Origin of the sequence: Rhodococcus sp. 14-2496-1d (genome assembly GCF_002259365.1) — a bacterium.
Taxonomy (GTDB): Bacteria; Actinomycetota; Actinomycetes; order Mycobacteriales; family Mycobacteriaceae; genus Rhodococcoides.
The window spans coordinates 1-57,671 of the sequence record NZ_NPFV01000030.1 but is presented as its reverse complement, the minus strand read 5'-3'; the positions used below and the strand labels follow the sequence as shown (position 1 = coordinate 57,671).

The following is a 57,671-nucleotide window of genomic DNA, read 5'->3' as shown; positions in this document are numbered from 1 at the left end:
CGTCGACGCTCTCGTCGTCATGGACTGGGCCGATCGCGGACTGACACCCGAGGCCTACGTCAGATTCTTCGCCGCCACACCACGCTGCCTCACCGGAGGCTCGGCATCGGAAAACAATCCCGCCGCCAAGGGCTACACCTTTTACGACCAAGGAACCACTGAATTCGTGACAGGAAACTATGCCGATACCGAACAACAAGTAATCGATACAGCAGCGCCCTATCAGAACCAACACCCGTGCGGCGACATGCTTTCACAAGGCCCCGGAATTCTTCTCGACCTGGCCAAAATGTCGAGCATAGACATTCCAGTTCTCGGCCTCTACGGACAGGACGACGCACGCGTGCAATTCGGTGACGAACATATTGCATCGTTCACCGGAACATCGGACAGAAAGGCGATCACGATTCCTCACGCAGGCCATTACATGGGCCACGCACGGAACGCCGCCATCGTCTTCGACTCGCTCGACCAGTGGCTCGACGCCCGACAACCCCACTGACCGCATCAGATCGGCATCAAATAGCTGAACGCACTATTGCGAGCCTGTGCACTTAACCGTGTGCACAGGCTCACAATAGTGCTCGAATTACTGGCGGTATATCTGCGCTCGAACTGAAATTATATTGTTACGGGAATCACTTTCCGAACATTTGGAATTAACGTGAAAAGAATTGACTTATCGAAAACGTGGCGCTGTACTTGAAACCACGTACCGATCGGTGCGTTTCGCACAAAGCAGAAAATCTGCGACCACCTTCCTGGGGGAAGAAATGACTGTCACCACACCACCGTTCGATATCGCCAGTGAACTGACATTCGATCGCACTGTGCCGCGAAGCCTCGTCCACCGCGCAGCTGTCAGCGAGGTCTTCCTCACCGACGCTGCTGCGACGGGCGAGAACCGATTCGTCGTCGCCGCGCAGCTACCGCGAGGGCATGCCCTCTACAGCGACCGACTCGACGACCGGTACGACCCCATGATCCTCGTGGAGGCATGCAGGCAGGCCTCGATCCTGATCAGTCACCAGTTCTACGGAGTACCCAAGGACTGGGCGTTCGTCTTCCGCAAGGCCTCGGTGTCGGTGACCGACCTCGCTGCCCTCCAGGTCGGGGAAACACCGGGCCGGTTGGTCATCCGAGTCGAATTCGAGAAGCGGTTCCACGTCGAGGGGTACCTGACCGGGGCAGTCGGTAGGTACCAGACCGTTCTCGACGGCGTGCCTGTCGGCGAATTCGTCGGATCCCTGAGCTTCATGCCCAAGCAGATGTTCGCCGAGATGCGCGCGGCCGGGCGGGCAGCGAAGAACACCCCCGATCAGCCGTATACCTCTGCCGCCGTTCCGCTTCCGCCTGCACGCGTTGCCCGGCGGGACTCGAAGAACGTCGTCATCGCCTCCACCGGCACCGAACACCCCGACACGACGTACGAGGTCGTCGTCGACAACAACCACCCGTCGCTCTCCGATCACAAGGTCGACCACGTCTCGGGGATGCTCTTGACCGAAGCGTGCAGGCAGGCATCGGTGTGCGCCGTCCTCGACACCCACTCACTGCCGGAATCGTCGGTCGGTTCCCCGGTGCGCTACGACATCCAGTTCCTCGACTTCGCCGAACACGAGCTTCCTGTCTACTGCCGCTTGATCGACACCGCACCCACCGAGTCCGGGACTGGGATCGTCGCATCTTTCGAACTCGTCCAGGGTGACGTCGTCATCGTCCGCTCGCAGGTCGAGGTGGGATGACGATGTCCGACAACAGTATCGACACCGGTCCCCTCGTTCTCGTCGTCGACTACGGCGGCGTCCTGACCAACCCCATCGCCGACACCATCGCGGCGTTCACCGAGTACATGTCCGTGCAACCGGAGGACCTGATGGGTGCCCTGTTCACCGCGCACGATGACCCGGACGAAACGATCATGGCCCCGCTCGAACGCGGCGAAATCACCGAAGCGGCCTTCCTCGACCGAGTCGGATCGGCACTGGAAACCATGACCGGACGCGCTATCGACCTGTCACAGTTCCGGCCGGCATGGTTCTCCGGCCGGGTCCCCAACTCGGAACTTCTCGACTACTTGCACACGCTGAAATCCGAAGGACGAACTCTGGGACTGTTGACCAACAACGTCCGAGAATGGGAACCCGAGTGGCGAGGAATCGTCCCCACAGGCCTGTTCAGCGTCGAGGTCGTCTCCGCGAACGAAGGTGTCCGCAAACCCGAACCCGAAATCTACCGCCGGACGACCGAACGACTCGGCGTCCCTGCCGCTCGATGCCTGTTCGTCGACGACGACCTACGCAATTGCCAAGCCGCCCGAGCGCACGGAATGCAGATACATCACTTCACCGACACCGCGGGAGCCATCGAGGCAATCGACGCCTGGTTCGGACGCCAGCAGCCGGCCGCGCAACCCACCGCGGACGCGCTCCTCGAGGAGTCCGCATGAGCACCCCCGAACCGCTGCAGTCGGCCCCCGAACGCTGGTGGACGCTGACAGCGGTCTGCCTCGGAACATTCATGCTGTTCTTGGACCTCACCGTCGTCAACGTCGCACTGCCCGCGATACAACGAGACCTCTCGGCCAGCTTCGAGCAGTTGCAATGGGTGATCGACGCCTACGCCCTGGCACTGGCCGCGTTTCTGCTCACCGCCGGCTCGATCGCGGACAGACTGGGCCGCACCCGGATCTTCGCCGTCGGCGCGCTGGCCTTCACCCTCGCGTCCGTGGCTTGCGGTCTCGCTGGGTCAGCAACTCTGCTCAACGCAGCACGTGGAGTTCAAGGCCTCGGCGCGGCCATCATGTACGCCGTCGGCCCAGCGATGATCGCAGCGACGTTCCACGGCCGCCAACGAGGAACCGCCTTCGGCATCTTCGGGGCCACCTCGGGCATCGCCATCGCTGCGGGACCGTTGATCGGAGGCATCCTCACCGAAGTGGACTGGCGATGGGTGTTCTACCTCAATATCCCTGTGGGACTGATCATTCTGGCCGTCGTCGCTCTGAAAGTCCGGGACCACCAGACATCGACCGCGCGCCGCGGTCTCGACCCCCTCGGTCTGGCACTGTTCTCCGCAGGTCTGTTCGCGTTGATCTTTGCAATCATCCGGGCACCCGTCGTGGGATGGACCGACCCACGTACCGCGGTAGCGTTGGCGGTCGGTGTGCTCGCCCTCCTCGGCTTCGCTGTGGTCGAGCGCCGCGTCCGCAATCCCATGCTCGACATGGTCCTGTTCGGAAACCGTTCCTTCAACGGCCTGTCCGCGGCAACGTTTGCGATCAACTTCGCCGTCACGGCCACCATCTTGTTCTCGGTGCTGTGGATGCAAGGCGTGCTGGGCTACTCGGCTATCGAGACCGGATTGAGGTTCCTGCCGCTTACCGGCGTCCTGCTGATATCCGGTGCCGTGGGCGGAATACTGAGCGCCCGGATCTCGACATCGATTCTGATCGGAATCTCGCTGTTGTGCACAGGAATCGGGTTTCTGTTGTTTCGATTCGCGGACGTCGGTGACAGCTGGACGGCGTTGTTACCGGGGTTTGTGATCGCGGGACTCGGTATGGGACTACACAATCCACCCCGTGCGAGCGCGGCAGTGGCTCTCGTTCGGGCCGAAGACTCAGGGATGGGAGCTGGGATCAACGAGACATTCCAGCAGGTCGGTGCGGCATTGGGCGTGGCGGTACTCGGAGCTTTGGCTCATCGCACCATCGAATCCGAACTCGACACCGCGTACGGATCCGCCCTGACTCCGGCCCAGCTCGACGCCACCGTCGACGCCGTGGCCTCCGGGGCCGTCGCGGCGCTGCAAGAGACCGGGCAGGACGTTGGGGTGGCAGCAGAAATCGCGTTCATCTCGGCGCTGCATCAGGTCACGACGATCGCGGGAATCGTCACCCTCATCGGTGCGATCGCGGCATTCACCCTCATCAGACGCAAGGACTTCCTCGTCGACCCCGCGGCAGCAGACCCGCACGCAGCGGCCTCTCCCCTACCCCGCGACGCGCCGTCCACCGGATACGAGGACGTGATCTCGGCCGAACAATCCAGCCTCGCCCCGCCTCGCCCGTCAGGAGTCCGGACATGACCGAGCACACCGTCCTCATCGTCGGCGCGGGCCCCACAGGTCTGACGCTTGCTTGCGAGCTCGCCCGCAGGAACGTCGACCACATGATTATCGACGGCAAGTCGGGGCCCTCGACCGAACCGAAAGCCCTCGTACTCTGGAGTGCCGCCCAGGAGAGCCTGCGCATCCTCGGTGTCGATCCCGCGGTATTCGATGCCGGCGTCACTCTCGACCGAGCGTCGTACTGGTCGAAAGGGTCACAGATCGGCCACGTCGACTTCACCGGCCTCGACCAGCCCGGCCTGCACAAACCACTGTCCCTTCCGCAGCCCCTCGTCGAGGCAGCTCTCCTCGAGCTCTACCAGGCGCTGGGAGGTACGGTCCGCTGGCGGCACAAGTTCCTCGGTGCCCTCGATCCGGACCCTGCCGGGCCCAGCGACGGGGCGAGGGCGTCATTGGTCGGTCCGAGCGGAATCCGCTTCACCACAACAGCAGAGTGGATCGTGGGCACCGACGGTGCACACAGCACCGTGCGGAAAACAGCGGCCATCGACTTCGACGGCGACAGCTACGACGACGCTTTTCTGCTGGTGGACGGCACCCTAGAAACCGATGGGTCGGTCGGGGAGGCTCAGTACCATCTCCACCCGGACGGGGTGACGGTCGTCGTCCCGCTCCCAGGTGGTGGACACCGGGTATTTCTCGGACACCGTCAGTCCGCTTCCCCTGCGCTCATACCGCCGACTCAGATCACCGATCGCGCCAACATCATGCTCGGCCAACGCGGCCTCGGCCGCTTCCGGGTCAGTAATGTGCTTTGGCAGAGCGACTTTCGAGTACACCGGAGACTGTCCTCGCGCTACGTGTCGGGCCGATTCATCCTTGCCGGCGACGCTGCACATATTCACAGTCCTGCGGGAGGTCAAGGTATGAACACCGGAATACAGGACGCGGCGAATCTCGCGTGGAAACTTGCAGCAGTAGCGGTCGACGGAGCCGATGCAGCACTACTCGAAACATATGAACTCGAACGACGACCCGTCGCAGAATCGGTCGCCGCGATGACCGATCTTCAGACGAAACTGTGGACAACTCGTGCTGCCGTTTCGCGGTGGATCCGCGACCGAATCCTCGGAATCCTCTCGGCGACAGGGCTCCTCACCCGGCGTGTCGTTCCTCAACTGGCGCAGATCGATACGGCCTACGGCCCGTCAGTGGCCCGCGGGGGCGGGCGCGGTCGAACCATCTCGCCGGGCAAGTTCCTGCCCCCGCATCCCGTCCAGTTCGACGGAGAGGTCGACAAGTTGCTGCCCGACCTCCTCGATGACCGACGAGTCCTGGCGCTGGCCACCATCACCAGTATCGACGAACTCCGGGCCTTACATGCCATCCTCGACTCGTGGGGGTCGCGGCTGCACGTCGTGGTCGTGGTCCACTCCCCCACCACACTTCTGAGCGCAACTCCCACCGTGATCGACACCCACGAGATCGTTTCGAGCGAGCTCGGACAGGGCGGTGTCGCTGTCGTGCGTCCCGACCGCATAGTGGGCATGACCGGCTCGCTGCAGAACCCTGCAGCCATACGGACCTACCTCACCGCAGTGGCCGGACCCGCGGACACACAGGCAGTCGAACGCGGTCGACCCGAAACGAGCGCCTCCAAGGAGACAGCATCATGACCGACTTCCCACACGTGAACCTCGGAACAGGCCTCGAAGTATCCGCACTCGGATTCGGCGGCATGGCATTGACCTCGATGTACGGCGAATCCGACCCCGACCAAGCACTGAAGACCCTGCATCACGCCGTCAACCTCGGCATCGACTTCATCGACACCGCAGATGTGTACGGCCTCGGGACCAACGAGGAACTGATCGGCAGACTCCTCGCCGACCGTCGCGACGAGGTCACCGTCGCCACCAAATTCGGTATCGATACCTCCGTAACCGAACCCGGCCGCAGAAGCCGCGGAGACAGGGCTTACGTCCGCCAGTGCATCGACAACAGCCTGCGTCGCCTCGACGTGGACGTCGTCGACCTCTACTACCTTCACCGGGTCGACCCACACATCCCGATCGACGACACCATCGGAGCGATGGCCGAGCTCATCGCCGACGGAAAAGTCCGGCACATCGGAGTATCGGAAGTAACCGCCCCCGAACTAGAACGAGCGCACCGGACCCATCCGCTCGCCGCGGTCCAGTCCGAATGGAGCTTGTTCAGCCGCGACGTCGAGAACGCCATCGTCCCGACCGCAGCTCGACTCGGCATCGGATTCGTTCCCTACTCCCCACTGGGACGCGGAATGCTCACCGGAAAAGTGAAACAGGAACAGCTCGGCGACAACGACTTTCGGCGGTATCTACCCCGCTTTCAACTCGACGCATTCGAAACGAACACCGACGCCCTCGCCCCATTGACAGACATCGCGTCACAGCACGGATCCACGCCCGCCCAGATCGCATTGGCGTGGCTACGGGTGAAAGGTACACAGTTCGCGCTGCCCGTCGTTCCGATACCCGGCACTCGGAATGCGGATCGGGTCACCGAAAACGCGGGCTCGGTGCACATCGAACTCACCGCGGACCAGCTCGCCGTCCTCGACACCCTCGCCGACGCCGTCACCGGAACCCGAGCACCCGACATGAGTTGGGTATCAGCCGGCCGCGAATGACACGGGCACAACTGCACGGCACAGCCGCATTCCCGCCCCGTCGATCAGATCGACGGGCGGGAATTGTGCCGCCGGGAACCGGAGCGTCACTGCGCCGAAATGCCCGAATTGCGATGACTCCAACTACGGCCACGACGAAAGCGCCAGTGGCCCAGGGGATCCACGCGGGGTTGGCTCCCAACACGCTTCCCGTGGTCAACAGAAGAGTGACCCACACGGTTGCGGCGACGATATTCAACACCGCGAACCTCGAGAACGACAACGAGGAACCCGCAGCGAGACGTGGCCCCAAGGTCCTCGCGCCTCCGACGAAATGCGTGGTCACTGTCCCGACGCGCGCATCCCCCGAAAACAACTGACGTGCCCGAGCAAGCACCCTGTTGATCAGGCGCGCAAAGCGGCCTGCGCCGGCGATATCAGCGCGACACGATCCACGCCTGATGGACCGAAAGGCCAGCTGAGCCCCTGCTGTCGACGAAGCGATCAGGACGATCGCCGTCACGACGGGATCAAGTTCGCCCAGCCCCACGAGAGCACCGACCGCCAGAACCGTGCCAGTACCCGGGAGGAGAAACCCGACGAGCAAGCCGGATTCCACCAAGAGGATTGCGGCAGCCACGAGCAGAACCATCGGAGCACACCAGGAAGCGATTGAGGCTATGACATCGATGAACAGATCCATCAGATCCCCACGTCCAACGGTGACGGCCGCTGCCATCAAATACGAGTATTAACTCGTAGAATACCATTCGTCTGGATTCGCCGCCTGCGATAGCGTGACTACCGAGACAGAACTGCGGGGCTCAGGTGTGGCCCAGCGCAATAAGCGGCTGCTTCAACACCTACTCGCCTCTGAGCGTTGCCGACACCGATTCCCGTCCGCTTCTGCGGTCGAACGCCGCGAAGCAATCGGCGACAGCGTGCGCCCGATCCAGCGCCGAAGGAAATTCCGCGAGCTGCACATTCCACAATTCGCAGCACACCTCCAGCCGCGGAATGTTGGTTGCGGGGATCCCATGGGCACCGGCGGTCAACGCCGCGATATCTGCGGGCAGGTGGTGCCAACGCGACCGGACACCATGCCGGTGAAAGACCTTGCTCAAAAATGCCGCATGGATCTCCGGATCTGCGCCGCCGAGCGTGTTTCCAGCCAACACATCACTGAGCGCCGCGAGCTCCGTTCCAATGGTCAACGCGTCATGCTGCGCCTTTTCCACCAGCCGTCGACGGTGGTATCCGCTGAGCTGCAGGAATGTTGAATCCGCCCGTTCGAGCTGTGCCGATGTCAAAGGCAGCGCGAGATCCCACACCCTCCCGGATGCACCGTCGATCGCGGCGAGCTCGAAGGCCTCGTGAGCCTCGAACGACGGCCCCGTGGTGTGGACGTCAACAACGACGAGCTGCCGGCCCCTCATCCCCGCAACTCCCCCTGCCACACCGAATCGATACACGGCACACCCACGCCGGCAGTATCGACGTCGAATTCGGTCATCACCGCGGCGAACCTGTCCACGACGTGTCCTACGGCGTCCCCGCTTCCGTCGACGTTCACATCTCCACCGCTCTTGTCTCGCATGATCATTCACCCCCACCGATAGGCCAAGGCCCCTGTTGGCTGTCTCTGTCGATGCACACTAGCGTCAGGACCGGACACCACGAACAGCTCGAATTCTCATCCGCAGGCCAACGGGTCTGCCGTTCAAACGGTTGTCAGCCCTAACTACCAGTGACATCGCCCCCCAACACGAGGACCATCAGAAGCGGCCTGGCCGCAACGACCAGCTCAGCGGGTTCGCGGTTGCACCTCAGGTATCTCCACCCGTCGATTTGAGTCAAGGACGACGAGTTACAGCGGGGGCATGTGCCTGCTGCGACGAACACTCGTGGAGGTTCAGATGGGCGAAATAAAATGCCGACCGTTAATCCTGATCAGGGGGTTCGGCGGCGTCGATGTCGCTGATGATCAGCGTAGTGCGTATCAGGGATACAACGACGGCACGGTCTACCCCACCAAGCGTGGTGACAACTACATCTACGAGGGCTTCCTGCTCCGCGCACTGAAAGCGAAGAGGTACCGCTACACAGACGCGACCAACGTTGTGGGCTACTACGCGCAGAATGTCGAAGGACCCGCCGACACGGGCGAATACGACCCCTCTGATGTAGGCGGCAGCGTTGTCATCGATCCGCGCACGGCCGCGCGCGTTCTCAACGAGGCCACTTCCGGGACGATATGGGTGTACCGATTTTACGACCTCTCGCCGCGGACCCTGGCCCGATACGCGGAAGGGCTGGTCCGCCTCATTTCCCTGATCGAACGGTCGTCAGAACAGCACAACCAGACATTCGACGGCGTCGACGTCATCGCCCGACTAGTAACTTGGGCTTCATCGCCGACCACGAATGGAGCGCTGCCCATAATCGCACTCTCTCGATCCTGCATCCGAACCACGCGCGCCGCACCCACAGTTGTCACGACCACGCAGACCCGTTATACGCTCACTTAGCTGTCTTCCATACATTTTTGCGAGAGGGTTTCTTCACTGTGGCCAAGCTAGAAACGATTCAATTGGTCGACGACATCGACGGATCGGTCATCGACGACTCCGGTGAAACGATCGAGTTCGCGGTCCAGGGCGTCGAGTACGTGATCGACTTGAAAGCAAAGAACGCCAGCGAGTTTCACAGAAAGCTCGACTACTACATCAAGCACGCCGCGCGGGTTGGCGGACGCAAACGTAAACCCTTCCCCGCAACCGCGTCGACGCCTTCGACAGCCGGGACACCGGCCAAGCGTGACCCGGCGCAGACTCGCGCAATTCGGCAGTGGGCGGCGGACAACGGTCACGAGATCGGCGATCGAGGCCGCATCCCCACCGACATCGAAGAGGCGTACAACGCCGCACACTGACAGCCCAGGAAACTCACCTGGCACGTCATCGAACGCCGGATCACCGACGCGCTCCGAACGATGTTGGTCACCGGCTCGACTACCCGAAAGGGCGATTCGGATGTGCGCACGATCGGCTCTGCGATCAGCGGGTGCAGCGGCGATACCCAGTCTGCTGCCGACTGACGTAACAGGCCCAAGGCAAAGACCGCGTCCGGTGTCCGGGCGACCACCCCTGAAGGGCTCACACACATCTCTCGTACGCCGACACCGGTGCCCCACGACAACGTGAGCTGGCCCGGCTCGTCGCCCACTACCGGCCGCGGGTAACCGGCGGAGATCAAGGCTTCCCGGAGTCCCCGCCACCGCTGTTCATACCGCCACTGCACCGGCAGCCGCGATCACGGGCCCCGTCAACCGCAGGACGGTGTCGAGATCGCCGCCGTCACCGAAGCCCCCCGGCCCGGCGGTGGTCGTCACGCCGCACACGATGGCCATGACAGCATCGGCAGTGTCCACCGATATCGTCGGCAGCCTGCCGTTGCTGGTCAGAAGGGCCAGGACCGCGGCCCTGAGAGGGTGGTAGGTCGCGGCCCGTGCGACGTCCTCGTAGTGGAGGTCGGTCCACAACACCGCTGCTGCCCTCAGAGACCAATACCGTTTCGCATGAGTGAAGTAGCCGCCGAGCAAGTCCTGAACATCGGCCACAGTGTCTCCTGTAGACGGGCGATGCGCCCGGAGGAACTCGCATTGTCGAGCAGCCTGGTCGACCACTGCATGAACAACAGCGTCCTTCGATGGGAAGTGGAAGTACATGCCCCCTTTGGTCACCCCTGCAGCCTGTATCAGGTCGTTGACCGTGACGCCGCTTCCCCCACATGCGATGGTTCGAGCCGCACCGGTAATCAACGCGTCACGGGTCCGTTGCGCACGTTTCTGCGGAGGACGCGCGCGATGCTCGGCATTCTCCCGCTCCGAAACCTTCTGATCGGCAACCGTCATGTCACACTCTCTCCGGTCCATCGCCACATAGGACTGCCTTCTACTCCGATTCGCACGCGCGGATCCGACCATCTGTCGGCGACCGAAGCACTACCGTCCCTAGGCGAGGAATTTCGCCATTCCAAAGTCGATCGGCTCCAACAGTCCACGATTATGCCTGCGGAGGTGGACACTTCGAGCACCGGCAAATATTCGGGAGTCGGAACATCTGCTGCCGCGTGAGGCGCAATAGGTACGGAAAAATCTCTCCTTTTTCACCACTCACGTTGCGTCAACCGACCCCAAGTTCTGGATCCGAATACTGTTACGAAATGGATATCAGTGGTGTGGCCTCGATTATCGGAGCTCTCGGTATCGGATCCTTTGCGGGCCAGTACCTGATCGGCAGTCAGCAACGCCGTCAACTGCGTAGCGAGGTTCTCCGGCACTTGGCGAGCACCGAACGCACCCGATGGGCAGGGTCGTCGTCCACTGATCCGTCGTTTCAGCACTTCAAGGACAGTGTCCGCGAGCTTGAGACGGCCGCGATCATTGCACGGGTTCCGCGACGGCCACTGCGTTTGTACATCCAACTGGCCACTGTGGCGCGCCTGACGAGCGACGACGACGTAAAGCAGAAAGACGGTCAGGAAGAAGCCGGGGGAATCAACACTGCGCTGGGGCGATGTGTGCGCTTGTCAGCAGCGTGTCAGCGGTCATGTAATTCCCCAGGTGTGAGGGGTTGTCCGTCACGTAATTCCTCACCCGCTGTCACGTAATTCCCCACCCTGGGGCGTGTCGGTGCGGGGTTCGGGTGCTGCTCAGGTTCGCTCCTGACACGTGGTCCTGCCAAGGGCTCGTGGAAGGGGCCTGAGGTGGCAAGGAAGTCATTCACCGTGAACGATCTCATCGAGATGTTCCGACACTGGAACGCCGGCCGATCCCAAGTCGAGATCCATCAGGCGCTGGGCATCGACCGCAAAACCATCCGCAAGTACCTCCAACCAGCAGTGCGCGACGGTATCGAACCGGCACCGGCAGAGGTGTTCGACGAACAGCTCTGGCGTGAACGCATCGGCCAGTGGTTCCCCGCATTGACCGATCCCGCGGCCCGCGCCTTGACGTGGGAACACATCGCACCGCACCACGAGTGGATCACCGAACAACTCGATGTGCCGGTCACCGTCGCTACCATCGCGCAGCGTCTTCGCGATGATCACCACGTCGATGTCTCCGAATCGACCGTACGACGTTACATCGCAACGGCATTCGCCGAGCAACGGCTCGAAGAGAAAGTCACCGTCCCACGCGGGGCCGTCGAACCGGGCAGCGAAGCACAGATCGACTACGGCAAACTCGGCATGTGGTTCGACCCGAACCTCGGCCGACGAGTGACCGTGTGGGCATTCGTGATGATCCTCGCGTGCTCACGAAAGATGTTCGTCCAACCTGTCTTCCGGATGGACCAGACATCGTGGAACGCCTCGCACGTCGCTGCATTCGAGTTCTTCGGCGGCGTCCCGGCCCGGCTGGTGTGCGACAACCTCAAAACCGGTGTGGAGCGACCCGATCTCTATGACCCGATGATCAACCCCGCCTATCAGGAGCTGGCGAGCTTCTACGGCACCCTCATCGATCCCGCCCGGGCCCGCAAACCCAAGGACAAACCCCGCGTCGAGCGGCCCATGCCCTACATTCGTGACTCGTTCTGGGCGGGCCGCGACTTCACCTCACTCGTACAGATGCAGACCGCGGCATTGCATTGGGCAAGCGAGGTATACGGGCAACATCGACACCGCGGGCTCGACGGCGTGACGCCGTCGGCGATGTTCGAGGCGATCGAACAATCCGCCCTCGCCCCGCTCCCCGTGCGCCCGTTCGAGACCGTCCGATATTCGATCGGCACTGTCGCACCGGACTGCCACGTCAAAGCAGGCGCAGCGTTCTACTCGGTGCCGTGGCGACTGCTCGGGCAGAAGGTCACCGTCCGCACCGCCGGAGACATGGTCCAGGTCTTTCACGACGATACTGTCGCTGCCACTCACGTTCTTCATCTGAGTGGGCGGTCGACGAATTTCGAGCACTACCCACCGCACAAAGTCGCACACACGTTGCGCACCGTCACGTGGTGCCGCAGCCAAGCCGAGCAGATCGGTTCCGGGGCAACGAAAGTCATCGAGGAGCTGTCGACGGTCAACGCCATCCACCGCCTGCGCGCCATCCAGGCGATCATCCGACTCCGCGAGAAATACCCCGACACCCGACTCGATGCGGCCTGCACCCGGGCACTCGAACTCGACGACGTGCACTACCGCACCATCAAAGGACTCCTCGTCGCCGGCACCGAACGAGGAGAGCAGACCGACGATCACCCCTCGGTACCTGCGCCGCCGGCCCTACTCCGCGGACCCGACGCGTTCGACACTCAACAGAGCGCCTGAACTCGACAGCATCTATTCACGCTGCACCACAACCACATTCGAATCCAAGGACATCACTATGACCATTCACGACCCATCCCTGCGGACCGCACTCAAGACATTGAAACTCACCGGCATGCTCGACACCCTCGACGCTCGGCTCGCGCAAACCCGAGACGGGCAACTCGGACACCTCGAGTTCCTGCAAGTGCTCTGCGAAGACGAAATCGCACGCCGAGAATCCGCCGCCCTCACCCGACGAGTGCGCCGAGCGAAGTTCGAGCAGGCCAACACTTTCGAGGACTTCGACTTCACCGTCAGCCCGAAACTCCCTGCTGCGATGCTCCGCGACCTCGCCGCGTTGCGGTGGCTCGACGCCGGGGAATCGGTCATCCTCTACGGGCCCGTCGGTGTCGGGAAAACCCATGTCGCACAGGCGCTCGGCCATCAGGTAGCCCGACGCGGAGGGGACATCCGGTTCGTCAAATGCTCACGCATGCTCGCCGACCTCGCGGGCGGCCACGCCGACCGCACCATAGGACAACGCATGCGCGAATACACCCGTCCCAACGTGCTCATCATCGACGACTTCGCGATGCGAGAGCACACCACCACACAATCCGATGACCTCTACGACCTGGTCTCCGACCGCGCCATCGCCGGCAAACCCCTGATCCTGACCAGCAACAGAGCCCCGAAAGACTGGTACCCACTCTTCCCCAACCCCGTCGTCGCCGAATCCCTCCTCGACAGGCTCATCAACACCAGCCACCAAGTCCTCATGGACGGACCGTCGTATCGACCCCGCAAACGACCCGGCACCAAGACCACCTGACAACCGAGCCCGTCACCGATATCCTCACCACAGCAGCTCCGGACCTGGGGAATTACGTGACAACGACCCCTGGGGAATTACGCGACCGTCGACAGCAGCGCAGCTCAGTCGACTGATGTGGTCGCCGTGGCTCGCCAGAGCAGGCATGAAGCGACGGGTAAACGCGATCGAACGAGAAGCTCAAGGCCTCGACGCTGAGGTCCTCGATGCGGTGGACAGGGCCAAGCAGTTTCACACCTACTACTGAAGCTGCAAAGGGGTTGGTAAACCCGAATTGCAGTTCAGGCGATGCATTTTGCGAACTACCTACGACGGTAGTCGTGTCCTAGCCTGCAGCGATCGCAGCGACGACGTGAGCTGCGGCGATGGTCTCACTTACTGCAGAACACGCTCGTACCAACGCATCCTGCAATACGACCAGCTCCCGGCGGACACTGCGACCGGCCCCGTAGTGGTCGAAGAGATGCTGGAGGGCGTCAGCGTCGATGACGTCGACCGCGCCGAGATTCGGATTTCCCGCGGCCTGGCGGGCCCGCCTACCGATGATCGACCCCAGCGCGGCTGAATTAGCTAAGGCGGGCAGGGTGATTCGCGTGTTCAGGTATTCGCGAGCCTGTTTGTAGTGGGGGCTGTCGATGTAGTCGTTATGGACGGCGACGACACATGCTGCCGGAAGTCGCTCGGCGATCATCCTCAGAGTCAAGCCGAAGAACATTGCGATCCGCGGCTCCGGATCGACGCCGATACCTGGACGACGTATCCACTGGTCCGTGTCATCGAGCACGAGCGTCGGAATCAAGCCACTGCGCGAAATCAGTTCCAGGACCCTGATGGCCTGATCCACGACATCCTCACCTTGCGATGGTTCGTTCACCACGCTGCCGAGCTCGATCGCGAGATTGCCGGCCAACCATGGGAGACCAACCGAGAATTTGACCGGTCGATGTGGGGAACCTCCACGCATTTCCCGAGCAATCTTCTGGACTGCCCGGTTCTCGTCGAGCTGTTTGGCGATGGTGTTGACCAACAGACGCGGGAATTCAGCCGGATCGGAGACGAGGGAGTCGGTCTGAAATCCCATCCTGATCCTCAGTGCTGCAACGTTTTCGGAGTGAAGAGCGTCCATCACGTACTCGGTGATCGAGGACTTACCCGAGCCACTGGCACCGATCAGAGCCACACGCTCACGCCGCCGAACAGCGTCCATGAAGCGCTGCTCGTAGTCACCACTCACGGGGCCAGTGAGGACGTCGAACGGCACATGGACCTGCCACATACGATCCGGATCCGGCGACGGGTCGAAGGCCTTCGAGTCCCGCAATTGACGCAGTAGGGCGTCACTCATTTCTGGTCCTCCGGATCAGCGTGTTCGGTCCGCAGCCATTCCGCCGGCGGAGTCAACTCGTACACCCGCCGCGGCCGCCCGGGACCTGACGAGACTTCGCTGCTCCGGACCAGCCCCTTCTCGTAAAGTTGCTTGAAGACTTGTACAGCACGAGGACGCGTCCACCCCAACGCGGCCAGCAAGTCTTCATCCGATGCGCTGACCGGGCCCCGCACCTTCATTTCGGCCGCCAGCATCGACGCTGGGCGACCCAAAGCCCAGAGCGCATTGTCTCTATCGGCGAGGGCCAGGTAGTTGTCCTCGTACGACCCGGGGTCCTGCAGGAATCCCCGCAGAGCACTTACCAGATCTCGGGGGTTTCGCCCTACCGCATCAGCGAGGGTGCTGGCTTGCGGTTCCATGTCGATTCCCGCGCGGCGAGTGATCAACTTGATGCTTTCCGTTCTCGAGAGCGGGGGTACGTCGACGATCTTCTCGAAGAATGCATCTGCAGGCGGAGTCAGGAGACCTTGACGGTCACTTTCACGCACCGACACCGCCCACAGGTATCCCGTCGCCCACACCTCATCGCGGTACCGCCCGAACAGTGCGTGCCCGGCCGATGCGGTGACGTCGTCGACGATGATCACCGGATACAGCCGCGTCCCAAGCGGAGCAGTGCCGTCGTCGCTTTCTGCTGCCCACCTCCGAAGCGTGGCGTCGATGAACTGCAGGCGAAAGTCACTCAATCGCCGCAGCAAGACGTCGGGCCCGTCACTGTCGACTGCCGGTTCGCCGGTGACCTGTTCTACGACGCGGGCGAGCACGTCACGGCCGTCCGAGATCCCCTCGACCCGAACGAAGCTCATCGGGAAGTCGCCTTCGCGGCGGGCACCGGTGAACGGCTCTCGGCTGTCGAGCTGCAGCTGTCTAAGCAGCGACGTTCGGCCTGTGCCGCGGTCCCCCGTCACCAGAACGTTGAGCTCAGCGTTCAATCCGTCCCATATCGCGGCGAGTTCGTCTCGCCGGCCGACGAACAGTTCGGCGTCGACGGAATTGTCGAGCAGAGGACGTGCGCTGATCTTCATGAGACTTACAGTACTTACTGTAAGTTTCGTTAGCAATACCTTGCGGGCGGTTGACCACGATCGCTACAACAGATCTGGTACGTCCAAGATCGCGACACCAGTTTCTTCACGCCACCGCTCCAGCAGGTCCGCTCGCTCAGACAGGGTGACCGTGGCCTGGACGGTATGACGATGCTCCTCGCCTGCCACCCCCGCTTGCCCGAACAGTGCAATGCACCGCCGGGCATGTTCGAGGTCGTGGCGGGCCCAGTACCGCAGACCCTCGAACCCGGCCTCCCGTAACGCGGCCGCCCACCGCTGCGTCAGCGGATAGTCGGCGGTAGTAAAGATTTCTGCCGTGACTCCGAGCGCGACACCGGTGTTCGCAGTCAGATCAGCGAGCCTGATATCAGCATCCAACGTGATCGTCGACGCTGCACGCGCATCGACCTCGTATCTCGGCACGACCTGTTGGCCACCGAAAATCTCCAGGAGAGTGACCACTTCGTCTTCGGCCAGGTAGCAAGTCCCATCAGGGGCTTCGAGGTCGAACCTGCCGCCGCCATTCGATGAGTACCACCACGGTCCCAGACTGGCCTGATGCGATCGAAACAGCTCGGCCCCAGCCGGGTAGACGCACGACGGAAATCGCTCCGCCAATTCACCGACGGGCTTGGGCTCGAACAGATGAACGACGGCGCGTTCAGCGCTCACGCCGCAAGCCGACTGACCGCAGCCCGGGCAGCGCGAGCAGCCGTAGGAACGTCCCCGTCGAGAAGTGCTTGCCGAGGTGTACGGCCGTCGAGCTCTGGCTGTTCGGTAGTCAGCCACGCGACCGCCAACCATCCACGCGGGTCCTGCCCCGCCCACACACGCAGCACCTCTTGGATGCCGAGAATCGGCTTCGCCGGTTGGGCATCGGTGAAGCCTGCGGCGGCGTAGCCGTATTTGCCGTTGCTGCCGGTCAACCGAAGAACGCGGTTCTCTTTCACAGCCTTGCTCAAGGCAGCACGCGTCCAACCCGCAACGTCGAGGGCCTGACTGGGGGTCAAGATTTCCCCTACGTGCTCACTCCACGCGCGACGCGCCTTGAGGCCGTTGACGATGCCGCCGAGGCCCGCTATTGCATACGCCAGATCACGCTCGTCCGGCGCGCCACTGGCCTCGACCAGCCGGTGCGCCATGACCTCGAAATCCTTCTCGACAGTGGACATACCCTGATCATCCCCGGCTGTTCGCGTCATGTCAACCATGTCAACCTGAATACAGGGATGTGATCGTTAGCGTGCGGGAAGTGTCGTACCTGGCCGGTACGGTCGGGACGCGAAACTCCTGCGACGGGGCAGAGAGTCGAGGTGGGTTGGGAGCGTCTAAATGTCACCGGTGAGCAAGAAACGCAAGGGTGCAGGCAAGGGGTCAGGGCGATCGCGTAGCGGTCCGGGAGCCGCTGCATTGCCAGAATGGGCGCAGCGGGCCGGGTACGTCACACCACCGGTAGCGGGGATCCGTCCCCCTGCGAATCCTGGCGTGACTGCACCGGCAGAAGTGCAGATCATCGACCGGCATTGCCAGATTTGGCAGGCCTACACCGAGGGCGGTTTTTCCGGCACCTGCATTGCTGCGGTGCGTTGCCTGATTCCGGCATTGCGTGACTACGGGATCGAGGCTGAGCCGTTGGTCGTGTACGGGCAGGTGGCGTGGTCGGACGAGCAGTGGGTGGAGCTGGGAAGCCGCACACCGAAATGGGAGTCGGACACATGGTGGACAGGACACCTAGTGTTGTGGATTCCGGCAATGGGCCGGATTGTCGATCCGACCGTCTACCAAGCAAACCGGCGCGGAATGCCGACAACGATCACTCGGGCTCTGGTCTTCTCGATCGGTTCACTAGATCTGATGGAGACAGCGGGAGTGAACAAGGATGGTGCCCTGGTGCAGTACGAACGAGTCATCGGCGCGGACATGAGTTGGTTCGATCGCGATCACGCCGATCGCGAGGCGATCGAAGATGCCCTCCGAATTCTGCGAAGCGCAGTATCCGACTCACTCGGCAGCAAGGCGGACCGAAAATCTGGTTGGATGGAGACCGCGACCCACCCACCATTGGTGGAAGCCTTACGCCTACGAGGCTTGATCTCCGCAACATAATCCGGTAGCTACGCAATCTTCTCAGCGGTAGGCATCTGACCGGTGTGAGATCGCGGTGACCTGCACGATGCGCTGCCCGGCGTCGATCAGATAGAGAACCCGGTAGGTGCCTCTGCGGGCGCTGTAGGCGGGCGAAAGCGGCGGGGCCAGGGGCTTCCCGACCCGCTGCGGATTCTCCAGCAATGCTCCGGTGATGAACTCGTACACCGCAGCGGCGACCTTCTCGGGAAGAGTGTGACTGATAGCGCGAGACGCTGATCGAGCAATCACAAGCCGATACGGCGCTTCAGGCTCACTCACGCGCGGGTAGACCGGCCAGCGACCCGCATGACCTCGGCCAACTCCTTCGCATCGAGACTGTCACCCTCAGGCAGCTCCGCCACGCCCCGAAGATGAGATGTCAGCAGTTCCTGATCCGATAGCACTGCAATGGTCTCCTGCAGCGCATCGAAATCGTCGGCAGCGAGCAACACAGCAGCCCGGTGCCCATTACGGGTGATCTCATACCGGGCGTGGGTTTGTTCTGCATCGTCCACAATCTTGGACAGACGCGCACGCGCATCCGCGACCGGCAAAGTAGTCATGTACATAATTAGAGCGCAAATAGTGCGAGGGTGCAATTGCCGTTCGACGCGACACAGCACTAACTGGTGACCAAAACCCGAAGTTCGCCCATCCGACTTCAGTGCGCGCGGTCAGCGGCGTGGGAATTTCACCACCGCTCTCGGACTCGCTGCAGCCGCCCGAACATGCCGTAGGTCCTAAGATGCATCGTCGAACGGCCCGAATGCCGCTTCGTCCCAATGCCGTTCGAGCGCCGCGTTCCATTCGTCGATATCCGACGCGGAGAACAGATGCATGTTGTGTTCGGTGAGCAAGAACCCGGTGTCGCGCCATGCTTGGAAGTAGGCGGGGTTCTCCCCTGCTTCGCGGGCCTTGTCGATCAGGGAGTCCACGTCCGCCAACAAGTTCTCCTCACTGATCTCCTGCGGCGTGTCAGCAGCTGGGTCGAAGAACAATGGATCGTTCGGCCCGAGATCTCGGCCGAACTTGTCCCGAAACGCCTGTCGCTGCTCTTCGAGAGAGTCGTTGAGCTCCGCACCACCCACCATGTCCTTGCTCCACGACAGAGTGCGCCCACCGTCGGCGTTGGTGCGCCGTTGCACGAACGAGGGATCACCGCTGCGCTCGAGCACCAGCGCAGCGTGCTGCTCACGTGAGACCCCTTGCTGTGCAAGTCGCTTTCGACGTTGCTGGACCTTGCGGGCGCGTTTGTCGCCGGCGGAGGTACGTTTCGATGTCATACCTCCACCGTCTCAGAGATTCTCCAGAACATCCGGTATTCGGCCGATTGCTAACCTTCACGCTATGAGCGCAATCAATCCGAGGGTGGCGTTCGCTGTACCGATGTTTCTCGAAGCGCTGGCCTTGATCGAGTTGGGCCAGCCTCAGCCCGCTGAAGTCCTGGAACATCCGAAGATGATGGCTACCACGATGCTTACTCTGCTCAGTCATGGCGACGACGCGATCTTGGATCTGGGAGATCTTGCGCTCGCGTCGCTTGCCAGGGCTGCGATCGCGCTCTGCGATGCTCCGACTGAATCGGGTGCTGTGGCGACCTACCAACACGCGTTAGACGCGTGGGGTGAGATCAATGCGAACCCATGATCAGAGCGAGACTGGAACAAAATGACCGGCACCATCACACTTGCGGGGGCGTCCTTCGGAACAGCTCGGACAAGCCCTGCAGAGCCATCGTAACCCGATCTACGATTGTCTCGAATTGTTTGTCCGGCTGAAGAGAATTCAGTCCTGCGGCCGACAGCGCAGTCGTAAATTTCGTGCCCTTCATGTGGGCCGAGCCTGCCGATCGGATTCCCTGAAGCTGGCGTAGGGGTCCGACGAGACCATTCGGGTCGGCACCCAAGTTCTCGACGAGTAGCTGTAGGCAGGCAAGCGAAGGACTATTCGTGTCCGCGCCCGAGGACTCTCGAAGAGTCTTGACATCGAGTGCATCCACGATCCCTTTCGACAGAACCATGACACCGTTGTCGCTTTGGCCTTCGGTTGGATTGGTACACAATGCCAAGGCATCGAACGCACGGAGGTCAGCCGGGCCGAGTTGCTTGTACAACGACTCACCGAAGTAGCCAGTGAACGCCTCGATGAGTTCTGCCTTAGCTCGTCTCAGCCGAGCAGGGTCAGGGCGTTCGTCCTCTACCCACTGGCCCGCTAGGTCCCGCACGCTACGTGTGATGGTTATTCCACCGTTCGGCGGGACGTTGTGTGTGAGCCAGTGCTCTCGCTCGGTCTCGGGTAGCCGGATGAGGTGTCCCAGCCACACCTGGACGAGGTTGGCACCGTTGATGTCGACATCGATGGCCCACCGACCGTGGCACGAGACATCGGTCCGCAGCACCGTGTAGCGGTCTGGGTTGTCGCGGTATCGGGTCAGAACATCCGTGTCGAAGAAGACTGGGGTGAGGTAGTTCGCTTCATCGCGCTCGCAACTCAAACGAACCTCGTCGCCGGTCGAGGGGTCGATGTCAACGATGAACGATTGAAACCGCTCAGGCCTTTGCAGATCGTCGGGGTGCTCGCCAGCGGACGCGAACGGCAAAACTGCCTGTTTCCCAACCAACTGCGCTACGAAACCAGGCCCCCGATACGCGTCCCACGCCGTGTAGGCGAACGCTGCGTCTTTGGTGCGAATCTCAAGGTCGATCCGAGCTTCATGCACGCTGTCGTCAGCCCGAGAATGGGCGTGCTGGATCACCAGGCTCATGCTCCGGGCCGCGAGATACTTTCGGAGGTGCCGTGCATTGACTCGAACCTCGTATTCACCAGGATTCGGTCTGACGATCTCGACGACCTCCTCATCGCGGCCCGCGTGATTAGTTCGATACATTGTCTCGTTCGATCGCGTGATCAGGCCCAACCACCATACGAACGACGGCGTGAATTCGATAACGGGTTCTGTGGTTGCCGATGGCACCCAGGACACGTTGACGAACAGATGAAGGTCGTAGCCATCAGGGTTGGAGGTCAAGCCGTCGCGGAAGGCCGGGAGGCGATCAGAGCTGTAACTGGGCTCGCCGAGGTCGTTGATGGACCAATCGGTAGTGGCGAGGAATTTGCGCTGGTCCGATGTCGCCACCAGAAGAGGTTGAAGCGAGCTGTACTTGATTCCGCTCCCTCGATTCCGTAGAACCGAGATCCACTCGGTCGGCTCCGCCTGGATCTCCGAGAGGTAGCTCCTCAGCTGGAGAATCGTGGGCAAAGCCTCATAGCGCTCAAGTGAGCCGGAATTCGGCAGTGGATCGGTCAGCACCCCCTTGATCGTACGGAGGGCAGGCGACCGGGCTGAGAGTCGACTTAGAATGGGCCACCCGTGCTCGCCCGGATGACTAGGGCTGAGCTGCGACATCCAGTCTCGCCAGCGGGAAAATCATGGTCCGCGGCGACTCCGCCTACGGCAACAGCCGCGTCGTACGCGCCTGCATCAAGTTCTCGTTCGTACTGATCAAGAACCGAATCGTCCAACGAGCGATCGCCTCCATCCCTGACACCGCGTGGACGCCCGTGCGCTACCCGGGAGCGGTCCGCGACCCCGACACCGACGGCTGGATCTCCGACGCCGAGGTCGCCGAAACATCGTTCACCGCTTTCTCTTCCACCGCGTATCCTGTTTCTGCACGGTTGATCGTGCGGCGGGTCAAAGACGCCCGCTACCGCGATGCATTGTTTCCGGTGTGGCGGTATCACCCGTTTTTTACCAACAGCACCCTGCCGACGACGACCGCAGATGTCGTCCACCGTGCACACGCGGTCATCGAGACTGTGTTCTCGGATCTGATCGACGGACCGCTCGCGCACATGCCGTCAGGATCGTTTGGCGCGAGCTCTGCCTGGGTGCAGTGCGCAGCGATCGCCCACAACCTGCTGCGCGCCGCCGGAACCGTCTCCGGCGGGCGTCACGCGAAAGCTCGCGGAATAACGCTACGGCGCAAATCGTCAACATTGCCGCGCGTTTCGTGCGGCCACAACGCACACCCACACTGCACCTGCCGCGACACTGGCCGTGGCTCGATGCGTGGCTTCAATTATGGCGCAACATCATTGGCATCAGCCCACCCACACCCGCCTGATCCTCACCCGACCCGCCGACTCGGCCCGAGCAACGACAATCGTGGAAATGCTGGGTAGACCAGCGGACGAAACACGCCCAACCAGTCCCGACCCCACAATTCGGTCATCGACCACAGTGGGTCACCTCAGTCCGTGGATCGAGGGTAAGTAAATGTGATCCTTGCCACTTTCGGAAAATCATGCGACTGTATGAGGCAATCGCCGTTCCCCTGCAGACAGTGTGATGACGGGAAGTGTGCAGTGACCAGTACCGAGTTCGGACGCAGTTTGAACAAGGATTCCGGCCCCACCAACCAGCCACCTCCAGCCAGCGACGCATCCACGTTGAACGTCGCCTTGTACCCGTACACGCCCGAACCGAAATGGTTCGAGTCCACCATCAGAGCCGCGTGGCACAGCGTCCAACCGGATGTCGCTCTCAATTTCGTCTACACCTACGACTGTTACAAAGGCGATCCGCCGTCCACTGTGGACGTTTTTGCCTACGACTGCATCTTCGCTGATCACATGCGTCAGTTCTGTGTCGAGTTCGATATCGACGGCACCGCAGACTTTTACCCGTGGTCTCTCGCATCGCTGAAAACGGAATCCTCGGAGTATCAAGGAATACCGTATTTAGGGTGCATGCAAATTTTGATTCGCCGTCTCACTGACGCAGCACTGGGTGCGCCGGGGATGACTGTCGAAGAATTACACAAAATCCTCGGCGACGGGGATCCGAAAGCAGTCTGGCCCGCGCAGGGTCAAGGCATGCTGTTGGATTTTACTGGGGGAACGACCGTCGCGTGCATGTACGAGCAGGCCGTCATGGAGGAGTCGGGCCAGTTTCCGCTCACTCCCGCCCTTCCCCCCTGTCCAGGACTCGATCAGCAAGGCCTCGCCGACATGCAGGTGCTGCGAAACATCGCCGGGTACGCCCAGGCGACATATCCCGACTCGGGCTACGACCGAATCACGAAATGGAACCAGCGGATCGGTCGAGCCTTCGTAGGCTTGACCGAAATCTTCCACTTCATCGACAACGTCGACGCCTCGACCTATTCAGTCATGCCGCTGAGCTCCGAACCTATCGAAAAAGTGGGGATACCGCTTTATACCGACGCACTTTCCGTCAATGTGGCCATCGCCCAGGAAAAGCGAGCAACGGCTATCCAGCTCGTGAAGTTGATTGCATCGACCAACGTGATGCTCGAGTGCATGTCCCCAACAGGAAAGAAACCGCAATACCTGGTGCCCACCCGGCAATCGCTGATGAATCAGCTCCTGGCCCGGCAACCCAATTCGGCGGTGTACAACATCATGCGCAACATCATTTCCAACGACATGGCCCATCCATTTCGACTTGGGGCCGATTCCCGTACCTGGCTCGACTCGACCAAAGGCTGCATCAAAACTGAAATCCTCGGGCCACCCCCCGCTGGCGTTGCGGAGCATGTCGGCGAAGACAGCGCCGTGTTCAACGACCCCGCGTACGCTTCCACACCTGCAGGGCTACTTCGCCGCCCGTGACAGGAGTCCGTCGCAAAGTCGTAAGCAATGGCTGGTTGTGCCACGTTTGGTCCTCGCCGTTCGGACACGCGGCAATGGAGTATCGCTATGAGATCCATACATGCGGTCCGGTTGCCCACACCACCGCTGTCTGAGTGTCGCGGGGTTTGCGTCGAAATTCGTCGAACACCGTGCAAGCTTTTGGCTAAGGGATTACCCTGCCGAGTTTCACCCGATGCTCGACTACTACATCGAGCACTCGACGCGGGTCGGTGGCCGCATCGTAAGCCCTCCCCCGCTGCTGCATCGATCACCACAGCTGCCCAGGTAACGGCCAAGCGTGATCGGGAGCAGACACAGTCGACGCTGCAGATCGGCGACCTGGACGAACACGTTTGGCACCGTCTGCTAGCCCAATTTTGGATCATCTACGACACAGCGCAAAGGCGTGCGCGCGAAATTAGTGCTCGCGGCGGACAGCGGACCGCACATTTTGAGGTGCAGCCCCCGCAGTGATGCTGCGGATAGCTCTCTCGTTGGGTGCTGCCCGAACAATGGTGCGATCACCCGCAGCCGATGTCGGGACCACCACCACAGGGCGCGCGCTGGCACGTGGAGCCGACGACCCCGCCGGCGGATTCTGATCTTTCGAGGCCGTCACGCCGACGCCCCCTGCTGCTTCTCTATCTGGCGTCGCACTTCGTCGATCGTGCGGGAACTGCCCTCGTAGTTGCCCACCAGCCGAGGATTGGGACGCAAGGCCACCTTGCGACGCCGCGACGCCGTCGCCGGGCTCGCCGAGCCCACCGGTCGATCAGGTTTCTGCTGCTCGTTCACCGTAGCCATGATGTCCTCCTACATCCGAATGATAGCCGTCACGAGCAACACCAGCACAGATCCAGCCAACAGACCCGTCGTGATCCGCAACCGCATCAGCTTGCTCCGAAGCCGCATCTCTGTCACCTGATAAATCGACACCAGTGTCGACGCGATCTCGAACCGGCCCGTCGTCTCATCGACTGTCGAATACTCCTCCAACACCACTTCCGGATTGAGCCCCGACGCGGTATTGGGTGCAATCACGAATGCCGCCATGATTGCCGCCGCACCGGCCAGGGCAGCACCCGCAACCTCCCACACACCGATCCCCGCGGGATTGCGCAACACGATCCCCACCAGAATGCCCGCGAATCCCAGCAGCACACCCCCGCGCTGATCGATGCTCGTCACTCGGCGTTCCTGAGAATCCAGCGTCCGTTCGATGCTCGCGTGCACCATCTCGATTGCCGCCGGATTCAGCTCGACACTCACCGGGTTGAGCTCGGACGCCATCTCTTCGCCAGCAGCGGAGTCCGGTGAAGCATTTTCGCGCCCACCCCGGTCGTTCGATTCCACTGCTAGCGCCCCCTTTTCGACATCAATTTCGGCTGCGCCGAACCTCGTCGGCCACACCGCACCCATCAGCCGGCGCACCATGACACTCACCGCAATATTGTCTCAGCACACCACCGGCAACGTGTGTGAACACCTCTCACTGCGTCCTGCGTCTTCGAGCGGATCGACGGAGCAGACGACGTCTCAGGTCATCAGGATCGGACATGATGTACATCAAGTACAGCAGCGGCAGGTACATCAGTGTCGCCGGCAGCCGGCCGTTGTGTTGCGCGAAAAGTCGGTCACGGACGGGATCAGGTTTGTCGAACCCGTGTGTAGTGTTCCTGCGCAAACGCATGAACTGACTCACTGCGTCATCGAGTGACAGGGATTTGTCCGCTCCACCGGGCAGCTTCAGAATTACCTTCTCCGACCTACGGTAATTCTTGATGAAGAACCCGTCCCCCACTTCGGTCAACGCTTCCACACCAAAAGCCGCGTACGGAAGCAGGACGGACTGAACATCAGCAGGCATACGTTCTCGAACTTGCTGCAGCGCTTTCGCCGCAACCGAGGGCTTGCACAGTGCCGTGAGATCCCATGAAAGCCAGGTCGCCTCGATCAGGTCCATTGCTGACCACATCAGAACTCCGGCTGCGTAGTCGTCGTGCAGCGATAGCAGCGTCGAGGTAACTCGTTGCAGAAGATCCGCAAATTCCATCAACCGGTTCTGCTGCGCATAGGGGAGGTAGTCACCGTCAGCATCTGCGAACAGGCATGGGTTCAGGAGATGCCCGAGAACAGAGTTCATCTGAGCAACCCACCAAGCGACGGCCGCACCCCACGCCTCCGGTGCCGGCGGCTCCTGCCGCTGGGGAAGGCGACCCACTGGTGATCGGGGAAGTACCTGATGCGCTTCGTACGGAACAGGAGACCTCCCGACAATATCTGTGCCGAGAGTGAAAATCACCGCACCCGACACCCTGTTCGCTTGAAACGCCCATACCCATGGAGACCGTGCGGCCAACAACGGACCGAGATGGCTCGCGGGAATCAAGACACTGCTCAGGATCGACGATCCCGACGCGAAAATGGTCTCATCGACGTCGATCGGCCCGCGTCGTATGTCGTCGAGAAGTTCGGGGTCCTGATTCAGACGTAACACGAAACCAGGAAACCTGATCCGACGGTGCGTGGCGTTGCCATAGCGAACAACGTGGACAGCATGCCGGTCGAACGGATGCTCGTCATCGTCGTCCGAAGTTCCGGCCAACTCCCTACTCGCGTCCTGTACTGCCGCGGACAAGGCTCGATCGCTGGCGGTGATGACAGGTAGCTGGAGTCCGTACAGGAACGATCCCACCGCACCCGCGCTCATCTGTCTGATCGCGCGAAGGCGCTCCTCAACGACTCGCCCATGGTCCAGCCTGGAGACGTAAGGGTCTTGCGGGAGGTCGACGAGCTCGTCATCGACGTCCGCTTCCGAACCCGACAGGGTGCGAACGGTCATAAAATCGACACAGTCCATGCTGGCAGCCGGCTCGGTTAACGCCCACACATCGGGCGCGGACGTGTGGGCGACCTCGAACCCCAACTCTTCCAGGTAGGCCTGCACTTGCCCCCCAGCCAATTCCGGTGGCATCGTGACGTTGACAGTCAACCGTTCAGGCATTCCACCAGCCTACAAACCGGTAAGCCTGGAGTGACTCAATTTCGCACCCGAGGAGCGGGGGCGCACGGCTCTAATTTGTGACCAGGACCTGCAGTTCACCAATCCGAACTTCAGTACGCGAAGTCAGCGGCGTGGGTATGACTCCACCGACCGTCCCGTTGGGTGTCGTCGCTGTCCACGTGACGAGCCAATTCGATGTCGCGGAGACCTTGAATGTCCCACCGGGCTCGGTAGTGGACGTCTTGTGATAAACGATATTGCCGCACGTCGGACTTGGAAGCCCTTGTGCAACATCGGTATACGGCGTGAAGGGCAGTAACGCACCTGGGCACACCGACGGCACGGATCCGTCCCCCCAATTGACGACCACGGACGTATTGACCCCTGTAGCAGAAACTATGACACCCGGTCCTGCTGCAGTTCTGGTCACGGGGCCGACTGTCGATTCCCGTGGGTCAGCGACCCAGAACCAGCCGGGTAGACCAACCAGGCCGACAGCACCTGTGTTTGCGGGGTTCGGGGTGATGCCTATTCCGGGCGGATCCAACTGCATTGCCGTAACCGCTTGGCCGACAACGGTCATAACGTCGACCACCGGAGGCGTAGCCGGCACCCCAACGTCCGGAATTTGAACACACGGACCGGCCGCTTCGCAGGACCATGTTGTGCCGTCATCATTAACGACGTTCACTGCCATCGGGGCACCACTATCAGCATTTCGAACAAGCGTCATATTGGCGGCGTCAGTCGACGGAACGAACTCGAGCGGCGGTCCGGACGGCGCGGCGCTCCCACCACCTCCCCCGCCCACAGCAGCTGGCGCGGATCCAGTCGTTCCACCCCCTGACGGCACACTCGTGTACGTACCTTCGACCACAACTGTCGAACCACCCAAGCCTCCGCCGAAGGCACCGCCAGTTCCGGTGCCGATCCCCGGCTGCGCAAATACTGGGTTCGCGTTGAACACTCCAACTAGAAGCACTGATGCGATAACCCCAAGCGGCTTACGCATGACCCACCGCCCTTATGGATTCCAGTTGCCTACTTGCCAAACCGTCGATCATGGTGCGTCGCATGGGGTACCCGAAGAAGTCACTGCATCGGAAACAATGCGCCAGCCTGATGAATCTGGCCACGCCACGTTCTCCAGAGTCGGCTTGCCCAGCTCCCGCCGGACTCGGTCAGGAGGGAGCACACTCGTGCCGTCCGGACGGATCTGGTCATAGTTCGAGCTGTCGATGCAGACTCGCAATGTTGCCGACGCTTCTTCCTTAATTGGGTTCCCGTCAGCATCCTTTGGTGCCTGCAGTTCCGTCACGAATGCATCTGCGACAGTCGCAGCACCCGTGGAGACAATTCCTTGAGATCGGCGCAGGTTCACGTTTGCCTTCAACTGATCGAGGATCTTTCCACTCGCAACAGAGTCCAGCATGTTGATGTCTACAGCAGGATCGCTCTCGACCTTCGCGAGAACGGCGAAGAACTCATTCACCTTTGCTGTTGCCTGCTCGGTCGCCTGTTGTTCCGGGGACTTTTCGACGCCCTCTGGTCCCGTGAGGACCGGCTGCGTGGTGGTCGTTACGGGGGTCGCCTCAATGTCACCGCTCCCGCATGCGACGCTGATGCTTGCAGCGGCTGCTACTGCGAGGATTGCCGCGCCTGTGCGACGTCGTGTGCTGATCATCGTGGACCCCCTACGTTGTTCTGTGCGTTGTACTGCGATAACGATAATGGTGCGGCTGTTTGGACCGTAACGTGCTTACCGGACACTTCAGACACCTCGATTGACGCGACTGCTATCAACTGGCTATTGCTCCGATCCGGTAGAGGGCGTTGCCGCCATTGTGGAATTGCGCGAGGGCGCGCAAGAGTTCGTCGGTTTCGGGTTCTGGGTCGACATCGATGTCGGCGAGGTTCGCGAGCAGTTGGTCGATCAGCTCCTGGGTCTTGCTGATCTCGTCGCTCCCGTGGGTAGCGATGATCGCCAGTCTCCAGAGACCTTCTCGGAACGGTTCGACGGTGACGCCGCGGTTTGCGGTGGTGAGCGCGGCGGAAAGATCTCCGGTCTTTATTTGTCTGGTGGCGAGCTCTTCGAGGGCATCCGCGAGGGTCGAGATCATGTGCTGCTGTAGGTTTCGTGCCCACCCGTAACGGTCTGACCGTGTCCCGGCGAATGGTTGATCGTTTACCAGTTCTGCAGCCGTCCGCAATTCCGCATCGGTGGCGGCGGCCGGAGTGGTGTCGATCAGTTGTTGCCAGTAGTCCCAGTCCGATCGGACATCGGGGTGCAGTCGGTAGCCGGTGCGGCCGGTGCGGTCGCCGTGCTTCGGAAATGCCTGCTCACCGTTCTCTGTCTCTCCCAACCAATTTCGCAGTCTCGAGAGGTAGTTCTGGCGTCGTGTCGCCTTCTTTTTCGGCTGATCCTCCAGAGGGAGTTTGTCGAAATTGTCTGCAGGCCAGATCTTTTTGTCGATGGAGTCGTGTTTGATTCCCGGGTGGATGGAGAGAAGAGCGGCGATCTCGGTTAGGAGTACTTCACGGCCGTCCTTGGGTGGCTCCCCGGTCGGGGTGGTGACTGCTGGTTTCCCGAGAAGATGGAGCCAGAGATGTCCCGGGGCCGGTACGTCACCAGCGACAGGAGCGATGGGTGGGGCCTGGTCGTCGTACCTGATCGCTTCTGGGGATGTCCACTGCGCGGCGTCCGGGCTGTAGGTCGGAACGTTTGTGACGTCGGGGGCGGTCTCCGATGCGGTAGTTCCGTTCAGCAGCAGCTGGTCGGTGGGGTCGATCGTGGTGACGGAGTCGAGGAAGGTCTCAGCGCTTTCGGCGTCGGTGAGGTGTGCGTCGATTTCGGCTGCAGCCCAGGGGTCGTGCATGGACGACTCTGTGGGGATAGCTGGCTGTGTGGCGGTCGCGAGGTAGGCGGTAATGCCTTCATATTGGTCCGGCTCGAGAAATGCTGGCTGGAATGCGAAGCCGCCGTCGGTGTCTCGTTTGACAAGGCTTGCGGTGTTGCGGTCGACGATGTCGAGTGTCCACGCGGCCTGGGTGTTCTCGCTGGCGGTGCTGGCGGTGCTGGCGGCAGCGAACGCCACGCGCGGTGTGGCGGCCAGGATCTGATCGAGTGATTGCTGTTGGTCGGCCGTCAACTGACTCGCGATGAGAACTACTTCGGGGGCGGTCATTTCGCTTGTGTCGTAGATCGAACGGGCCGCTGCAATGCTGTCGATGTGTTGTTCGACGAGGGTGTCTTGGTCACGTTCGGCTTGTCGGGCGAGTCTGGCCAGCACTTCGCCTGGTTGGTCGGTGTGCTCGATTCGACCGTTGCCGAACAGTTCGGGGAGCTCCTGTCCGAAACCGATCAGCGTCAGGTGCAGATTGTCGGCGAGCGGGGATTCGACGAGTTCGAGGGCCAGGGCCTGGAGAGTGCCGCGGGCGTGCTCTGGTGAAGCTGAGACGCCGAGGTAGCCGAGTTCTTCCAGGTTGAGAAGAACTTGGGTTCGGTCGTCTGTGGAACCGAGTGTCACGAGCGTGGGGTACGGGCTGATTGTGGTGGGTGCTGGGGCGATCCGGACGTCGGCGGGGAGGGTCCAGGTGCCGGTCTCTGATCTGAGCCACTGGTCCGGCAGTACGGAGTCATCAAGGATTACTAGCTCCACCGCATCGGGACCGATGAATGCGCCGAGTAATGCCGGCAGTGCGTTGCCCTGTGTCCGAGCGTGTTCGGCGATAGTCCTCAGTGCTTCGTCGAGCCGCGTGAGGACGTTGTTGTCCGCTGCAGAATGAATCTGTTCTTCCACAACTGCTGCAGCGCCCCAGGTTTGAGGGAGGGTCTCGCCTCTGCGGCGATCGTGCTGTTGACGGTGCCGGCGCAGCCCGAAGGCCCCAGCCAGTCCGATGGCCGCTAGGGCTGAGATACCGAGCCACAATGTGCTGTTCTGATCCTCGGAGACATCGCTTGGCTGCGCAGTGGCGGCGATATATACCGGGTCTGTCGTCGATGTATTCAGTGGGATCTGGGTGGCTGGCTGAGTCGGGGCGGGAGCTGCAGCAGGACTGGGTGACGACGTCTGCGCTGGAGCAGGCATTTGAGCGGGTGCCGGCCCGGGTGCCACAACATCTGCGCCCGCGGACTCAGCAGCAGGTTCGGAAGCTGCCACCGGGGCGGGAGCCTCTGCTGGCTCAGGGGCGGCCACCGGAGCAGGCGCTGGCTCAGGAACCGCCGACGGGGCGGGGGCCTCTGCCTGCTCAGGGGCTGCTGGAGCAGGCGCTGGCTCAGGAGCCGCCGCTGTCGGAGCAGGTAGCTGTGACGAAGCGCTGTTGAGTTCGATGCCGAAAATCTTCGCAGCGGCGGCGGCAGCGGCCTGCGCTTCTGCCTGAGCCTGTTCGTCACCGCCCGGAACCATCTCCGCTTGTTCCGGAACGTCGGTGCCACCCAGGAGAGGTGCAGCGGAGGACAGTTCAGGCGCTGCTGCGGGGGCCGGTTCAGGAGCGGCAGCCGGAGCCGGTTCGGGAGCGGCAGCGACCGGGGCCGGTTCAGGAGCGACGGTCGGTTCGGGCACAGCAGCAGGTACAGGAGCGGCAGCAACCGGGGCCGGGTCGGGGGAAGCAACCGGACCCGGTTCGGGCGTGACGGTCTCGGCGGTTTGATCGTTGACGGTGAGCTGCTGGCCGACGTGGATGATTGTCGACGGTGCAGTTCCGTCGGCGTTGATGATTTCTTTGTAGCGGTGTCCGTCACCCAGATGTTGCTCGGCGATGCTCCAGAGACTGTCGCCTTCTCGAACTGTGTAGGCCCCGTCGACGGTTGTGGGTGCGGCGGCGGGGAGCTGAAGTTTCCATCCTGGTTGCAGCCATCCGTCGACGGTCAGGACGTCGGCGTTGAGTTGCTTGATCTCGGTGTATCGAAAGCCATCGCCAAGGTGGCGTTCTGCGAGTTTCCATAGGCTGTCGCCCTGCTGCACCGTGATGGTTTCCCCGTTGATGGGGCGGGCGGGGGCTTCTGCTGGATGCGGTTGGCTTTGTTGCGTTACTTGGATCGGTGCCGAGTGGGCAGGGGCGTCGAAGAGCGGTAGTGCTGTGGCGGTGAGGGGTTGGGCTGTGGCGGTGCCCGCTGTTACCAGCATGAGCGCTCCGCCTATGAGAACGGAGGCGCTTCGCTGCTGGAAGCCGAGGCCTCGGAGTTGAGGTGCTTTGATGCCGCGTAGTGCTGCGACGAGTTCGATGACGGTGCTGAAGGTGAAGGTGGCCCAGGCGAGCCAGCCGATCCAGGTCACGAATCCGAGGAAGAGTGATCCGTCGTCTTGGGTGGTCAGAGCTGTTTTGATCTGGTCGAGATCGGGCAGCGTCGTCGGTATTGGGTTGCCGCGGAATGTCCACAGTGCGAGCGGAATTCCGACGACGAGGACGAGTAGGACGATCAGGTAGAGCAAACCAGTCAAGCGCCGTCGGATGGTGGTCATGCGGGTGTCCTTTCCGATGGCTGCAGGGTGGCCGGGGTCGTGCAGCGTTGCGCCGCGAGCTGTCGAATCACGTCCTCCGTCTTCTCGTGGAGTTCTGCGACTCGTCTGCTCTGCGGTCGATTGGTCATGGTGTGCCGGGGATTCCGAGGTTGGTGCGGTTCAGGTTGACGGTGGCTGTTCCGATGATCTGCTGTGGCCCGACGCCGATCAAACCGAGGACACGGGGTTGGTAGGTCGTTGTGGTGGTGATCAGCAGTGTTGTCGGTCCGGTCTGCACGACGACGCCGGGGATTCCTGCTGCGGCAAGGTATTTGGTGGCTTTGGCTTGGGCTGTCAGCGGGTTGACGACGACGTTGGTACCGCGGACTGCGAGTGGTTCGATGATGGCTTGTCCTGCCCCGCGGGCTGCTTCTTCAGCGACTTGCTCGGCGCGCTGCTTGGCGTAAACTTTGCCGCCGCCGTCGACGACGAGACCCATCATGATCAGCAACGCCATGGCTGTGATGACGCTCCACATGGCGATGGTTCCGGCGTCGTTGTGCGCGTCTCGCCGTGTGCAGGCGGCCACCGCCCGGCGTAGTGCTTCGGTCATCAGGCGCGCTCCCGGTAGGTGTCGACGGGTGAAGTCGCGGTTGCTGTGATGGTCCGTGAGCCCATGACTTGCGGGAATCCGAGTGCGTCGAGGGAGATGACGCACGTGACGGTGGCCGAGACGGAAGCCGTGACGCCGGGGCGAGTTCTGAATCCGCCGAGGTCGGTGTTGACGTTGAGAGCGGAACAGGTGAGCCCTCGTGCTGCCAGGTCGTTTCGCGCGGCTGCTTGCGCATCGGGGGCTGCGGAGAACGCCGTTCGCGCGATGGAGGCGGTACGCGCGGCCTCGTTCGCGGCGTGGACTACTTTCTGGTGCGCTTGCGCGAGAACGCCGAAGGTGACGATCAGTGCGATCAGGAACAGTGTGGCGGGGGCGACGATGACAGTCTGCAGGGCCGATCCTCGGTCGTCGGCTCTGGCTGCGGCTGCCAGCTGGCGCAGTTTGTTCGCGGTGTTCATCTGGTTCCTGGGGCAGTGACTCGTTCAACGGGAAGCGTCTCGCTGACATTGATGTCGAGGGAGAAGAAGGGGATGAGGCGGATGGGTTGTCCGGTGATCTGGACAGTTGCTTCTCGCAAGCCTCGGTTGACGACAATGACGGGTGCTCGAAGGGTCGTCGGGCCGGCGGTGGATGCGAAGGCGTAGCCCGCCGCTGTTCCGGCCGCAGCGCTGCCGAATTGCGATCGCGCTTGTCGTAGAGCTTCTTCACCGGTCGAAATCGCTACGGTCCGTGCGTGAGCGTAGAGAGCTGCCTGGATTGCGATGAGGAAGAGCAGTAGGACGACGCCGAATACCACGACTGTTTCGAGGGCTGCGCCGCGGTCGTCTCGACGTATGCGGGTGAGCCATTCGCGTAGTGGTACATGTGTGTCGGTGAGCAACGCTGGTCCTCCCCTGTCTCGTTGGGCGAGTGGTGGGGTTACTGGATTCGGTTGAGGTAGCGCTGTGCAACCACGGTGATTCCGGCGACGATAGCGATGGCGAGGATGACGAGGCCGGCGGTGATGACGACGGTCTCCATGCTGTAGCCCTTGTCGCTTTTGCGTCCGCCGGCGCGCTCGGTCATCCGGGTATAGGAGAACAGTGCCAATGCGAACAGTGTTGCGGTGGTTGCTGCGATCCGGTTTGCGATTGTGCGCGATGCTGCCATGTGACGTTTCCCTTCGATATGTAAAAGCCCTGGTTATGACGGTTCTGGATGCCGGTCAGACTATCGCCAAGACCGGACACTTCGAGCAGGTGAAGTGCACGGATCGGTGTTTGCACAGCTCAAACTTGGTAGTTGATCGTTGAATGACAACGCATTCGGGTTGTTCGGTCTAGACGCCGCCCATGATGTTCACTCCGGCCGGCACGATCAGCATGATCATGAACAGCACGGCCAAGGTGCCGAGAGGTGCGTCCATCTTCTTCGTTTTGGCTCCTGCTTCGCCTTGTTCTTTCGAGAGCAGGGCACTGCGGAGCGCTCCGGCCCGCGCGGCAAGAGTGTCGGCCACGCTCGCTCCCTGGTCGCCGGTATAGGTCATGATGTCCGCGAGATCTCCCAACTCCGGCAGCGCCAGTTCGGCTGCAAGATTGGACAGAGCAGCCCATGGTGCCTGTCCGGCGAGGGACGCTTTCTGAAGCTCGGCATCCAGACGTAGAAACACCCAGCTATCGCCCACTGCGGCAGCGCGTTCGAGACTTTGGAATGCAGCGACGCCGCCACTTCGGTTCAACGAAACGAAGTCGATGAACGCCGCCAATGCTCGGGTGAATTCGAGTCGGGCACTAGCGGCGCGAGTCTTGACGTCGGCGTCGGGCGCGAAGAATCCCACCAGCGCCAGGACGAGGGAACCGGCTACGGGAAAAGTCAGGGGCACTGCCATGCCGAACAGCGCCAGGAGTGCGATCGAAATCGGCGCGATGATCAGACCTATTGCAGCGGAAAGGATTTTGTCTCCGATGAACTTTTGTGGAGTTTCTCGGAGGATCGCCAGGTCCGCGGTCGGGATCCTGAACCACGCCTGCGATCGCAGCCGCGGGTAGAAGCGGGCACCGACCTTGTAGGACAGGGCATCCGAACCGGTGAGGTCGTCACCGCCGCGGGTGTCGACGGTGTACGGGTCCGGGGCTGCACCGGACAGTCGTTCCATGGCATCGCCGAGTGCTGGGTCGGCCGGCAGTATGCGGAGAACGAGGAGGATCAAGCCGAGAGCGGCGAGAGCGGCAAGGGCGATCGCCCAGAGCTCGAAGTTGTTCATACTGCGCTCCTCTCACGTGCGGTGTTTGCTGCGTCGCGGTCCTTGGTGCCGATGAACCTGGGGTATTTCACTGGCAAGGTGTATCGCTTCATCCACCCGAGCACCAGGCCGAAACCGATGAATTCGAGGAACAGAACGGGCTGGAGGAGGGGCTGTTTGTACGGGTCCATGTAGTTGGTGAACAGGAACAACCCAACGATGACAACGACGGTGATGACGGTGACCCCGCGAGCGGTCGTGCGGGGCCCTTGCCGTTCCGCTTCGGCCGTTCTGCGGTTGCGCACGTTCTCTGCCACCGATTCTGAAAGTCGCTTCAAGGCTGCGGTGAGTCCGGAGCCGCGCAGGCGAGCTGCCTGCCGCAGTGCACCGACCACGTAGTCGCCGGTGGAATCGTCGAGATCGTCTGCGAACCGAAGCAACGCTTCGTCGATCGACACATTGCCACGCAGGCGCGTGATGAGGCTCGTAATTTCCGGACGCAATGCTTGAGGCATTCCCCTGTGCGTTGCGATGATGGCCTGTTCGAGGCCGGATCCTGCTGCGAGCACTCCAGTCAGGTTGCGCACCCATTCTTCGAGGGCATTGAGGCGTTCGATGTCGTCGGCGGCGGCTGACGATCCGAGTAGGTAGGGGACGCCTACTGCTGCGATCGGAATGATGGGGAAGAGTACGAACCATCCACTGAGGAGCCATGCAGCAAGGCCGACGGCAGTTCCGATGGCGAGGAGTAATTTTGTCCGCCGGGCAATCCGCGCACGTGAGGTGCGGTGGCGTGTCGGCGCAGTCGGGTCGCGGCGATCGCGAATTCCGTTGGCAAAAAACCACATCCCGGCGGCAAAGACAAGGACGATACCGACGGCCGTGAACGTGTACATCAGAGCCCACCACCTGTGATCGTGTTGATGGGGATTTGGTTCGGACTGAAACCGCCTGCGTAGAGCTTGCGGAGCAAAGCTGGGGGCAAAGTTCCGTATTCGCCGGTCCCGCCCGGCTTTCCTTCGTAAATTTTGGTTACTGCGGGCATGGCGTTTTCGCCGGCCTCGATATGGATGACCTCGCTGACGAATCGGACCTGACGCCTCTCGCCGGTGTCGGTAAATTCGTAGTCCGTCTGCAGCTGAATGATCAGATTGATGTGGTGTGCCACTTGGCGGTAGGCGTACTCGACCGGCACTCCTGCTTCGAGGGCGCAGGTGACGAGGCGGTCGATCGCGCCGGCGGCATGCTCGGCGTGCGTGGTACTCAGGGAGCCTTTGGCCATCTGCATTGCTTTGAACATGTCGATGATCTCGCCGCCGGCTACCTCTCCGACGATGACACGGTCGAGCTGCATTCGCACGAACTGGTAAAGGATGTCGGACAGCGTCGTCGCGCCGCGTAGCGCTCCGGTCAGCTCGTTTCGTTCGCCGCCGCCGGTGATTGCCTCGGCTGCAACAACATACGGTCTGCGACCGTCGAGTTTGTCGAGGAACAGTTCGTACTCTGTCTCTGCTGTGCCGATCCGTGTTTGCAGGGGAAGGCAGTTGGCGAGCGCACGAAGGTTGGTTGTTTTACCTGATCCCATGGGCCCGGAGATCACGATGGAGGCACCACCGATGACTGCGGCGCTGAGGATCTCGGACAACAGTTGGGGCATAACACCCATTTCGACCATCTTGTCGATGGTCACATCCTTGTGGCGGTGCATGCGGATGGCGATACTGGGATGGCGGACCGAGTAGCCCATCGCGGACAAGCGGATGTCGCCGGGCAGATTGAGGCGGAGGTTGGGGTTGACCTGCGAGAACGGTCGTCCACCACCGGGTGCGCGCTGCGCGAGGTTGGTGAGCCAGTCGTAGAGCTCTTCGTCGCTGTCCGCGATCGGCGGTCGTGCCTGCAGACTCCCGTCGGGGTACATCACAATGACGCTGTCGCCGTTGATGAGGATGTTCTCGACGTTCGGGTCGTCGACGAGCGGCTGAAGTGGGCCGAGTCCGAACAGCGTGTCGAAGACCGCTTTGACCAGCGTCTGTTCCTCTTGGACGCTCAGCTGTTCGTGACCGGTGTCGATCGCGGACTGCACTTCTTTGCTGACGAGATCTATGACGATCTGCCTGCCCGACTCACGCTCCTCGTCCGGGGTCATGGCAGTGACGCCCAGCTCAGGGTTGAGGGCCTGATCTGCTCGTTGGGTCTTACGGAGAGAGAGGATTTCGGATGCTTCTTTGGTCAGTTGCTTGACCAATTGGTGGTTGGTCCTCGCGACGTCCGACCGCTCAGCTGGAAATGGTGATGGCGATGTGAACGGGACCGTCTCGAGTCGCTCGGGTTCCGGGTGGGAGTGGCGACCGTCCTTGCCGGCTGCGGCGAGCAGACCTGCAGATGAGGAGCCGTATTGCCCGCTCCTGTAACGAGTTATCTCGTTGTCGCCATCGTCGAGGATGATCGGATCGGCGGCAAACATCGGTAGGTCGGGTAGGGCTGGTCGCTCGTCGTAGTCGAAGTCGGGGGCGTTGTTGGTCATGCGGGTGTTCTCCCTTTGGCCTTGTCGGCTCGTTACGCGGGCTGTGAGCTGTATGGCGAGTTGGCGATCCATACGGGCTGGTGCGTTTCGTGGAAGCGCTCGATCTTTTGCCAGGTTCCGTCGATTGCGCGTAGATAGCTTGATCGACGTCGCCGCCAATTACTGAGCGAGGCACCTTCGGAAAAAACTTGCGCGTGTACCGGTGATTCGGGAAGGACTGCGATGACGTCGAGGCCGGTCGCCGCGGCGGTCTCGGCTGCGCTGTAGGGCTCGGTACCCCTGACAATGAGGCCGATGCTGGCCGGCGACTTCGTATTCTCCAGATGCTGCTGTAGTGGGCCCAAGCCAGCACGAACCGCTGCCACTGCGGTCCTGGTCGGTCTGAGCATTATGGCGATAACGTCACTGTGACGGATCAGGTCTTGATGTCCGGACCGTAGATTGAGGCGACCGGCGTCGACGAGCAGGTCACCGCCGCCCTGTTTCGACAACAACGCCAGATGTGCCCCCAACGGGCCCCACGTCGACTTCATCGATTCCGTTTGAGCTGCATTGACCAGGCCGGGGACGAACCATCCTTGCGCCTTGGTCGGCTCCTCTGGATCGAACGGCCCGATTCTAACTATTTGGTGCTGGAAGGCTGGGCCTATTCGGCCGTGCCTGTTCGGCTCGACCAGTTGGATGATCGATCGGTCGTGCCGGCGGCGCGCGTGAAAGTACCCGGCCAGCGTCGGGGACGATCCGATCGGATCGGCCTCGATGTACAGCAGCTTGCGGGAGTCTGCGGTGAGAGCGATGCCCAGGCCGGTCGTCGAGACGCCTGGCGAGCCGGAGATCGAGGTCAGGGTGACGAGCATGGCTCAGCGCTCCCGGGAGTCGAGGACGATGGCGACGCGGTTGGTGGCGGCTCGGGCGGCGATCCAGCTGGCCTCGTCTTTCTTGACCAGAACGTCCACTGTCGTCTGTCCGGTCTCGGGGATGTCCTTCACGGCAACGACCTGTGCGTTCGCGGTGACCGGACCCTGCACCGGGGAATCGTCTTGATCTCGGGGAGTGTCGACGATCCGGACGTTGTCGCCTGCGAGCAGTGGCTCTGCGGGAAGTTTGCCGATTGCGACGGTGATGCCGACCAAAGTGTTGTCCCCGCTGGGGATTACGGCGTTGGTGAACGACGATGGGTTCAGTGCCGATCCGCTCAGGAGCGGAACTGCTGCGCTCTGGCCCACGACCGATGCTTTGTCTGTGGCAGGAACGGTCGCGATGGTCGCATCGCTGTTGACCTCTGCGGTTTTGAGGTCGTCGGTGGTGATCGTCTCCCCCTGTGGCACGTCGCGGGCGAGCACCAGAATTGTCGTGGTGGCGCGCATGGCGTTCACCAAAAAGACCGCTCCTACGATTGCGACGGTCATCAAGGCGACTCCCGCGATCCAGTACGACCGTCGACGGCGCACTTTGGTGGTGGATACGACTTCGGTGAAGTCATGGCCCGGCTTAGGAGATGCCTCTCTTGCGCTGCGCGGCTCCCCCACTGTGGCGGTCGATGTCTTTTCTTTGAGATTGCCGAACATGGGCATAGCTCAGTCACTTTCCGTTTGTGTCGTGGCGTCGAGGCCGAGATGTGCTTTGAGGGCAGTTCCGATGAGGTGGCTGCGGGAACGGGCCTTGAACTGGTCTTTCAGTTGATCGATGATCACCCAGTCATCGGCGTACAACCCGACCGTGACTCCCTTCTTCTCCGCCTTACCCTCAGACGGCTTCCCACCTACTCCCCTGGCGCGGAACAGACCTCCGCCGACCTTGCCTCCCGGAAACAGAAGGCTTTCGAGATCGCTGTGGACATCCTCGATAGCAGTGATGACCACCTCGCCGTGGGTTCTCCCTGTCCGTTTGCTCTCCTTCGCCAGACCGTGTGCAACCCCGACAGCAAGATGAACCGTCGACGGCACAATCGTGTCGTCGTGCCCCAATTCAGCTGCACCAGAGGATGTCTCCTCCTCGTTTGAACTCAACTGCACCACCTCCGCTGACATAGCACTTATCGATCCGGCCGGCGGCGGTGGCATGAAGGCTGCCCCGAGCGACTGTCGCGCAGGCGGAGATGTCGGCACGTTCGCACTCTCAGCGCTGTCGGTCCTCACTCACGATCCTTCCGATGTCCCCGTGTACCTGAGTCGCAGGCTTGAGTGCGACGTACGAGATATACCGGGTCTCCCGGACACCGCGAACAGCGTCGATCCGAACCGAACCCTGCAAAACGAACCCCGTGTTCGTCCCGCAAGAGGACCCCATCCCCTCCCCACCAGGACAAAGGCTATCTCCACCTCAACAACAGTGGTGATCAACACGCGGTACATAACATTTCAGTAACAAGGTAGTCGATCGCGCACTCGTTCAGTTCCGAAGCAAACGCGGCGCGGCACCGACCCCTGACGGTCCGTGCCGCAAGCAATGTCCTCTGCAACTTCTACGGGCCGTTGACTGACTCTCAACCGAACTGCACTCGGCGCTGCCTCTTGACTCCAAGACAAGTTGGATTATGATCACTGCCACGTGATCACAACACGATTTTGTTATCGTTTGACACTCATGTCGGACTGATGTGGTTCTCGTGACTCAGTGCTATTTGATTTGATGGCTTTCATGTGTGTCCACAATCTGCCGCCAATGTTTCTTCAACGCAGCGTCGTTCACCGACGATCTTGAACCGATCGCCATGCAGAGCTCACCAGGAAAACCACCACATCTACCTCTTCGGCCGTGGGCACAGTCATAGAACTGATGCCAGAGGGGTGGTGACACACCACCATTTACCTGCAACCATTGAACGATGAGCTTCTCCGACACCGCCACCGCGCCAGGCAGCGGCGTCGCAGCCCGAACGCTCGACGACCTACGATGGCACCGCGAGTTCCATCGTCAGTCCCAGTTTCGCTGGTGGGACACCGAGGCCGCGCTCGTTGCCACCGAATTCACTCGTGGACAGGACCAGTTCCACACAGTGCACGACCTGGCACAACTGGAGCGATGTCGGCTAGCGCTCGCCGACTACACCACGACCTGCCAGCGAGCCCTGGGCCGCGCCCTCAAACAGTCACAACACGTTCTCGACACGCAGAGCTGGACTTTCGCGACTGATGCGCTCCTGCTGTTGCCGTGGACATGCGAGCAGAGCAGCTACCTTGCGACCTGGGCCGACCCGCACGATCCGACAGCTCTGAGCAACCCTCAAGTCCGGCGCATTCAACGTTCCTGTGAGCGCATGATGTTCGGAAATCCCCTCATTCTTAGTTGGGAATTGAGCCACCTGTGGAGCCTCTACCGAGCCGCCGAGACACTGCTCGAAGACACCCTTGTAGATCTCACCGTTGAACTCTCAGAATCAGTCCCTGACGCCACCCTGCTGTGGGCCACCCAAATGGCGTCGAAGATCGGTCTGGAACAACGGATAGCCGAACAGCGAACGACCCGCGGAGAGCCTGGCGATCCCCGCCGCCGACTGCGTCAGAGCTATTCGGATCTACGCTGATTGGAACGCGAACAGTCCCCCGTTGACCTGGCGTCTTATGTGAAATTCGTGCCAGGCTCGCGTCGAACTACGTAGCAATCCTCGCACTCCCCTACCGATACCTCTCCCCTCAACACTTCGCTTGAGCCTTCGCGAAGCCAGCAGAGCCTGCGGATTGGGAGTCGCGGCCATGATCGCAGCTCGAATCGCACGCTGATTCGCACATATCGACGCTTTGTTGATCCGACATAACTACCCACTCTCGATCCCGTTCATCATCCCAGTGCTCTGCTCCCCTACCTCCGTTACCGTCTACCGGGCAATCATCCCAACACAATGGGCGTAGCACTTCGTAGTACTCCTCGCGCAGTAAAGCGTTGGTTTCATCGCGTACTAAACCGCGTGTTTGAGGGCGTACAAATACGCTTGTTACACCGTTGGTTAATACGCGTAATACTACGCATGCAATACCGGGTAGAACTCCGCACGTCAACACGCGGGTTAAATACCGTTTTGGTCAGCACATCAATGCCCGTGTTTCTTCACGTGTTAACAAGGGTGTTGATATGCGACTTAACGTGCGTATTGGTACGCTGTTACTAGGGCGCAGCACTACATGTTTTATTGCGCGTGTTTTGCCGCGTAAGAGTGCGAGCATTGATACGCATGGTGTTACGCGACTTAGACCGTGTTGACTGACGTGCGTGACTGGGCGTACTCTCGCGCACACAACCACGCACGACAACCTGCGCATCCGCCCGCACAAGAGCGTGCGGGACAAGTCGAGCCGCTCGCACGTACCGATTCGGCACCGTGAACGCCTCCCGGTCACGCTTCTCCACGGCAGCGCTCGAATAGATGCACGCGGATCCAGGACTCTGGAAGGAAGGTTCTATCGATGGCAATATCAAATTCCCTCGCAGTCACCCAAGGTAAAGGGGGAGTGGGCAAGACGACGGTTGTTGCCAACCTCGCAGGCCTGTTCGCCGCTGCCGGCTACCGTGTTCTCGTCGGGGAGTTCGACCCTCAGGGCAACCTGGCCCGCGATTTCGGTTACGAAAAGCAGTCCGGTGAAGAACTTCTGATGTCGTTGATGTCAGGCGGACAACCCCCGATCATCAAAGACGTCCGACCCGGTCTAGACGTCATTCCCGCTGGTCCTGCGCTCGTCGACGTTGCTGGCATGATGCTCTCCAGGCTCAGCCGCGGGGGCGAATCGCTGGGGCAGATCCTCCACAAAGTCCTTGCCCCGATCGTTCCCGACTACGACATTGTTCTCTTCGATACCCCGCCAGGCGACGTGATCATCGGTGATGCGGTGCTGTACTGCACGTCGTCCGTTCTCATCCCTACTCGCGCCGACGATGGCAGCCTCGACGGCCTCGACCGCGTCGCCGAGCGCTTCGCGCGTGCCCGGGAGCACAATCCGCAACTGAGATTGGCTGGCATGCTTCTGTTTGCGGTCGGCAGTAGGTCACAACGGCTCCAGGACCAGGTGAGGGAAAGTATTACGCAAGCCATTCCTGACACCATTGCCCCCATCTTCGGCACGACAATCCGCTACATGGAGAGCGCCGCTGCCGACGCGCGGCGGCATGGGCTCCTAGCTCACGAACTCGAAGGCGCTACTGCTAGCGCAAAGAAGGCTCGGTTGAAAGCGCTGAGGGACAAGGTGAAACCACCCAGCCTTCTGCTCTCTCGGGATGCAACCGGGTTGGCGGATGACTACGAGGCCCTAGCAGCTGAGGTCTTGCAACGCTTGGCCGAGCTTGCTGCCGAAGCCGATCACGCAGAAGAGGTAGCACCCGCATGAGCACCACTGATCGCAAGAAGCGACCCAGCCTGGCGGACCAATTCGACAAGCCCGCTCCCCGTGGATCTGGCCTCGCCAACATTTTCCCTCGCAATGGAACGGGTTCCCTCGCCAGGCCTGCCGCAGTGGAACCACGCTCGACCGACGTGGCTGCCGAAAGAGCCGTCGACGAGCCGCACGTACAGGCTCCGGACGTGACATCTGCACCGGATGCTCCTGCAGCACCTGCACCAGAGCCTCCGACCGAGGTTGCTACATCTGCCTCGCCCTCCGGGGGCAGCACTGCCGCAACCGAGGACGTAGCCACCACACCCGAAACCGGGGCCGACACCGCTACAGCGGAGCCGTTGGCTGCGATTGTCGGTGATGAAGATGTGCGCCCGATCGCGGTCTACGTTCCCGCGACGGTCAAAGAGGCCTGGAAGACGCGATCTCAGCGGGAGAAGAAGTCCTACGGCGAGATCGTCGAGGATGCCTTCGCCGCGCACACCCCGGAAACCTTGGTTCGCCTCTTCGCCCCTCGCGCCGTCGAATCGCCACGCGGTGGCATGCCGCGTCTGGCCCGCCCGAAGGTCGCGAGCGGGGGAGTGGAGGTGCGTCCACATCTGTGGGTAGCCCAGACCCGATGGATAGACGAGCAGGTAGAAGCAAGTCCGCTCATCCCCTCACGAAGCGCGCTGATTGCTGCGGTCGTTGAGGACTATCTGATCTCTTGATCCGCCGGGCCAGAGCGTCTTGCTCCTGGCTCCCCACCGTGCTCCCCACCATGCTCCCCACTCCGGTGGGGAGCGTTTTTTTGCCTTTGAGCTGCCCTTATCTCCATGCTCCCCATGCTCCCCACATAAAAGAGCCAAGGTCACGCGTATATCGATGAAGGGGCTTGCGCAGCGGGTCGGTTCGACGAGCTGGGGTGTTCGTCGTGTCCGGTGCCGCAGAGACAATGTCGAGAGATTTCGCCACTTCTGTCACAGAGGTAGATCGAGACGGATCTACCTGTCATGTGTGGTGCGAGGGCGGGTACGGACGAGGTGCGGAGGAACATGTGAACGTGGCACGACAGGCAGGCGACACACCGGATGTCGCGGCCTCCCTGTTTCTGTTACCGAATCCGTTTAATGTGATCGCATGGCTGGAAGCAAACCTGGGAGAGAGTCGAAGGGCCCTCGCATACCCGCAATGGTGCGCACGCCCGACACGCAGTATGCGCATTACAAAAACGAGGCCGACGCCCTTGGCCTCGACCTCAGCGACTACTACGTCTATGTCATGGCGCTGCACCATGATCTACCCATGCCGCATTACATCCAAGATCGAATCGATCCCGCACAGTACAAGCTGGGCGCGTGATGACCTACCCCTAGACAGTGAAAAACCCCCCTCGTGCTTGGCGGCGAGAAGGGGGGTCTTCCGGATTCACAAGTGAGCGAATCGCTCCGCTCCAACCACCCACCGGGAACAACCACGAACACGACAGGAGGTGTATTGACATCATAGCTCAGTACCCCTGCCTCGCCGTGATTTGCGCTCCGAACCCAGCGCGCGTCGTACATCTACGTGTCGGCGGTGAGTCGTGACGTCACCGACTCCCAACCGCGGCCACATGTGGTCGATGGACAACATCCGTCCACGCCTCGAGCAGCTCGGCGGCTTCAAAGCCACATCGAGTACCCAGTTTCAGGCGAGATGCCCCGTTCACGACGACCGTCACGCTTCGCTGTCTGTCACCTGGACTCCGGGCCACCACGGTTCTGGAATGGTGCTGCTGCGGTGCCATGGCTGCTCAGCGACGGCCGCAGAAATCGCCGAGCGTCTCGATATCGGTGTGTCCGATCTGTTCGACGAACCCTTGCCGAGTCGGGATCCGAGCGCACCGCGTGTCGGTAGATCCCCGCAGCAACGGGCAGCGGGCAAACGACGTGGGCGTCTGGGGCGTCTGCCTGCTCGGATTGCCGGTCCGATGCCGGAGCCCGAGGTCGAGCACTCTTGGTCGGAAGTTGCGCGCTATCCCTACACCGATGCCGACAGCGTATTGGTGCAGGAGGTCATCCGCGAGGAGTGCACCTCGTGCGGCGTCAAACACAAACGATTCCGGCAGTTGTTCGTCGGTCCGAATCGCACGTACGTCAAACGTAAGCCTGCGGTGTTCACTCCGGTCCTGTTCGCGATGCCGCAGCTGCAAGCGGCGCTGTCGGCCGGCCAGCCGGTGTGGCTGCTCGAGGGCGAAAAGGATGTCGAGACCGCGATGCGTCTCGGTCTGTGCGCGACCACGAATGCCCAGGGTGGCCTGAACTTTCCGCCACAGCTCGCCGAGGTGTTCGCCGGTGCCGCAGTGCGCGTTGTGCTCGATCGTGACGCCGCAGGATACGAGCGCGGCATCGAACTGGCGTCGCTGCTCGGCGCAGTTGATGCCGAGGTACAACTGCTGCTACCCGGCACAACAGATGACAAATCAGACTTCACAGATCACGTCGAGGCCCAGCTGTGGGATCCGGACGATATGTGGAACGGGTTGATTCCCGTCCATGTCGGTGAGGTTGCGGCACATGCTGCGCTGGCCAAGCTGCGCGGCAAGGCCGCCGAGGTCGAAAAGGCGGCTCAGGAAGCGGCTGCGCGTGCCGAGCGCGGGCGAGTATCAGGTCACCAGGATGAGTGCGCAGACGAGATCCGCCTCGCTGGGCGCTGGGCCGTCGAGGCGGAGCGCCTGTTCGAGCCGTTGAGCGAAGCCGTCGATGCGGTGCGTAGTTTCGCTGCCGCTGAGGGCACGAAGTGGTCGCAAGAAGCGGTCGATGCCGCTACCGCTGTGTGGCGTACTGCCCGCACGGCTGCCCGTGCCGCACACGATATTTCGCGCACTCCGATTCCACCGCTGCTGCACGACGAGGACGAGCACGACGCGGTGCCGCCGGCGACCGGATCCAGCCACATCGACGCCGGTGAATCGACACATCCGCTCCCTGACGGACCCCGACTGCACCTGGTCGGGGCGGCCACCCGCGGCGCTCAGATATCTGCACCGACGTATCGGGTCGTAGAGGGAAGCCTCGTCGAAATCGTCACCAACCGAGATGGCGAGCAGACCGCCAAAATGGTGCTCAGCATCGATGCTCGGATCGTGGAGATGGAATACCTCGAATCGCAGGACGACGGCCTCGACGTCGACGCACCGACCCTGCTCGGACGCGAAGATATCGTCGGGCAGCGGGAAGCCAATCCGCCGTCGCCCGAACAGCTTTCCGCTGTCGTCATCGGGTACACCCATCCCGATACGGGCGAGTTCATGCGTATGCGGGTGGACGCACAGGACTATCGGGACTGCACCTGGGCGGATTCTCTTCCCGGGCCGCCGACGTACGACTCCAAACCCTCTGGAATCGCCAAACTTCGCGACGCCCTGAAAGTGGCGGGTGGAGTGACGATTGCCCGGACGGTTCGATTCCGTTCCACCGGTTGGCGTAAGGACCGAAACGACGAGTGGTTCTACGTGCACGCGGGTGGCGCTATCAGTGCTGCCGGTGCCCGTGTTGCGCCGGTTCTGCTCAGTGGACCGCTCTCGCGTTACGACCTGCCGTGCCCGATCGCCGATGCACCTCGATTGCGTGATGCCTTCATGGTCGATTCGGGATCGATGCTGACGCGTCTGCCGGTGCGAATCGCTGCTCCGTTGCTCGGGCACGTCTTTCGCGCGGCCTTGGGACCCAACCCCTGGGTTCTTTCGCTCATTGGTTCGCCCGGTTCGTACAAGACCTCGATCGCGTCGATCGCGATGCATCACTTCGGTGAGCTGTGGGATCGTCGGCGGCCGGCATCGTCGATGTCAGGTAACGGTGACACTCTCAATGCGCTTCGCATCAAACTGAATTCGTCGAAAGATGCGCTGTACTGGGCCGATGATGTCGCTCCCACACGAGACTGGGGGGCTGCACAGAAAGCGCTCGAAGAGTTCGCGCGCATGGTCCACAACGGCGAACAACGGAGCCGTTCCAGTCGCGACGGGTTGAGCATCCTCGACGGCACCGCCCCCCGATCGTCCGCGATGGTGACCTCCGAGGTCATGCCTCGACCAGGGTCCGGCGCTCAGCGCATGTTGGTGGTGCCGTTGCAGTCCGACGAGATCGAACTCGACGAGCTGATTCGACTCGACAGTGAGCAGTCTCGACATGGACGCGCCCTGCTGATGGCCTCGTTCCTGCAGTGGTTGTGCCCCCGCCTCGAGGAACTGCGGGAAAAGGTCTTCAACGAGGGCGCGCACTACGCCGAGGGCTTACGTGAGCAGGGTGAGACCGTGCGCCAGGCCGAAGCGGTCGGTGCAGTGTGGGCAGGGTGGCAGGCGTTCACCGCTTTTCTGCTCGATGTCGGCGCGCTCGATGCCGATGAGGTCGAGCAAGTTCTCGACGTCGTCGACGGCGGATTGCACGACGCGGTCGTCGCTGCGGCCGATCCCGATCTGCCTTCACGTACCGGGGCGCGGGTGCGCGAGCTCCTTGCGCACGCACTGCGTACCGGGTTGGCCTACGTCGACGACGTTCGTACCGGTGAAGCACCCGACCGCCCGCTCGCCGGCCGGTTGGGGTGGCGACGGACGTTGGTCTCGGACTATCAGGACGTCAAGAAGTACCGCGAAGACGCACGCGGGATCCGGTTGGGGTACGTGCTCACCGACCCCGGACCACGCGACGGTGAAGCGCAGCTGTTGATCGAATCGACTGCCCTCGAACAGGTTCTGAAAGCCGCGGCATCGACGATGTCCGATGCTCCACAGATCGATCGAGGCACGGCGCTGCGGGCCCTCTACGACGAGGGAGTTCTGATCGCCGAGGAACGCGCAGGCAAGACACCCCGTTACACCGTCCAACGCACCATCCATTGTGAGGAACGGCGGCAGCGGATGACCGCTCTCCGTCTGTGGGCGATCCTCGGCGACGGCCCCGACGACGGTCAGATCGGCATCTTCGACGCTGATGGCGGACCCGACGATGCACCGGACGGTACGACACCGAGCGACGTTCCGGGTTCGACCTCCGCAGTGGCCGACCTCGCGACGTTGTTCTCGGTATCGAACAGCGACACCTCATCGACGACGGGCAGCTCTCGTGCCAACGACGCGGAAGCTACGTCTGACAACTCCGAACAGGAGGACATTCCAGTGGGAAGCTACCCCGATGCCGAGGGCCATATCGCTGTGGCAGAACATATTTCGCCGAGCGTCCCGTGCGTGAAGTGCGGAGTGGGCTCGGGCCTTCGCTTCGATGGCCACGTTCTGCACGCGCAGTGCTGGTTCGGAAGCACAGCTGCCTCCCGCGCTGCACTGGTTGCCGATACCGCAGCCGCAGCGAAGCCGCCTGCACCCGCCTCCACTGGCCCGCGGCCGTCGAACGAACCTGCTCGTCGAGCTGCTTCCGAGGCCGCCGAGTCGAGTGCTCCTACGGTTGCGCAACCCAGTGCGCCGCTCGAGACCACGCAGCCTCGGCGTTCAGCTCCCGCGAAGACCGCGGCCAACCCGTTCGCTGCCCCTGCCGCCGTCCTGGACGTCGATGGCATTTGGATGCCCGACGGAAGTCGAATCAATTTGCCACAGAACATCTCTCACGTCGGTCATGTCGCCGCGCTGGTGCAGGAGCTGCGTCTGGGCACTCAGACTTCGTCGTGGCAGAGCGAACCGGGACAGATCTGGGTGACCGCGGCGATGACCGAGAAGTTCGGGGTGGATCTGAGCACGCTGAGCGACGATCCGTCGCAGCGACGCAAAGACGTCGGCGAGGCCACTGCCGGCACAGCGTTCGTCACAGATGCAATCGCCGACGGTTGGACCCTGGGCAAGCCCGGTGACCGGCTCGGTGCGTGGACCCGTGTGTGGCGCACCCAGGGCGAGCACCGCGGTGTGTGGGTCGTCCTGGCTGCCGGCATGAACGCCGATCCACGCGATATCCCTATTCTCGGAGACCGACCGTCCCCGAGCAAACTCGCGCGTCGATTGTCGCTGTTCGCCAGCGCGTTGAAGATGCCGTGGGTGATCACCCCGCAGTCCACAGGTTTCGACCTGATGATCTCGACTCGATTCAAGGACCGCGAGCGGATGTTCGGGGCACAGACTCCCGTCGGCCCGGCCACCATCAGCTCCCTCGAGGACGATTACGCATGGTCCCGCAAACCGACCAGCGACGAGACATCGATGATCTACGTCCACGCGTACGACCGAGGAGGCTCGCATGCTGCGGGAATCGCCGGTTTGGAGATGCCGATCGGATCGGCCACTCATCATCCAGACGGGCGAGCGTTCGACAAGAAGCTGCCGGGCTATTGGCGGGTAGAGGTTCCCGAGGCAGGGGACTGGCGCATCCCACATCCATTGATGCCTCTCGGCGGCCGGCCGGGCCTGCTGTGGGTGACCACACCGAGTCTGCAGGTCGCCGGAGAACTCGGCTACGAGCTCGAACCTGTCGAGGCCTACGTGTGGAACGAACATGGCCGAGTACTCGATCCGTGGTACGAGCGAATCCGGGACGCACGAACAGCTTTGGACGTCGACGACGTCGACGCTCAGTTGGCCAGAGATCTGCTCAAGGGCGTCTACACGCGCACGATCGGCCAGATGGGGTCCTCGGTTCATATGACCGGACGAGCAGGTTTCTCGCCTGAGCGACGCCATCACATCATCGCCAAAGCGCGGGCGAACATCACTCGTCGCATCGTCAAGATCGGCACCGTCTCCGACCGGTGGCCGGTGGCCATCACGAACGACACGGTTCTCTACACCAGCAACGATCCGGATCCGATCGCGTCCTGGCCTGGGGAGGACAAGCAGCTCGGTCGAGGGTTCGGCCAATACAAGTGGGAGGGCTCCGCTCGACTCGGCGATCATCTCGAGTTCCTCGTCGGTGGCCGCTACAAGGGCAAGGAAGCGCTGACGATGAACTGGGATGCCACGACAGGCAAGGGGGAATAGCCAATGGCCGGGCGCAAGCATGCTGGCTTCAAAGAGAACCTGGAAGCAGACGAACGCCGACGCAGCTCACTGTTCCAGGGCTTGACGGGCAGGCGTGGTGCCGATGTCTCCGGCAAGGCCGGCACCACCCCTGACATGCGTGGGATGCTCCTCGCCGCGTACGGCCCGGGCACTCGGGGCGGGGTGAACACTGCCGCAGCTGCGCGCGATCTCGGAGTCTCACGTCGTACGGTGGAACGCTGGGTTGCCGCCGAGGGACGCCAGCGAATCTCGAAGCCGAAGGCCGAGACTCTGAGCAAGCTCACCACCAAGTCGCGGCAGGCAGCGACGACGCAACAGGGCCGGCGCGCCGCCATCAAAGCTGTCCGAGAGAGCAAACAGGGCAAGTCGATCGCCAAATACGGTGCGCGCGTACAGATCAAGGGCCGACAAGGCGTCGCCGGTGGGGGAGGGTTCTACATTCGCAATCGTTCCATCCAGATCCCCCCGGATCAGAGTGGTATGTCGCCATCCGATGTCGAGTCGATGTGGTCGGCGTACGAACGCGGCGGCGACAAAGCGCTCTCGAAGTGGCTCAGCGGCTACGCCAGCGATCGGTACGTCGACGGATGGACCTTCGAGAGCATCGACAACATCTCCATCGACCCGGTCTGACCATAAGAGTCTGCGAGTTCAGGTGTTCGGAGTGTCCGGTGCAACCGCTACGGTATCGGTGGAATCGCGCACGGCAGCGCTCTGCAGGAGGGATCAGAAAGACATGTTCGAGACCAAGTCTCAGCAGTGGAAGACCCGCGTCGTTTCTGCGTTGGCGGGTCTGATCCTCGTCAGCATGGCTGTGCAGGCCAAAATGGGATACGGCGTCTTTCTCGGACCACTCCATTAGAGCGACATGAACCCGAAGCGGCCGCGGTGGACCAAACGACAGCTCGAGGTCGCATTCACCGCGTGCTACGGCCCCTTGGTCAACGGTGGTGTCGATATCGACTATGTCGCAGCGGCATTCGGGGTGACTCGCCGTACCGTTCAGCGTTGGCTGCAGGGCTCACCTCGCGCTCGAGCGGCCATTCCCGTCCGCCGGTTGCAGCAACTTCAATTTCCCCTTCCTGAAATCCGACGTGTCGAACAGCAGACCCTCGACAATGCACGAACTGTCTTGACCGGGCTCGATCTTCCCCGTGGCCGCGGTGTCCGCAAGGAATGGCGAGAGCGACGATGGCTGGACCCCCATGTCGTGGCGATCCTCCGTCCCCACGGCTCTCCGGACCTGCGGCAGGTAGCGATCGCCAGAGGCGCACCACGCCCCGTCGCGGCACTACATAAGCGGGGCCCGCTCGATGACTTCGTCACCGTTCCCACCCGTTTCCACGCCGACGCCCTCGTCGGTGAACTGCTCGACCGCGTCGGCCCATGGCGGCTCTATCCGGACGACCGTGTCGTCGAGCTCGGCCGAACCCGCGTGTGGGCCGCATGGGCACCACCGATCGACCTACCCGCTATTGCCCGCGGTGCGGGCCTACTCGACAACTGATCAGCCTCGACCGCCGTACCCACGCTCAGTACTCGTATCCGCACCCATGACTGTCCTGTGTCGCCGCGACGAGAGAATGTCAAAGAAAGAGTGAATCGCGATGAATCGCAACAACAACTGGAACTCAAGCCTGTATATCGCTGCTGTTCCGCTCGGGCTTGCTGCCGCCTACCTAGTCGTGTGTTGGCCTTTCGAGGCATTAGTCTCGGTTCAGAGGCATCTCGGTACCGGATCCGAGGTAGTCACCGAGTCGACCCCGCCGACGATGCCCGGCGCTCAAATTGGCTTCCTAATTCTCTTCTTCGCCGCAGTTGCCGGTCTCGCTCTCGTCGCGGCGGTGCGCCGGTTCATCGAACCGAACGAGACCGAACCGAACAGCTTCCCTGGGACGTGGCGAGCGCGGACGCTGATGAGTGCAGGATTGTTCCCCATCGGCCTGTGCATGGCCTCGTTGCTGTCCCCCGAGGATGCCGAAAACCTTTCGCGCACCAGTGACTACGGCAACCCGGCACAATGGTGGAACAGTGCGCACCTTCTCGTCGCCGGCTTGGCCGAGGAACCGTTCTTCAGTGCGCTTCCGGTCTTGTTGCTCTTCGGGGTCGTCGGACTGGTCTGGCGCGTCCAGCCGTGGATGCTCGGCATCGTCATCGCGAGCTCAGCTCTGTTTCGAGCCTCCATCCATCTGTACCAGGGAACAGGGCAAGCGTTGTCGGCGTTCGTATGGGGCGCTGTGGCCGTCTACGTCTACTATCGACTCCGCAGTCTCACGGGACTCGTTCTGGCCCATACAGCTTGGAATGCATTCGTCATTGCGAACAATGGTGACTACACCGCGGCTCAGATAGTGATCGGCGGGTGTATCGCATTCACCGCCCTGTGGTCGATTTACCGACTGTCGAACACACCCACCCTCAAGCACGCCGATCTAGCACGCCCGACGGCAGCGGCCGGCCACTTTTCGATCACCACCAGCGAAGGACATTGATGAGGAATCTGACAACCATCAAACGTTGCGCGGTGATCGGCAATGCGGTGATCGGTATCAGCGCCTTCACAAAGAGCGGAATATCGTTGTGGCAGCTCGCTACTGCCAGCGGATACCCGGCAACACTGGGATGGGTTCTGCCACTGGTGCTCGACGGAATGGTAATCCTCGCAACACTCATGCTCGTCGTCGACGCCTCACACCGCTGGTTCGCGTGGGCCTTGCTGATTCTCGGGTCGATCGCATCGACGGCCGGCAACATCGTGCACGTCTCGATGGTGGACTACAGCTCGACCTTCACCGTGGCCGCGCTGGCCGCTGCTGCGCCGCCGCTGGTGCTGCTGGTCACCACGCACCTGATGATCCAGCTGGTCCGACTCGAAGCATCAGCTGTAGACGACAGCACCGACCAGCGTCACTCGGCCCCGAACAGCTCCACAGAGGCCGAAACAGCCGTTCTGTGTGTCCACGTCCTGAAACTGGCCAGCGAAGGCCACGAGCACGCTGCAGTGGCCACCAAGACCGGGCTACCCATTGAGGTCGTCGACGCAGTCATCGCAGCCGCCGAGGACGAACTCCAGATCGGCTCTGAGGAGGATCGATACCTCGCCCCGGCATGAGTTCCCCGTCGGTCTACTTCATTCGCGAGCTCAGTTCGTCGAAGAATGCTGCGAGCATCGACGGCGCGTCGGGGCTCTCGAACTCTTTGCCCCCGAACCGATAGACCTCGTATCCCGCTAGCCGGAGACGTCGGTCTTCGGTGACCATCTCGGCGTACAGCTGCGTGCTGGCGCGGCCGTCTTCGTTGGCGTAGTGCTGACGACCGTCGACCTCGATGACGACGCGTTTTCTTGCACTGAAGAGCAGCAAGAAGTCCATGCGTTGGCGTTCGAGGGGACTGCTGCCCTTGCGTTGATACTTGGTGTACGGGTCGTAGTGGAGGTAGACCTGCGGGATCAGAGCGGGAATACCGAAGCCGTGCTCTCCGTATCGACGTGAGTAGACGTCCAAGACCATCCGCTCGGGTTCGTTCTTACCGAGGCTCTCTCGCAGCCGTTTGTACAGTGACCGCCCGACATCGCGATCGTCCGTGTCTGCCATTGCTTGGTGCTCACGCCACCACTGAATCAGCTCCTGAAAGGACAGGCCGGCCTCGGTTATCGGTCTGTCGTAGACCAGGCAGAACTCAGCATTCTTGGTGATCAGGATGTCGTTGCTGACCGCGTCGCGGAGCACCATCTCCGGTTTGGGACCATTGGCCGCGAAAATGAGGTTCTTTGCGGGAGAATCGACACCGCTGGAGCCCTTTTCGTACTCTGCGATCAGCACCGCGAGCCCGTGGTCCGCGACGTCGCATTCTGCAAGCACGCGACGCGCCAGTGCGACGAGCTGGGGGATCTCGAATCCTACGAGGTAACCATCGATCAGCGACCGCTTGGTGTCGGCCTCAACCGGGGTACCTGTACCTGCCCACGTCAGGTCGAGTTCGTCGGGTAGGACCACTTCGAGGGCGGCTCGCGAGAACCCATAGATCAAGGTGTCCTCGATCGCCGACCTGAGCGTTCTGGTCGACACGATCACCCGTCGCGGCGGCTCCTCCGAGAGGCCGGCCGCAAGTGAATCCCAGAAGCTCATCGGTCAGAGGCTCCGCGGGCGGCCATGTTGAGCGGAGCGCTTACCGGCGTCGATGGCCTGGATCCAAACGAACTTCGGCGAGAATCGCCCAGAGCTTGGCGTCGTCGCCGTCGTCTCGGTGATCGGCGATGGCCTGCACGAGGGTGTTGATGACCTCACGAGAGCGTGGATTGAATCCGGCAGCTCGCGCACCAGCCCAGGCCAGGGGGTCGTCGACCACCTTGTCGAGCCTGTCGAGGGCGTGGATACACAGGTCGTGGAACTTGCCGGCACGTTTGTATTGGGCGTCGTCGAGTTCGCCGGTATCGAGCGCTGCTGCTGCTTGCTCGACGTAGACATCGATGATCGCGTTTGCGCGATCGTTGAGCTGCGGATCGAAAGTGAGGGTGTTCCAGAATGCACGCCAATTGGCTGTATCGCCGGCGGTGTTCGAGCGCGGCAGGAGGTTGTCACGAATGATCGCAGCCAGTTCCGGGTCCGTCAGTTCGCTGATCGCTCGGGCGTCGGCGGAATTCGAGGGGAGCGGGGCCGGCGTCTTGCTTCGACGCCATGGCTCGGGCTCGGTCATGTGTGCAGCTTCCCTCTCGAACGTCGCGGTTGGTGCGTTTTTCGTCGGCGGCCCGTGAGATCTGCTCCGGTATTTGTATCACTCGAACAGGACACTTCGGTCTGCTCTTTTGGCCGCTTCGTGAACTTACCGCCCGGCGCACCCGCTGTCCCCGGCACCGGGTGCGCCGGGGACATTTTCGCTTGTCAGGTGCTGTTTTTGTCGGTGTGTCGGGGTAGGTTCGAGTTGTTCTGTTGATCGGGCGGACTGACCATCTGCCCTTGTGTTAGCCCTGGGAGGGTTTCGTCGTGAGCGGTGTGTCGAGCGAGAACGCGGTGTCGGGTAGCGAGATGGTGTGGCGTGAGCGTGTTGCGTGGGCGTATCTCGCTCACGTGGCGCGGGGGCAGGGCTCGTTGGTGCATCTGGCGGTGTCCTTATCGGGCGTGGAGGCTGCAGCCGAGGCTGTGCGGCATCGGGAGGTGTCGGAGGACTTGTTGCGTGCGACGGCTCGCTCGTGGGACTACTCAGGTGCCGAGGCAGACCTCGAGACGGCGGCAACGCTGGGAGCACGATTGGTCACTCCTGCGGACGCTGAGTGGCCGCAGCGGCTGCGGATGGCCGGATGGCTGGAGGGATCGACTCCGGTCGCTCTGTGGGTTCGTGGACAGGGCGCGCTGCCCGGTGCTGATGTGTCGGCGGTGGCGCTCACCGGCACCCGGGCTGCGACCGCTTACGGCGAGCATGTCGCGTCGGAATTTGCCGGGGATCTGGCGATGCGTGGGGTGGCGGTCCTGTCGGGCAGCGGGTTCGGGATCGAGGGAGCGGTGTTGCGGGCAGCGTTGGGGGTCGGTGCAGGACCGGTAGCGGTAATGCCGTGCGGCTTGGATCGGGCGTATCCGTCCGGTCACGCTCGGTTGCTCGAGCGCGTCGCGGAACAGGGTGTGGTGGTGAGCGAGTACTCGTTCGGTGCAGAGCCTCGACGAGAACGATTCAACGGGAGTGGCGCGCTGCTGGCGGCTCTCTCCGATGCGGTAGTGGTGCCCGAGGCCGGGTCACGCGGACGTGCACTGTCTGTGGCCAGGGAAGTGCACAGGCTCGGGCGGGCGGTGTACGCGGTACCAGGGCCGGTCACCTCCGCAGCGTCGAACGGATGCCATACGTTGATCATCGACGGTGTGGCGCGTCTTGCAATGTCGGCTGCTGGCGTGTGTGCTGATCCGAACGTCTCCTGATCGGCTCGACACCGATCCGAAAGTGTGGTCGGGTATGGACGTGAGCCCTAGATGGGCCTCGGAAGCCGACTCCGCTCCCGAGGAGTTAGAGCGAGAGCCTTTGTCGCTCTGATCCTTTCGCTTCTCCCTAGACGTTCGACAACAGGCTCGCCCAGCGAAACACATGGGCGGGCCTGTTGTCTTTCCCCACCGAGCCCCGGCGCACTCGGTGCGGTCCCCGGCACCGAGTGCGCCGGGGACCAAATGTGTTGCGCGTGAGCCGTTCTTGTCGGTGGTCTCGGCTAGATTGTGGGTGTTCTGTTGATCGGGCGGACTGACCATCTGCCCCTGTGCCCTGAAAGGGGTTTGTCCGATGTCCTCTGTTTTTCGTATCTCCTCACCCGCTGATGCTGTTGCCGTGGCCGTGATGCTGGTCCGCTACGTTCCCGAGAACGAAATGGTGGTGTTCACCCCAAACTCGACAGGCGGGGCCGTCATGGCCTGCCCGCTGGGGGAGGAAGCGCCGATCGGTGGTGCCCCGTTGCTGGTGCCCAGCGGTCACCCCGTGCGTGATCTATCCGGACCGCGCGTGGTGGTCGTGTTCGGCAGTGACACACACGCCGATGCGGCATCGATGGCCGTTCTCCACGAGTTCTCGGGCGATGACGTTGCTGTGTTCCAGTTCCACGAGGGACGTGCGCGCCGCTACTTGATGAACGGGGTACTGGCGGGACCGCACGAGGTCGGCGAGGCGGTCGACCTGACGGCTCACCCCTACGTGGTCGGAGCGTTGCTCGAGGGGCAGGTACGTCTGGCCTCTCGCGCCCAAATCCGCGCGGGCTTCGTTGCCGAACAGTTCGGTGCCGAACGCGCCGCGAGTGTGGTGGACATGATGCGGGCTGCACGCGGGGCGTTCCCGGCAGTAGGGCCGATCTCGGCCGCAGAGACCATCCACCGCGAGGTACTCGCCGGGTATCTCGATTCAGGCAACCGCGGAATCGAGATATCGGATTACCACGCTGCGATGCTCGCAGCCGCCGCCTCTGACGTGCGCGTGCGCGATGTGCTGTTCGTTCACTTCACCGAAGCCAACGCCGCAGTCCTCGGCGAACTGTGGCGGCAGGTTGGCGCGGTGTTGCCCGCCAGCGAGGCAGGCCCCGCCTTCGTCCTCGCTTCGCTGAGTTACTGGATCGGACGGGAGGCGGTGCCGGCGCGGGAGGCAATGAACGTTGCCCGTGGGCTCGCCCCCGATCATTCCTTGGGGCAGCTGCTCGAACGCGCATACAACGCGGGAATCAACCCGGCGCTGTGGGAGCAGATTCGGCCCGCTGCGCTCGATGCAGAATCCGAGCGATCCCGTAACGAATGACTTGAATGCGATTGATCCGAAACCGGTTTCGCTGAATACACCATGCATCGGCGAGCCGGTTTCGGTTCGACCGCCCTCGAAAAATTCTCGATTGCAAATTGCAAATTGAGCGCGATCGAATAACAGATGCAACCGCGAAGGCGCGCAGCGCTTCGACCGAGTCCGCGAGTTCTTCGGAACGGCTTGCCGTTTCGCCTGCAGCGGCGGGCGCGCAGCGCCCAGCCCCAGCCCCTGCGGGGCTGGGGC

General features: G+C 62.0%; 53 protein-coding genes and 2 pseudogenes (1 of these 55 running past the window's edge). 26 read left to right on the top strand and 29 right to left on the bottom strand.

Going from position 1 to position 57,671, the window contains the following annotated elements; genetic code table 11:
• The 6 genes from CH296_RS25800 to CH296_RS25775 form a co-directional block, all read left to right on the top strand.
• On the top strand, positions 1-502 hold the final stretch of the coding sequence (locus CH296_RS25800; protein ID WP_015586115.1) for an alpha/beta hydrolase. Its footprint begins 581 nt before the window's first position; only the last 502 of its 1,083 coding nucleotides appear in the window; its start codon lies beyond the left edge, outside the window; it ends in the stop codon at positions 500-502.
• Between the two features lie 271 nt (positions 503-773).
• Positions 774-1,745: a ScbA/BarX family gamma-butyrolactone biosynthesis protein gene (locus CH296_RS25795; RefSeq protein WP_015586114.1), complete on the top strand. Its 972-nt coding sequence runs from the start codon at positions 774-776 to the stop codon at positions 1,743-1,745.
• A 2-nt stretch (positions 1,746-1,747) separates the two neighbouring features.
• Complete coding sequence (locus CH296_RS25790) at positions 1,748-2,449, top strand: HAD family phosphatase (RefSeq protein ID WP_052047793.1); 702 nt, start codon at positions 1,748-1,750, stop codon at positions 2,447-2,449.
• A complete protein-coding gene (locus tag CH296_RS25785; RefSeq protein WP_015586112.1) occupies positions 2,446-4,089 on the top strand; it encodes an MFS transporter in 1,644 nt (547 codons plus the stop codon). The genes CH296_RS25790 and CH296_RS25785 overlap by 4 nt, the downstream gene beginning before the upstream one ends.
• Entirely contained in the window at positions 4,086-5,747 is a 1,662-nt protein-coding gene (locus tag CH296_RS25780; protein WP_015586111.1) for an FAD-dependent monooxygenase, read from the top strand. The genes CH296_RS25785 and CH296_RS25780 overlap by 4 nt, the downstream gene beginning before the upstream one ends.
• Positions 5,744-6,742 (top strand): aldo/keto reductase, encoded by a 999-nt coding sequence (locus CH296_RS25775; RefSeq protein ID WP_015586110.1) that lies wholly within the window; start codon positions 5,744-5,746, stop codon positions 6,740-6,742. The genes CH296_RS25780 and CH296_RS25775 overlap by 4 nt, the downstream gene beginning before the upstream one ends.
• A gap of 842 nt (positions 6,743-7,584) precedes the next feature.
• Here the strand turns inward: CH296_RS25775 and CH296_RS25765 are convergent.
• Positions 7,585-8,178, bottom strand: coding sequence for a hypothetical protein (locus CH296_RS25765; RefSeq protein ID WP_141214635.1), 594 nt, complete (start codon positions 8,176-8,178; stop codon positions 7,585-7,587).
• Positions 8,154-8,318: a hypothetical protein gene (locus tag CH296_RS29095; RefSeq protein WP_155289035.1), complete on the bottom strand. Its 165-nt coding sequence runs from the start codon at positions 8,316-8,318 to the stop codon at positions 8,154-8,156. The genes CH296_RS25765 and CH296_RS29095 overlap by 25 nt, the downstream gene beginning before the upstream one ends.
• A gap of 307 nt (positions 8,319-8,625) precedes the next feature.
• Between CH296_RS29095 and CH296_RS29670 the strand changes: the two genes are divergently transcribed.
• Both CH296_RS29670 and CH296_RS29665 read left to right on the top strand, forming a co-directional pair.
• On the top strand, positions 8,626-9,249 hold the full coding sequence (locus CH296_RS29670; protein WP_230591901.1) for a hypothetical protein: 624 nt from the start codon (positions 8,626-8,628) through the stop codon (positions 9,247-9,249).
• Positions 9,250-9,287: 38 nt separating this feature from the next.
• Entirely contained in the window at positions 9,288-9,653 is a 366-nt protein-coding gene (locus CH296_RS29665; protein ID WP_015586104.1) for an Lsr2 family protein, read from the top strand.
• A gap of 351 nt (positions 9,654-10,004) precedes the next feature.
• On the opposite strand, the gene CH296_RS29660 is transcribed toward CH296_RS29665, so the two are convergent.
• On the bottom strand, positions 10,005-10,340 hold the full coding sequence (locus CH296_RS29660; protein ID WP_230596322.1) for a hypothetical protein: 336 nt from the start codon (positions 10,338-10,340) through the stop codon (positions 10,005-10,007).
• A 75-nt stretch (positions 10,341-10,415) separates the two neighbouring features.
• Positions 10,416-10,634 (bottom strand): annotated as a pseudogene (locus CH296_RS29920) (TetR family transcriptional regulator); the annotation flags it as partial.
• Positions 10,635-11,509: 875 nt separating this feature from the next.
• Between CH296_RS29920 and istA the strand changes: the two are divergent.
• Together istA and istB are read left to right on the top strand one after the other, a co-directional pair.
• Entirely contained in the window at positions 11,510-13,054 is a 1,545-nt protein-coding gene (gene istA, locus CH296_RS25750) for an IS21 family transposase (RefSeq protein ID WP_037185688.1), read from the top strand.
• Positions 13,055-13,112: 58 nt separating this feature from the next.
• Positions 13,113-13,868, top strand: a complete 756-nt coding sequence (gene istB, locus CH296_RS25745) for an IS21-like element helper ATPase IstB (protein WP_032407552.1) — start codon at positions 13,113-13,115, stop codon at positions 13,866-13,868.
• Between the two features lie 325 nt (positions 13,869-14,193).
• On the opposite strand, the gene CH296_RS25740 is transcribed toward istB, so the two are convergent.
• The 4 genes from CH296_RS25740 to CH296_RS25725 form a co-directional block, all read right to left on the bottom strand.
• A complete protein-coding gene (locus CH296_RS25740) occupies positions 14,194-15,213 on the bottom strand; it encodes an ATP-binding protein (protein WP_032364995.1) in 1,020 nt (339 codons plus the stop codon).
• Positions 15,210-16,280, bottom strand: coding sequence for an ATPase AAA (locus CH296_RS25735; protein WP_015586100.1), 1,071 nt, complete (start codon positions 16,278-16,280; stop codon positions 15,210-15,212). Before CH296_RS25735 ends, CH296_RS25740 begins: the two co-directional genes overlap by 4 nt.
• A gap of 63 nt (positions 16,281-16,343) precedes the next feature.
• Positions 16,344-16,973, bottom strand: a complete 630-nt coding sequence (locus CH296_RS25730; protein ID WP_015586099.1) for an RES family NAD+ phosphorylase — start codon at positions 16,971-16,973, stop codon at positions 16,344-16,346.
• A complete protein-coding gene (locus CH296_RS25725; RefSeq protein WP_015586098.1) occupies positions 16,970-17,473 on the bottom strand; it encodes a hypothetical protein in 504 nt (167 codons plus the stop codon). Before CH296_RS25725 ends, CH296_RS25730 begins: the two co-directional genes overlap by 4 nt.
• Before the next feature lie 313 nt (positions 17,474-17,786).
• Here CH296_RS25725 and CH296_RS25720 point away from each other — a divergent pair, with 313 nt between their 5' ends.
• On the top strand, positions 17,787-18,407 hold the full coding sequence (locus CH296_RS25720; RefSeq protein ID WP_032364994.1) for a hypothetical protein: 621 nt from the start codon (positions 17,787-17,789) through the stop codon (positions 18,405-18,407).
• A 21-nt stretch (positions 18,408-18,428) separates the two neighbouring features.
• On the opposite strand, the gene CH296_RS25715 is transcribed toward CH296_RS25720, so the two are convergent.
• From CH296_RS25715 to CH296_RS25705, 3 genes are all read right to left on the bottom strand, one after another.
• Complete coding sequence (locus CH296_RS25715) at positions 18,429-18,677, bottom strand: type II toxin-antitoxin system RelE/ParE family toxin (RefSeq protein ID WP_371828030.1); 249 nt, start codon at positions 18,675-18,677, stop codon at positions 18,429-18,431.
• Positions 18,678-18,703: 26 nt separating this feature from the next.
• Positions 18,704-18,991: a type II toxin-antitoxin system Phd/YefM family antitoxin gene (locus CH296_RS25710; protein WP_230591632.1), complete on the bottom strand. Its 288-nt coding sequence runs from the start codon at positions 18,989-18,991 to the stop codon at positions 18,704-18,706.
• Between the two features lie 177 nt (positions 18,992-19,168).
• Positions 19,169-19,711 (bottom strand): hypothetical protein, encoded by a 543-nt coding sequence (locus tag CH296_RS25705; RefSeq protein ID WP_015586094.1) that lies wholly within the window; start codon positions 19,709-19,711, stop codon positions 19,169-19,171.
• A 64-nt stretch (positions 19,712-19,775) separates the two neighbouring features.
• Between CH296_RS25705 and CH296_RS25700 the strand changes: the two genes are divergently transcribed.
• Positions 19,776-20,075 carry a hypothetical protein gene (locus tag CH296_RS25700; RefSeq protein ID WP_015586093.1) on the top strand — a complete coding sequence of 100 codons (300 nt, stop codon included), beginning with the start codon at positions 19,776-19,778 and terminating at the stop codon, positions 20,073-20,075.
• A gap of 34 nt (positions 20,076-20,109) precedes the next feature.
• On the opposite strand, the gene CH296_RS25695 is transcribed toward CH296_RS25700, so the two are convergent.
• Complete coding sequence (locus CH296_RS25695; protein WP_052049375.1) at positions 20,110-21,738, bottom strand: hypothetical protein; 1,629 nt, start codon at positions 21,736-21,738, stop codon at positions 20,110-20,112.
• A gap of 110 nt (positions 21,739-21,848) precedes the next feature.
• On the opposite strand from CH296_RS25695, the pseudogene CH296_RS25690 reads away from it, so the two are divergent.
• Together CH296_RS25690 and bcmE are read left to right on the top strand one after the other, a co-directional pair.
• Positions 21,849-22,555, top strand: a pseudogene (locus tag CH296_RS25690) (transposase); the annotation flags it as partial.
• A 241-nt stretch (positions 22,556-22,796) separates the two neighbouring features.
• Entirely contained in the window at positions 22,797-24,065 is a 1,269-nt protein-coding gene (gene bcmE / locus CH296_RS25685) for a thiamine pyridinylase (RefSeq protein ID WP_032364993.1), read from the top strand.
• Positions 24,066-24,701: 636 nt separating this feature from the next.
• Here the strand turns inward: bcmE and CH296_RS25680 are convergent.
• The 15 genes from CH296_RS25680 to CH296_RS25615 form a co-directional block, all read right to left on the bottom strand.
• A complete protein-coding gene (locus CH296_RS25680) occupies positions 24,702-24,890 on the bottom strand; it encodes a hypothetical protein (RefSeq protein ID WP_015586087.1) in 189 nt (62 codons plus the stop codon).
• A 9-nt stretch (positions 24,891-24,899) separates the two neighbouring features.
• Positions 24,900-25,520, bottom strand: coding sequence for a hypothetical protein (locus CH296_RS25675; RefSeq protein WP_015586086.1), 621 nt, complete (start codon positions 25,518-25,520; stop codon positions 24,900-24,902).
• Positions 25,521-25,575: 55 nt separating this feature from the next.
• Complete coding sequence (locus CH296_RS28655) at positions 25,576-26,400, bottom strand: hypothetical protein (RefSeq protein WP_141214636.1); 825 nt, start codon at positions 26,398-26,400, stop codon at positions 25,576-25,578.
• A gap of 1,750 nt (positions 26,401-28,150) precedes the next feature.
• The gene (locus CH296_RS28650; protein WP_015586083.1) at positions 28,151-28,774 is read right to left on the bottom strand and encodes a hypothetical protein; all 624 of its coding nucleotides are present in this window, start codon (positions 28,772-28,774) and stop codon (positions 28,151-28,153) included.
• A 115-nt stretch (positions 28,775-28,889) separates the two neighbouring features.
• On the bottom strand, positions 28,890-32,552 hold the full coding sequence (locus tag CH296_RS29810) for a LysM peptidoglycan-binding domain-containing protein (RefSeq protein ID WP_015586082.1): 3,663 nt from the start codon (positions 32,550-32,552) through the stop codon (positions 28,890-28,892).
• 124 nt (positions 32,553-32,676) lie between these two features.
• Positions 32,677-33,144, bottom strand: a complete 468-nt coding sequence (locus tag CH296_RS25660; protein ID WP_015586080.1) for a pilus assembly protein TadG-related protein — start codon at positions 33,142-33,144, stop codon at positions 32,677-32,679.
• Positions 33,144-33,602, bottom strand: coding sequence for a TadE family protein (locus tag CH296_RS25655; protein ID WP_015586079.1), 459 nt, complete (start codon positions 33,600-33,602; stop codon positions 33,144-33,146). Before CH296_RS25655 ends, CH296_RS25660 begins: the two co-directional genes overlap by 1 nt.
• Complete coding sequence (locus tag CH296_RS25650) at positions 33,599-34,024, bottom strand: type II secretion system protein (protein ID WP_015586078.1); 426 nt, start codon at positions 34,022-34,024, stop codon at positions 33,599-33,601. Before CH296_RS25650 ends, CH296_RS25655 begins: the two co-directional genes overlap by 4 nt.
• A 38-nt stretch (positions 34,025-34,062) precedes the next feature.
• Positions 34,063-34,293, bottom strand: a complete 231-nt coding sequence (locus CH296_RS25645; RefSeq protein ID WP_015586077.1) for a hypothetical protein — start codon at positions 34,291-34,293, stop codon at positions 34,063-34,065.
• A gap of 169 nt (positions 34,294-34,462) precedes the next feature.
• Positions 34,463-35,386, bottom strand: a complete 924-nt coding sequence (locus tag CH296_RS25640; RefSeq protein ID WP_032364991.1) for a type II secretion system F family protein — start codon at positions 35,384-35,386, stop codon at positions 34,463-34,465.
• The gene (locus CH296_RS25635; protein WP_052047795.1) at positions 35,383-36,261 is read right to left on the bottom strand and encodes a type II secretion system F family protein; all 879 of its coding nucleotides are present in this window, start codon (positions 36,259-36,261) and stop codon (positions 35,383-35,385) included. Before CH296_RS25635 ends, CH296_RS25640 begins: the two co-directional genes overlap by 4 nt.
• Complete coding sequence (locus CH296_RS25630) at positions 36,261-37,889, bottom strand: CpaF family protein (RefSeq protein WP_015586074.1); 1,629 nt, start codon at positions 37,887-37,889, stop codon at positions 36,261-36,263. Before CH296_RS25630 ends, CH296_RS25635 begins: the two co-directional genes overlap by 1 nt.
• 32 nt (positions 37,890-37,921) lie before the next feature.
• Positions 37,922-38,746 (bottom strand): hypothetical protein, encoded by an 825-nt coding sequence (locus tag CH296_RS25625; protein ID WP_015586073.1) that lies wholly within the window; start codon positions 38,744-38,746, stop codon positions 37,922-37,924.
• A gap of 3 nt (positions 38,747-38,749) precedes the next feature.
• Positions 38,750-39,298, bottom strand: coding sequence for an SAF domain-containing protein (locus CH296_RS25620; protein WP_230591630.1), 549 nt, complete (start codon positions 39,296-39,298; stop codon positions 38,750-38,752).
• Positions 39,299-39,466: 168 nt separating this feature from the next.
• The gene (locus CH296_RS25615) at positions 39,467-40,027 is read right to left on the bottom strand and encodes a hypothetical protein (RefSeq protein WP_139278540.1); all 561 of its coding nucleotides are present in this window, start codon (positions 40,025-40,027) and stop codon (positions 39,467-39,469) included.
• A gap of 689 nt (positions 40,028-40,716) precedes the next feature.
• Between CH296_RS25615 and CH296_RS25610 the strand changes: the two genes are divergently transcribed.
• From CH296_RS25610 to CH296_RS25570, 10 genes are all read left to right on the top strand, one after another.
• On the top strand, positions 40,717-41,415 hold the full coding sequence (locus CH296_RS25610) for a hypothetical protein (RefSeq protein ID WP_015586069.1): 699 nt from the start codon (positions 40,717-40,719) through the stop codon (positions 41,413-41,415).
• Between the two features lie 877 nt (positions 41,416-42,292).
• Positions 42,293-43,207, top strand: a complete 915-nt coding sequence (locus CH296_RS25605; protein WP_015586067.1) for a ParA family protein — start codon at positions 42,293-42,295, stop codon at positions 43,205-43,207.
• Complete coding sequence (locus CH296_RS25600) at positions 43,204-43,923, top strand: hypothetical protein (protein WP_015586066.1); 720 nt, start codon at positions 43,204-43,206, stop codon at positions 43,921-43,923. Before CH296_RS25605 ends, CH296_RS25600 begins: the two co-directional genes overlap by 4 nt.
• 460 nt (positions 43,924-44,383) lie before the next feature.
• The gene (locus CH296_RS29090; RefSeq protein WP_015586065.1) at positions 44,384-44,554 is read left to right on the top strand and encodes a hypothetical protein; all 171 of its coding nucleotides are present in this window, start codon (positions 44,384-44,386) and stop codon (positions 44,552-44,554) included.
• A 223-nt stretch (positions 44,555-44,777) separates the two neighbouring features.
• On the top strand, positions 44,778-50,150 hold the full coding sequence (locus CH296_RS25595) for a telomere-binding protein (protein ID WP_032364989.1): 5,373 nt from the start codon (positions 44,778-44,780) through the stop codon (positions 50,148-50,150).
• 3 nt (positions 50,151-50,153) lie between these two features.
• Positions 50,154-50,804, top strand: a complete 651-nt coding sequence (locus CH296_RS25590) for a helix-turn-helix domain-containing protein (RefSeq protein ID WP_015586063.1) — start codon at positions 50,154-50,156, stop codon at positions 50,802-50,804.
• A 103-nt stretch (positions 50,805-50,907) separates the two neighbouring features.
• A complete protein-coding gene (locus tag CH296_RS29640; protein ID WP_254924250.1) occupies positions 50,908-51,033 on the top strand; it encodes a hypothetical protein in 126 nt (41 codons plus the stop codon).
• Between the two features lie 6 nt (positions 51,034-51,039).
• Positions 51,040-51,678: a hypothetical protein gene (locus tag CH296_RS25580; RefSeq protein WP_015586061.1), complete on the top strand. Its 639-nt coding sequence runs from the start codon at positions 51,040-51,042 to the stop codon at positions 51,676-51,678.
• Between the two features lie 100 nt (positions 51,679-51,778).
• Complete coding sequence (locus CH296_RS25575; protein ID WP_015586060.1) at positions 51,779-52,663, top strand: CPBP family intramembrane glutamic endopeptidase; 885 nt, start codon at positions 51,779-51,781, stop codon at positions 52,661-52,663.
• The gene (locus CH296_RS25570) at positions 52,663-53,283 is read left to right on the top strand and encodes a DUF2637 domain-containing protein (RefSeq protein WP_015586059.1); all 621 of its coding nucleotides are present in this window, start codon (positions 52,663-52,665) and stop codon (positions 53,281-53,283) included. Before CH296_RS25575 ends, CH296_RS25570 begins: the two co-directional genes overlap by 1 nt.
• Before the next feature lie 13 nt (positions 53,284-53,296).
• Here the strand turns inward: CH296_RS25570 and CH296_RS25565 are convergent, their stop codons facing one another.
• Both CH296_RS25565 and CH296_RS25560 read right to left on the bottom strand, forming a co-directional pair.
• On the bottom strand, positions 53,297-54,298 hold the full coding sequence (locus CH296_RS25565) for a hypothetical protein (protein ID WP_072692241.1): 1,002 nt from the start codon (positions 54,296-54,298) through the stop codon (positions 53,297-53,299).
• A 40-nt stretch (positions 54,299-54,338) separates the two neighbouring features.
• Positions 54,339-54,866 (bottom strand): hypothetical protein, encoded by a 528-nt coding sequence (locus CH296_RS25560; RefSeq protein WP_015586057.1) that lies wholly within the window; start codon positions 54,864-54,866, stop codon positions 54,339-54,341.
• A 287-nt stretch (positions 54,867-55,153) separates the two neighbouring features.
• Between CH296_RS25560 and CH296_RS25555 the strand changes: the two genes are divergently transcribed.
• Entirely contained in the window at positions 55,154-56,077 is a 924-nt protein-coding gene (locus CH296_RS25555) for a DNA processing protein DprA (RefSeq protein ID WP_052047799.1), read from the top strand.
• 352 nt (positions 56,078-56,429) lie between these two features.
• Entirely contained in the window at positions 56,430-57,425 is a 996-nt protein-coding gene (locus CH296_RS25550) for a DUF4192 family protein (protein ID WP_015586055.1), read from the top strand.
• The last annotated feature ends 246 nt before the right edge of the window (positions 57,426-57,671 follow it).

Excerpts from the sequence above, each read along its gene's own strand:
- CH296_RS25635 (WP_052047795.1), bottom strand. The coding sequence starts at position 36,261 with ATGTACACGTTCACGGCCGTCGGTATCGTCCTTGTCTTTGCCGCCGGG.
- CH296_RS25565 (WP_072692241.1), bottom strand. The coding sequence starts at position 54,298 with ATGAGCTTCTGGGATTCACTTGCGGCCGGCCTCTCGGAGGAGCCGCCG.
- CH296_RS25630 (WP_015586074.1), bottom strand. The coding sequence starts at position 37,889 with ATGACCAACAACGCCCCCGACTTCGACTACGACGAGCGACCAGCCCTA.
- istB (WP_032407552.1), top strand. The coding sequence starts at position 13,113 with ATGACCATTCACGACCCATCCCTGCGGACCGCACTCAAGACATTGAAA.
- CH296_RS25580 (WP_015586061.1), top strand. The coding sequence starts at position 51,040 with ATGAACCCGAAGCGGCCGCGGTGGACCAAACGACAGCTCGAGGTCGCA.
- CH296_RS25600 (WP_015586066.1), top strand. The coding sequence starts at position 43,204 with ATGAGCACCACTGATCGCAAGAAGCGACCCAGCCTGGCGGACCAATTC.
- CH296_RS25700 (WP_015586093.1), top strand. The coding sequence starts at position 19,776 with ATGAGCGCAATCAATCCGAGGGTGGCGTTCGCTGTACCGATGTTTCTC.
- CH296_RS25795 (WP_015586114.1), top strand. The coding sequence starts at position 774 with ATGACTGTCACCACACCACCGTTCGATATCGCCAGTGAACTGACATTC.
- CH296_RS25640 (WP_032364991.1), bottom strand. The coding sequence starts at position 35,386 with ATGAACAACTTCGAGCTCTGGGCGATCGCCCTTGCCGCTCTCGCCGCT.
- CH296_RS29640 (WP_254924250.1), top strand. The coding sequence starts at position 50,908 with ATGTTCGAGACCAAGTCTCAGCAGTGGAAGACCCGCGTCGTTTCTGCG.
- CH296_RS25735 (WP_015586100.1), bottom strand. The coding sequence starts at position 16,280 with ATGAAGATCAGCGCACGTCCTCTGCTCGACAATTCCGTCGACGCCGAA.
- CH296_RS25610 (WP_015586069.1), top strand. The coding sequence starts at position 40,717 with ATGAGCTTCTCCGACACCGCCACCGCGCCAGGCAGCGGCGTCGCAGCC.
- CH296_RS25780 (WP_015586111.1), top strand. The coding sequence starts at position 4,086 with ATGACCGAGCACACCGTCCTCATCGTCGGCGCGGGCCCCACAGGTCTG.
- CH296_RS25590 (WP_015586063.1), top strand. The coding sequence starts at position 50,154 with ATGGCCGGGCGCAAGCATGCTGGCTTCAAAGAGAACCTGGAAGCAGAC.
- CH296_RS25645 (WP_015586077.1), bottom strand. The coding sequence starts at position 34,293 with ATGGCAGCATCGCGCACAATCGCAAACCGGATCGCAGCAACCACCGCA.
- CH296_RS29095 (WP_155289035.1), bottom strand. The coding sequence starts at position 8,318 with ATGCGAGACAAGAGCGGTGGAGATGTGAACGTCGACGGAAGCGGGGAC.
- CH296_RS25605 (WP_015586067.1), top strand. The coding sequence starts at position 42,293 with ATGGCAATATCAAATTCCCTCGCAGTCACCCAAGGTAAAGGGGGAGTG.
- CH296_RS25575 (WP_015586060.1), top strand. The coding sequence starts at position 51,779 with ATGAATCGCAACAACAACTGGAACTCAAGCCTGTATATCGCTGCTGTT.
- CH296_RS25680 (WP_015586087.1), bottom strand. The coding sequence starts at position 24,890 with ATGGCTACGGTGAACGAGCAGCAGAAACCTGATCGACCGGTGGGCTCG.
- CH296_RS25560 (WP_015586057.1), bottom strand. The coding sequence starts at position 54,866 with ATGACCGAGCCCGAGCCATGGCGTCGAAGCAAGACGCCGGCCCCGCTC.
- CH296_RS28650 (WP_015586083.1), bottom strand. The coding sequence starts at position 28,774 with ATGATCAGCACACGACGTCGCACAGGCGCGGCAATCCTCGCAGTAGCA.
- CH296_RS25775 (WP_015586110.1), top strand. The coding sequence starts at position 5,744 with ATGACCGACTTCCCACACGTGAACCTCGGAACAGGCCTCGAAGTATCC.
- CH296_RS25550 (WP_015586055.1), top strand. The coding sequence starts at position 56,430 with ATGTCCTCTGTTTTTCGTATCTCCTCACCCGCTGATGCTGTTGCCGTG.
- CH296_RS25790 (WP_052047793.1), top strand. The coding sequence starts at position 1,748 with ATGTCCGACAACAGTATCGACACCGGTCCCCTCGTTCTCGTCGTCGAC.
- CH296_RS25710 (WP_230591632.1), bottom strand. The coding sequence starts at position 18,991 with ATGACTACTTTGCCGGTCGCGGATGCGCGTGCGCGTCTGTCCAAGATT.
- CH296_RS29090 (WP_015586065.1), top strand. The coding sequence starts at position 44,384 with ATGGTGCGCACGCCCGACACGCAGTATGCGCATTACAAAAACGAGGCC.
- CH296_RS25740 (WP_032364995.1), bottom strand. The coding sequence starts at position 15,213 with ATGAGTGACGCCCTACTGCGTCAATTGCGGGACTCGAAGGCCTTCGAC.
- CH296_RS25570 (WP_015586059.1), top strand. The coding sequence starts at position 52,663 with ATGAGGAATCTGACAACCATCAAACGTTGCGCGGTGATCGGCAATGCG.
- CH296_RS25785 (WP_015586112.1), top strand. The coding sequence starts at position 2,446 with ATGAGCACCCCCGAACCGCTGCAGTCGGCCCCCGAACGCTGGTGGACG.
- CH296_RS25705 (WP_015586094.1), bottom strand. The coding sequence starts at position 19,711 with ATGACATCGAAACGTACCTCCGCCGGCGACAAACGCGCCCGCAAGGTC.
- CH296_RS25655 (WP_015586079.1), bottom strand. The coding sequence starts at position 33,602 with ATGAACACCGCGAACAAACTGCGCCAGCTGGCAGCCGCAGCCAGAGCC.
- CH296_RS29810 (WP_015586082.1), bottom strand. The coding sequence starts at position 32,552 with ATGACCACCATCCGACGGCGCTTGACTGGTTTGCTCTACCTGATCGTC.
- CH296_RS25625 (WP_015586073.1), bottom strand. The coding sequence starts at position 38,746 with ATGCTCGTCACCCTGACCTCGATCTCCGGCTCGCCAGGCGTCTCGACG.
- CH296_RS25620 (WP_230591630.1), bottom strand. The coding sequence starts at position 39,298 with ATGACCGTCGCAATCGTAGGAGCGGTCTTTTTGGTGAACGCCATGCGC.
- CH296_RS25660 (WP_015586080.1), bottom strand. The coding sequence starts at position 33,144 with ATGACCGAAGCACTACGCCGGGCGGTGGCCGCCTGCACACGGCGAGAC.
- CH296_RS25675 (WP_015586086.1), bottom strand. The coding sequence starts at position 25,520 with ATGGTGCGCCGGCTGATGGGTGCGGTGTGGCCGACGAGGTTCGGCGCA.
- CH296_RS25725 (WP_015586098.1), bottom strand. The coding sequence starts at position 17,473 with ATGTCCACTGTCGAGAAGGATTTCGAGGTCATGGCGCACCGGCTGGTC.